Raw genomic sequence first — 42,778 nt, 5'->3', positions numbered from 1 at the left:
CGATGTGGCGGCGGCCGTGGAAGCGGGCGCCGAGGGGGTGGGGCTGTTCCGTACCGAGTTCCTGTTCCTCGACGACAGCACGCGGGCGCCGTCGGAGGACAGGCAGGTCGAGGTCTACCGTCAGGTGCTGGAGGCGTTCCCCGAAGGCCGGGTGGTCGTGCGGGTGTTGGACGCGGGCGCCGACAAGCCACTGGACTTCCTGACCCCGGGCGACGAGCCGAACCCGGCGCTGGGGGTGCGCGGGCTGCGGATCCTGCTTGACCATCCGGAGGTGCTGCGGACCCAGCTCAGGGCGCTGGCCAGGGCCGCCGCGGGACTGCCGGTGCGGCTGGAGGTCATGGCGCCGATGGTCGCCGACCGCACCGACGCCAGGGCGTTCGCGGACGCGTGCCGGGAGGCGGGGCTCGACGCGGAGGTCGGGGCGATGGTGGAGATTCCGTCGGCCGCTCTGCGGGCGCGCCCGATTCTTCAGGAGGTCGCGTTCCTCTCGCTGGGGACGAACGATCTCGCGCAGTACACGTTCGCCGCCGACCGGCAGGTGGGCGCGGTGTCCCGGTTGCAGGACCCGTGGCAGCCGGCGCTGCTCGATCTGGTGGCCATGGCGGCCGACGCGGCCCGTGCCGAGGGCAAGAGCTGCGGTGTCTGTGGTGAGGCGGCCTCCGATCCGCTGCTGGCGTGTGTGCTCACCGGGCTCGGTGTGACGTCGCTGTCGATGGGCGCCGCGTCGATCCCCTATGTGCGGGCGGAGCTGGCCACGTACACGCTCGCCCAGTGCGAGCGCGCGGCGTCCGCCGCGCGGGCGGTGGACACCGCCGAGGAGGCGAGGTCGGCCGCACGCGCGGTGCTGTCGGGCGGGTGACCGGTCGGGCGGGCCCGCCCGACCGGTGACACCGCTCGGCCCGTGACCACCACCGGGGCTTCCCGCCGCGACGCGGCGGGAAGCCCTTCCCTGTCAGTGGTGGATGTCCGTGTCCTCGACGCCGAGGTCGAATCCCGCCCGGTACTCCACCCCCGGCTCCGGGGAGAGCGGCTCTCCGGTGTCGGCGTCCGTGCAGTAGGCGCTGAAGACCTGGGCCTCGTTGAGCGGTACGAGGGCGCTGCCCCGGAGCTTCCAGCCGTGGAGCCGGTCGGGGGTGCCGGGTCCGGTCGTGCGGAGGACGACTCCGGCGGGGCTGTCGAGCGCGATGCCCGCCGCGAGGACGGTGACGAACTCCGCGCTCCCGGTGGGGTCGAGCCGGGCGGACCCTGCGGCCGGGCGTTCCACCTGGAGGGCGGCGAGGAGCTGTTCGTCCGGTGTGGGGACGCTGCACACCAGGTGGTGGGTGCCCGGTCCGGCCCGCTCCACGAGACGGGTGAGCAGCCGGGAGGCGCGCTCGAACGAGGTGTGTCCGATGTCCACGCCGCAGTCGGCGCAGGCGCCGAGCTGGGCGAGGATCATCGTCGCGTACTCCCAGGTGGCCTTGCGGACGGCGGCGCCGACGAGTTCGGGGACGAGGTGTCCGACCGGCTGTCCGGTGTACGGCACGACCGCGCCGCCCGTGGCCCCGATGCGTGCGGTGAAGCGGCTGCGGCTGGCGGGGCTGTCCGGGTCGAGCCCGTTGTCCGCGCAGTAGTCGGCGAACTCCTCCGGGTCGAAGAGCGCGACGGCCGTGTGGGCTCCCTCGGTGGCGAGGGAACGCAGCAGGCCGTCGATCCGCCGGAGGTAGTCCGGGTGGTCCTGGAAGGTGAAGGTGCGGTACCGGCGCATGTCGGCGAAGTCCCGCTCGTCGGCGAGGAGTCCGACCGTGTGGGGCACTTCGCGGCGCAGCGCGCGCAGTTCGTCGCGTGCGCGCCGTGAGGTGGCGCCCTTCGGGCCGGTGCGTCCGGTCTTCCCGCGGTGTGCGCGGTCGGTGGTCCGGCGGTGTTTGCGGTTGGTTCCTGGCATGACGTCCCCCTGGGTCCTGAGTCGAGTTCTGAGCACTGTCGACGACTGCTCACTGAGAGTAGTCGGGGGGTCTGACAATGCCCTCCGGCCGGGACTCACGCGGGGGTCGGGCGGGGAGTCGGCCGGAGGGGTCAGGCGCGGCCCTCGCGGCGTTCGCGGGCCAGGGACTCGTAGAAGTGGAGGAGTTCGAGGTTGTCGACCGAGCCGGGGTTGACCGCCTTCGACAGTTCCGTGCCCTGGAGCAGGCGCTTGACGGGGACCTCGATCCGTTTGCCGGTGAGGGTGTGGGGGACGGCCGGGACCTCGATGACCGTGTCGGGGACGTGGCGCGGGGAGAGTTCCCGGCGGATGGTGCTCGTGATCCGGGCGCGCAGGGTGTCGTCGAGTACGGCGCCGTCGGCGAGGTGGACGAAGAGCGGCATCCAGTAGCCGCCGTCGGGTTCCTCCAGGCCGATGACGAGGGACTCGCGGATCTCGGGCAGGCGTTCCACGGCCTCGTAGATGTCGGCCGAACCCATGCGTACGCCCTGCCGGTTGAGGGTGGAGTCGGAGCGTCCGTGGATGACGACCGAGCCGCGGTCGGTGAGGGTGATCCAGTCTCCGTGGCGCCAGACGCCGGGGTACATGTCGAAGTAGCTGTCGTGGTAGCGGGCGCCGTCGGGGTCGTTCCAGAACGCGACGGGCATGGAGGGCATGGGGTTGGTGACGACGAGTTCGCCGACCTCGTCCACGACGGGTTCGCCGCGGGGGTCCCATGCCTGGAGGTCGGTGCCGAGGCAGGCGGCCTGGAGTTCCCCGATGTGGACGGGGAGGGTGGGGACGGCTCCGGCGAAGCAGGTGCAGACGTCGGTGCCGCCGCTGACGGAGGCGATCCACAGGTCGTCGGCGACCTCGTCGTGGAGCCAGCGGAATCCGTCGGGCGGCAGGGGCGAGCCGGTGGTGGCGACGCAGGCGAGCGCGGAGAGGTCGTGGTCGCGGGCGGGGTGCACGTCCGCCTTGCGGCAGGCCATGACGTACGCGGCGGAGGTGCCGAAGAAGGTGGCTCCGGTGCGTTCGGCGACGGCCCACTGGGCGCCCGTGTCGGGGTGGCCGGGGCTGCCGTCGTACAGCACGATCGTCGTTCCGGTGAGCAGGCCGGAGACGAGGAAGTTCCACATCATCCAGCCGGTGGACGTGTACCAGAAGAACCGGTCGCCGGGGCCGAGGTCGCAGTGGAGACCGATCTGCTTGAAGTGTTCGAGGAGGATGCCGCCCTGCGACTGGACGATCGCCTTGGGGAGGCCGGTGGTGCCGGAGGAGTACAGGACCCAGAGCGGGTGGGCGAAGGGGACCTGTTCGAAGACCGGTTCGGTGTGTGCCGAGGTGAGGGCGGACCAGTCGAGGGCGCCGTCGGGGGCCGGGGTGCCGAGCAGCGGGACGTGCACGACGGCCCGCAGGGTGGGCAGTTCGGCGCGGAGTTCGGCGACGGTCGCGGTGCGGTCGTGTTCCTTGCCGCCGTAGCGGTAGCCGTCGACGGCGAACAGGACGACGGGTTCGATCTGCTGGAAGCGGTCGAGGACGCTGCGGGCGCCGAAGTCCGGTGCGCAGGACGTCCAGACGGCTCCGACGGCGGCGCTGGCGAGGAAGGCGACGACGGCCTGCGGGATGTTGGGGAGGTAGCCGCTGACCCGGTCGCCGGGGCGTACGCCGAGGGCGCGCAGTTCGGCGGCGAGTGAGCCGACCTGGTGGCGCAGTTCGGCCCAGCTGACCGGGACGGGTTGCCGGCTCTCGTCCACGTGCAGGAGCGCGGGTTCGCCGGCCCGTGCCGGGTCCTCGGCGGTGCGCAGCGCGTGCTCGGCGTAGTTGAGGGTGGCGCCGGGGAACCATTCGGCGCCGGGCATGGCGCGTGAGCCGAGCACGCGCGCGTACGGGGTGGCGAAGCGTACGTCGAACCAGTCGGCGACGGCCGTCCAGAACGTCTCGGTCTCGGCGACCGACCAGCGGTGCAGCGCCGCGTAGCCGCCGTCGGCGGGGGCGCCGTACCGGTCGGCCGCCCACGCCTGGAACCGGGTCACGCGCGCGGCCGCGACGCGGTCGGCGTCCGGCTGCCACAGGGGCGCTGGGCTGGCTGCTGAGGTCATGCGGTCGCTCCCGGGGCTGGCTCGTCGACGCGTCGTGTGCGTGTGGGGGCGCGCCCGTGTGTGGAGGTGCGCCCGGCTTCCACGGACGATGCCATGTGATCGTCCTTCGCACCAGACGGGCCCCTTTCGGGGTGCCCGACCGGGGGGTGGACGACATGTGGCCGCACCGTGGGTGAACGGGAGTTGAACGCGGCCGGTTGGGTCCGTGCCTGATGGCAGGCTGATCAGCATGAACGGTCGTGAGCTGCTGCGCTCGATGAAGGATGCCGGTTCGGCACGGGGAATGCGGACGGTGCGCTCGGCGTGGCGCCGTCGGCGTACGGACGGTCGGGATCTGCCGGCGCGGGGTGCGGAGCGGGCCCGGGTGCCCGGTCCGGTGACGGGTGCGGAGCCGTTGGCGGGCGGCGGGATCGTCCGGTTCGCGCGGGCGGGGCTGCGGGTGTGGGTGGCGGTGGGTGGCGGGGTCTTCTGGGGCTGGGACGGCGCCGGGCCGTCGCCGTCGTACGCGCTGGCGGGCGAGCCGCCCGAGCCCGATCCGCGGGCCGTTCTGGAGCCGGACACGGACGGTGGCTGGCGGGTGGTGTCGGAGCGGGTGACGGTGCTGGTGTCGCGGTTCGGGGGTGTGGAGGTGTCGACGCCGGGGGGTGTCGTGCTGCGGCGTGAGCTGCCGCCGCGCTGGTGGGAGCCGGTGGACGGCGACGGGCCTGCGCGGTGGGCGCAGCGGAGCGAGGTGGCCGCCGACGCGCGGTTCTTCGGGCTCGGGGGGCGTGCGTCGGGGCCCCGGCTGCGGGACGGCGTGTACCGGCTGTGGAACACCGATCCGAAGGGTTCGTTCGGTCCCGGTGACGATCCGCTGTATCTGACGATGCCGGTGCAGCTGGTGGTGGCGGACGCGGGGACGCATCTGGCCTTCTACGACAACTCGTGGGACGGGCGGGTCACGCTCGGGGAGGGCGAGGAGGGGGCGGGTTCCGGTCATGACCGGCCGGGGACCTCGGAGGTGCGGATGGACGGGGGGCCGCTGCGCTGCTGGGTGCTGCTCGGGTCTCCCGCGCGGGTGCTGCGCGGGTGGGCGGCGCTGACGGGTGGGCCGGCGGTGCCGCCCGCGTGGGCGCTGGGTCCGCAGCACGCGCGGTGGGGTTTCGGTGACGCGGCGGAGGTGCGCCGGATCGTGGCGGGGTACCGGGAGCGGGGGTTGCCGCTGTCGGCGCTGCATCTGGACATCGACCACTACGACGGGCACCGGGTGTTCACCGTCGACCGGCGGCGCTTCCCCGATCTGCCCGCTCTCGCCGAGGAGTTGCGGAGCGAGGGGGTGCGGCTCGTGTCCGTCGTCGATCCGGCGGTGAAGGCGGAGCCGGGGAACGACACGTACGACAGCGGTGCGGCGGCGGGCGTGTTCGTCCGGGACGCGCACGGCGAGGACGTACGGGGTGAGGTCTGGCCCGGTGAGTGCGTCTATCCGGATTTCACCGATCCGGCGGTGCGGGTGTGGTGGGGCGGTCTGTACGAGGAGCGGCTGGCGCGGGGTTTCGCGGGGTTCTGGCACGACATGAACGAGCCGGTGTCGTTCGCGCCGTTCGGGGACATGACGCTGCCCCGGTCGGCCCGGCACGCGCTCGACGGGCGGGGCGGTGACCACCGGGAGGCCCACAACGTGTACGGGCTGACGATGGCGATGGCGGGGTACGAGGGGCTGCGGCGGCTGCGGCCCGAGGAGCGGCCCTTCCTCTTCTCGCGGTCGGGGTGGGCGGGGATGCAGCGGTACGGCGGCACGTGGTCGGGTGATGTGCGCACGGGCTGGCCGGGGCTGCGGGCGTCGCTGGCGCTGGTGCTGGGGCTGGGGCTGTGCGGGGTGCCGTACTCGGGGCCGGACGTGGGCGGTTTCACCGGGAGTCCGTCGCCGGAGCTGTTTCTGCGCTGGTTCCAACTGGGGGCGTATCTGCCGTTGTTCCGGACGCACGCGGCGATCGACGCGGGCCGCCGGGAGCCGTGGGAGTTCGGTGACGAGGTGCTGGGGCACGCGCGTGCGGCGCTGCTGGAGCGGGAGCGGCTGGGGCCGTACTTCATGACACTGGCCCAGTTGGCGCGGCTGACCGGTGCGCCGTACGTGCGTCCGGTGTGGTGGGGCTCGCCGGAGGACCGGGCGCTGCGGGACTGCGAGGACGCGTTCCTGCTCGGGGACGCGCTGCTGGTGGCGCCGGTGCTGGCGGCGGGGGTGGTGCGGCGGGAGGTGCGGCTGCCGCGCGGGCGCTGGTACGACACGGCGACCGGGGAGGCGTACGAGGGGCCGGGGCGGGTGCTGCTGGACGCGCCGCGGTCCCGGATTCCGGTGCTGGCGCGGGCGGGTGCGGTGGTCCCGGTGCGGGGCGAGGGGCCGGCGGGGATCGAGTTGGAGGTGTGGCCTCCGGCGCCGGGGCGGACGGGCGGCGGGGTGGTGGTGCGGGATCCCGGGGAGGGGTGGGCGCGGTCGGAGGTGGAGCGGTACACGTCGCGGTGGGAGGGCGGCGGGGTCGTGGTGGAGCGGGTGACGGAGGACGGGACGGCGCCGCCCGGACTGCCCGTGCGGGTACGGGGGTAGCTCCGCGCCCGCCGACGCCGGGGCGGCCGGCGCCCGCGGCGTGACCCGGGCGCCGGCCGAACGGGGGCGTGCCCGGGGAGGGTTACGGGGTGGTGCCGTACCGGCCGGCGAACCAGCCCCGTACCGCCTCGGTGTGCAGCGGGAACGCCAGCTCGGCGGGGGCGCGCAACAGCAGCCACCCTTCCGTCTCGTCGGTGGCCGCGGAGGCGGGCAGGTCGGCGACGGGGCGTGGTGGCAGCAGTCCGAAGATCAGCAGATGGCCGCCGGGGGCGCTCATCGCGTCGGCGAGCCGTACGTCGCGCGCGTCGGCCTCGATGCCGGTCTCCTCCCGCAACTCCCGTACGGTGGCGTGCCGCCAGTCCTCCGCGTGGTCGATGAAGCCGCCGGGGAGGGCGAGTTGGCCCCGCCGGGGTTCGATGGTACGGGTGATGACAACGAGTGAGGTGCCGTCGTCGTCGGTGACGGGGAGCAGGGTGACCGCGACCGGCAGCGGGTTGCGGTAGGCGGTGTCTCCGCACACGCCGCAGGTGCGGGGCCAGTCGGCGGCGGCCGGGTAGGGCGCGCCGCAGGTGGCGCAGTGGGAGTTCGTCACGAAGCCGTTCGTGGAATCGGGCACGCGCGGGACTGTAGCCGATCACGCTTTCGCGCGCGCCGGGGAACTGATAGACGGTGTGCCCATGACACGACTTGATGCGTTGCTCCGTACGCTGGCCGCCACGACGGCCGCCCTGATCGCCGTGACCGCCGGGGCCCCGGGGGCCGCCGGGGCGTCGGATGCTTCTGTCCCGGGGGCGGGGCAGGAGTCCCGGGCCTCCGCGTCCACCGCGCCCGAGGAGTTCGTGGCGCTGCGGAGCGTGGCGCCGACGATCATCCACGACATCCGTTATCCCAGCGCGCACAACTTCGTCGGTGAGCCGGTCGACGGCTACGTACAGCCGCTCTGTGTGCTCACCCGCCCGGCCGCGCGGGCGCTTCGGACGGCGCAGCGGGCGCTGCTGACGAAGGGCTACTCGCTGAAGGTGTACGACTGCTACCGGCCGCAGCGGGCGGTCGACCATTTCGTCCGCTGGGCCGAGGACCTGGACGACGAGAGGATGAAGGGGGAGTTCTATCCACAGGTCGACAAGTCGAGGCTTTTCACGGACGGTTATATCGCCGCGCGTTCCGGGCACAGCCGGGGCAGCACGGTGGATCTGACGATCGTACGGCTGCCGGCGGCGCCGACCCGGCCGTACGTGCCCGGCGAGAAGCTGGTGCCCTGTTACGCGCCGCAGAGTGAGCGTTTCCCCGACAACTCGGTCGACATGGGGACCGGTTACGACTGTTTCGACACGTTGTCGCACACCGACGATCCCCGGATTCAGGGCGCGCAGCGTGCGAACCGTCAGCTTCTGAAGAACACGCTGGCCGACGTCGGTTTCACCAACCTGCCCGAGGAATGGTGGCACTTCACGCACAAGCCGGAGCTCTACCCCGACACCTACTTCGACTTCCCCGTCTCCCGGCGGGCCCTCACGGGCCGCTGACCCGGGCGGCGGGAGCGCGGGCCGTCGTCGGATGAACGGCCGGTCGGGACCACCCCCGTGGGCTCCGGCCGACCGCTCACCTGTCTCTGACGCAGGGCGCCCGTTTCTGGTTCTCCTCCTGCCCGTTTCCCGTTCTCCGCAAAGCCGTTACGGTGCCCGTATGACGACGGATACAACGGACACGACGGAGCTGGCGACGACGGGCGGGACAGCGGAGACGTACGCGTCGTACGACGAGTTCTGGCCGTACTACGTGGCGATGCACTCCCGCGCGGCGACCCGCTGGGTCCATCTGACGGGGACGCTCACCGGTCTCGCCGTCAGCGTCTACGGGCTGGCGCGCGGCCGGAAGCGGTACGTGGCGGCGCTCCCGCTGATCGGGTACGGGACGGCCTGGCCCGCGCACTTCCTCATCGAGAAGAACAACCCGGCGTCGTTCGGGCATCCGGTGTGGTCGCTCCGGGGGGACGCGCGGATGATCCGGATGATGCTGGCGGGACGCGACGCGGAGCTCGGCGAGATCGCCGCGAAGTGGCTCGCCGAGCACCGCTGACCCGGCGGTTCACGCGCTCGGTCCGCGCCGCTCGCCGGCCCGGTGCCGGCCCGGCCCGGCCCGTACCCCTGTCGTCGGGGGTCCGGGCCGTACCGCGCCGTCCGGGGTCAGGTGGTGGTGACGGCGGCGGGCTCGCGCTCCCGCCGCGCGCGGATCATCGCGTGCTCGACCACCGCGACCAGGACGTCCTTGACGGACTCACGGCTGCGCGCGTCGCACATCATCAGCGGCACCCCGGGGTCGAGGTCCAGCGCGGTGCGGACGGTCTCGGTGGGGAACCGGGCCGAGTCCTCGAAGCAGTTGACGGCGACGGCGAAGGGGATCTCCCGCCGCTCGAAGTAGTCGATCGCCGCGAAGGAGTCGTCCAGCCGCCGGGTGTCGGCGAGGACGACCGCGCCGAGCGCGCCCTGGGCCAGCTCGTCCCAGAGGAACCAGAAGCGGTCCTGGCCCGGCGTTCCGAAGAGATAGAGCACCAGGTCGTCGCGGAGGGTGATGCGTCCGAAGTCCATCGCGACCGTGGTGGTGGTCTTGGTCTCGATGCCCTCGACGTCGTCGACGGAGCGGCCCGCCTCCGTCAGCACCTCCTCCGTACGGAGGGGTTTGATCTCGCTGACCGCGCCGACGAGGGTCGTCTTGCCGACCCCGAAGCCGCCCGCGACGAGGATCTTCAGAGTCACCGGCCCGATCGGCCGCTGATCACGGCTAGAGCGCCCGAAGACCATTGATCACCTCGCGGAGAATGTTCACGTCCGGCAGTTCGGCCGGCGGAACGGGACGGGTTACGTGCACCAGCTCGTTCTCGACCAGGTCCCCGACGAAGACCCGGACGACCCCGACGGGGAGGTCGAGGCCCGCGGCGAGTTCCGCGATCGACTGGGGGCTGGCTCTGCAGAGCTCCACTATCTCCACGTGCTCGGGGGACAGTGTCCGGTCGCCGGCGGGGTCGTCGGCGGCGGGAGCCGGGATGACGATGGCGATCAGGTCGAGCCGGTGCCGGGTCGCGCTGCTGGTCCGGCCGCGTGTCATGGCGTACGGGCGCACCACCGGACCCGCGTCGCCGTCGATCCAGTGCTTCGGATCCTCGCCTGATTGGCTCATGACATTCAACTCACCCGGTGGCGGGCTGTCCGGCGCGGGGGGCGGCACCGAGGTGGACGCCGACGCGCTTGACCATGAGTGTCATCTCGTAGGCGACCTGGCCGACGTCGGAGTCGGAGTCGGCGAGCACGGCCAGACAGCTGCCGTCGCCCGCCGCCGTCACGAAGAGGAAGGCGCCGTCGAGTTCGACGACGGTCTGGCGGACCTTGCCCGCGTCGAAGTGCCTGCCGACACCCTTGGCGAGGCTGTGGAAGCCGGAGGCGACCGCGGCGAGGTGTTCGCCGTCCTCGCGGGTCAGTTCCTTGGACGTGCCCGTGGCCAGACCGTCTCCGGAGAGGACGATCGCCTTGCGGATACTGCCGACCCGTTCCACCAGCTCGTCCAGGAGCCAGTTGAGGTCGCCCGGAACGGATCCGCGGCGTGTGGAATCGGATGCTGCGGCGTGCGGTGCGGTCATCGACCGTCCCCCTCCGGTGTCGTTCCTGATATGTCGCCGGGGCCGTCGGAGCTCTCGGTCTCCTCGGCGTCGTTCTGCTGACGGCCACGCTGCCAGCCCCGCTGAAGGGAAGCCATACGCGCGCGTACGGCGTCCGCGTCCCGCTCGTGGTCCCACTCCGAAGCGTCGGTGGGCGGCGTTTCGGTCTCCTCCCGTACGGCGTCCTTGAGCTGGGGCGCCAGGCTGGCCTGCCGGACACGTCGGGGAAGGCCGCCGAGCGGGGCGGGAGTCCCGGTCTCGTCGGGCGTCACGGCGGCTCCGTCGGTCGGTGCGGACGCGTGCGGCGGGGCGGCGGACACGGGCGGCGAGGACAGCCTCGCCGGGGACGCGTCGGGCCCGGCCGGGGTGGGATCGGTGGGAGCGGGCCCGGTCTCCGGGTGGGCGCCGCCGCGCTCGTCCAGACGCCGGCCGTTGTCGGCGACCAGGGTGGGGGTCTTGCGGCTGCGCCGGGGGAGCTGCGCGGGGAAACCCAGCGGGTCGTCCCCATCCGCGTCCAGGTCCAAGTCGCTGTCGACGGCTTGACGGTGCTGCTCCCGCGTGTCCCCGGCGCCGCGCGCGGCGCGCGGCCGGCCCGTCTCGCGGTCACGGGAGTCGCGCAGGTGCTCCCGGGCGCGGAAGAGTCCGCCGCGCTCGCTGTCGGTGTCCTCCAGGTCGCCGTTGCCGAGGTCGGTGACGGCGTCGGCGGTCAGCGGGGGTTCGAGTTCGACGGGGCCGTCGAACACGGACCGGCCGCCGCCGATGCCGGTGGGGACCTGCGACAGCGAGGCGAGTCTGCCGTCGGACCGGCCCCGGCCGCTGTCGGACGGGAGGTTCTGCCGGTCCAGCCGGAATCCGGTGCCCTGGGTCTCGGGTGCCTCGGTCAGCAGGGCGGACGGCAGGAACACGACCGCGGTGGTGCCTCCGTACGGAGACGGCTGGAGCGAGACCCGTACGTTCTGCCGCTGGGCGAGCCGGCTGACGACGAAGAGGCCGAGGCGGTCGGTGTCGGAGAGTTCGAACTCGGGTGTCTCCGCCAGCCGCAGGTTCGCGTCCAGGAGCGTGTCGGAGTTCATGCCGAGGCCCCGGTCGTGGATCTCCAGGGTGAAGCCGTTGGCGACGCGCTCGCCGTGGACCTGGACCGCCGTGTGCGGCGGCGAGAACACCGTGGCGTTCTCCAGGAGTTCGGCCAGGAGATGGGTGAGGTCGGCGACGGCGGGGCCGCCGACACCGATCCTCGGCAGCCTGCGGACCTCGACGCGCTCGTAGTCCTCGACCTCGGCGACCGCGGCCCGTACGACGTCCATCAGCTGGACGGGCTTGCGCCACTGGCGGGACGGCGCGGCTCCGGAGAGGATCACCAGGCCCTCGGCGTGGCGCCGCATGCGGGTGGTCAGATGGTCGAGGCGGAAGAGGTCGGCGAGTTCGTCGGTGTCCTCGGTGCGGCGCTCCATGGTGTCCAGGAGCGTGAGCTGGCGGTGGAGCAGCACCTGGTTGCGGCGGGCGAGGTTGACGAACACCTCGGAGACTCCCTGGCGCAGCTCGGCCTGTTTCACGGCGGCCTCGACGGCGGCGCGCTGGAGGGTGTTGAGGGCCTGGCCGACCTGGCCCAGTTCGTCGCGCTCGTAGTCGAGCCGGGGTGCCTCGGTCTCGACGTCGACCTGTTCGCCGGCCGCGAGGCGCCGCATGACGCTGGGGAGACGGACACCGGACACCTCGTGTGCCTCCTTACGGAGGCTGGAGAGGTCACGGACGAGCCCGCGGCCGACCCGTACCGAGACGATCACGGAGACGAGCAGGGCGAGGAAGCCGAGGACACCGGCGATTCCGGCGAGGACGAAGACGTTGACGCCGACCGGGGCGACGCGGTCCTGGTAGCGCACGCCCGCCGCCCGGCCCTCGCTCTCCAGGCTTTCGAAGACCGGTGTGGCCGTCTCCTGCCAGCGGGCGGCGTCCACCGACGCCGGGTTGCGGCCGGCGCCCGCGCTGATGAGCTGTTCCTCGGCCTCGCGCAGCGGCTGGGTGGCGGGGCCGCCCCAGTACTGCTCGAATATCTCGCGCTCGGCACCGGGCAGGACGTCGAGGTTGGTCTCGTAGAGCAGGGAGCGGTTGGCGACGAGGTCGGACACCTGCCGTATCTCGTCCGACGTGAGGCGGCGGGTGATGAGTGCGGAGACGACGAGCGCGTCCTCGCGGGAGAGCATCTCCTGGGCGCGTTCGACGCCGACCAGGGCGCGGGCCTGCTTGTCCAGCTCCACGTCCTCCAGGACGTGCAGTGTCGACAGGAAGCTGTGGCAGGGGTCGACCAGCCGGTTGTAGAAGTCGAGCGCCTGGCCCCGGGTGACGGTGGACTTCTCGACGGAGCGGCGCAGCGCGCCGAGGCCGTCGAGGGCGTCGGTGAGGGAGGTCAGCCGTTCGGAGGTGGTGCCGCTCATCTGGTCGCGCACCGACGGGTTCTCGGCGTTGGCCTTGAGCCGGGTGACGGCCCGGTCGGTGGCGGCGCGCTGCCGGCGCAGTTCGGCGAGGGACTCCGAGTTGCGGGGGTCGGCCAGATAGATGAGGGTCTGGCGGCGTTCCCGCTGGACCACGCGGACGGTGTCCTCGACGGGGTCGCCGACCTTGTCGATGATGTAGGCGACGTCGAGGAGTTGGTTGGCCTCGCGACCGGTGAGGGTGGTGGCGAACGCCCAGAGCGCCGTCAGGGAGACGAGCGGCACCAGGAGCAACGCCACGATCTTCCGGCGGATGGACTTCCCGCGAAAGTGCATGGCTTCCCCCAGCTCGACACTCCACCCGATGTGGAGGGCGTTCTCGTCTGAATCGACAACCTCGTCACGAAACGGCGTGAGCCTACTACTGCCGCACCGGCAACTCGAAGACATGTCCGGACGATTTTAGGCCGTAACCAGGCGAGTTGTTCATGAGTTGTCCTGGTTTTCACGGAGATGACTTTCGTTGCTGTGGCGCACAGTACCTGGCGTCACGTCACTTTTCGCAATCGATCGGGTGGCCTGAACTGTATGTGGGCGGGAATTTTCCCGATCTGTCGCTCGTCTCTGTGTACGGGTACTGACGTACGGAAGTTTCGGTTCGGGGCGGGGAGTTCGGGGCGAGGAGCGGGCGGTCGCACGGTGCGGAAGAACCGTCGGACGGAGTTTCGGTGCCGTGGTTCGCGTGAAGCGGCCGGAGCCGGGCAGTCACCCTGAAGTCGGACAGTGGTGGGGAGTTACGGTCCATGGATACGAAGTCGGACGCGCAGAGAGCGGCGGGGACGGGCGGGTCGGCGCGTCGGGGGACGCGCGCGGCGGGCCACGAGCGAGGTGGTACGGCTCTGGAGAGGGAACCCGCGGCGGTCGGGGTCGAACTGCCCGCGCCGCGCGGCACGGGCCTCTCCCGGCGGTTCTGGGTGGAGGAGCCGGCGATACGGCGCCGGATGCCGGATCCGGTGCGGACGGCCGCGGTGCGGGCGGTGATCATAGCGTCGGTGACGCTGATTCAGGCCATGGTCGCGTTCTTCAGCACGCTCGCCGGGTCGTGGCTGGCCTTCCCCATGGTGCTGAGCAGTGTGGCCAGCACGGTGGTGGCCACGTGGGGTGTGCTGGACGTGTGGGTGACGCGCCAGGTGTGGAACCAGCGCCATGGCGTGGTGTCCGTACCGAGCAGTACGGCACGGCGGCTGCGCCGGGAGCGGCGCAGGGCCAGGCGGGCCGCTCGGGCGGCGGAGCGTGACGGCGCCCGGATACGACGCCGGGGTGCGGGCAGGCTCTCCGAAGCCTGAACACCCGTGTCCCGGCGGCTGCCGAGGATCGGGTCCGGGGGCGGGGGCGTGTGTCCGGCGCCCCCGGACCGGGCACTCATCGGTCCGCGACCAGGTCCTGACCGGGGGGCGGGGTCGGGGTCGGGACCGAGGTGGCGGCGGGGGTCGCAGCGGCGTCGGCGGCCGAAGTGGTGCCGGGGGCCGAAGTGGCGTCCGAGCGTTTGAACATGCGGGTGGCCGTGATCTCGCCGTGCACCGGCTCGCCGTCCGGGTCCGGCTGGGGAAGGCCGGGACGCAGGTGTTCCTCGACGCTGATGTATTTCAGGCCCGCGCGCAGGTCCGCGTCGTTGCGCAGCCGGATCACCAGCGGGAACTCGGCCAGCGCCGTCGTGTCGAAGAGACCCGTCGTGTAGAGGAGCTGGACGCCGAGCGCGTCGGAGACGGCCCGCTGGAGCTCAAGCAGATAGGTGGCGTTGGCGCGGCCGATGGGGTTGTCGAGGAAGAGCGTGCCCGCGTGCCGGTGCTTGTCCCGGCCCCGGTCGTTGCTGCGCAGCGCGGCCATCGTGCAGTAGAGGGCGATCGCGGCGGTGAGCAGCTGGCCACCCGAGAAGACGTCTCCCATCTGGCCGACGGGGACCCGTTCGGCCCGCAGCACGGCGTCCGGCTTGAGGATCTCGACGGCGATGCCCTTGGGCCTCAGGGCCGCCTCGACTCCGTGCAGGAGCAGTGACATGCCGTCCCTGCGGAGGTCGGAGTTCTTCTTGAGGGCGGCGCGGGTCGCTTCGTCGACGACCTCGCCGAGGCGTTCGCCGAGGGTGGCCTGGTCGGGTTCCTCGAAGCGGATCCGGAGGAACTCCTGGCCGGACCACTCCCCCAGTCCCTCGGGCAGCCGGGAGAGCCGCTGGGCCGAGCGGAGGGTCGTGAGCGCGGACTCCACCAGTCCGCGCAGCCGGTCGACGATGGAGTCACGGTTGCGTTCGAGCTGTTCCAGTTCGTCGGTCAGGACGCGCAGCCGGGGGGCGAAGGCGTGGGCCCACTTCGCGGCGTGGTCGGGCAGCGCGGCGGCGGGCAGTTCGCGGATCTGCTGGCGGGCCGGGGTGCGTACCTGCTCGTAGCGGGTGGAGTTGGCGTGCCGTACGAGGGTGTCACCGGCCTCCCGGACGGAGGCCTCGGCCGCGGAGAGGTCGGTGGCGCAGCCGCGCAGCGAACGGCGGGTGTCGGCGGCGGCGGCGCGGGCCTCCTCGATGGCGCCGGGGTAGGGCTCGGGTGTGCCGGGTGTGCCGTCGCTCTCGTCGTCGGCCGATCCGCGCAGCAGGTCGCCGAGGAGGGCCGCGGTGTCCTCGAAACCTCCGGTGGCGTCCTCCGCGGTGCGGTGGGCGTGCAGGAGTTCGCCGTGTGCCGAGCGGGCGGTGTCCAGCGCGTCGGTGCGGGCGGCGAGTTCGCCGGTGGCGGTACGCAGCAGGGTCTGGGCCTGTTCCACGTCCGTGGGGACCTGGTCGTCGGGCAGCTCGGTGTGCGCCTCGCCCTCGGCGGGGGCGAGCCGTTCGGCGTCGCCCCGGAGGCGGCCGAGGTGCTCGCTGGCGGTGGAGGCGCGGGTCTCCAGCATCTGTACGAGGCGTTCGGCGCGGGCGGCGGCGGCCTGCCGGGACGGTCCGTCGGCGCCGTCGGGGCTCTCCAGGAGGTGGGCGGCGCGGGTACGGACCTTGTTGCTGAGCCGGTCGAGTTCGGCGAGGGCCGCCCCCTCGTCGCTCTCCGCGTGGGCCTGTTCGGCGCGGAGGTCGGCACCGACGCCGACCTTCTCGTACAGCTGGGAGGCGGCCCGGTACGCCTCGCGCAGCGCGGGCAGGGCGGTGCGCGGCGCGTCCGCTTCGGGCTCGGGCAGATTCTCCGGGGCGCCCGCGATCTCGGCGCGCTCGGCCCGCAGGGCGCGGGCCGTACGGCGGGCGTCGTCGGCGGCGCGCTGGGCGGCGCGGCGGTCCTCGTCGGCGGCGCGGGCCCGTTCCAAACAGGTCCCGGCGCGGGCGTCGGACTCGGCGGCGTCGTCGGCCAGGGCGCGGAGCTTGACCTGCCAGCCGGCGCGTTCGCGCAGCCGGAAGGCGAGGCCCGCGAGGGCGTCGGCGGCCCGGCGGGCGCGCTGGGCGGTGTCCTGTCGGTCGTCCCGGACACGGGCGGTGTCGGCGGCGGCCTCGTCCGCGTCCGTCCGGAGCGTGCGGGCCTCGGCGAGTTCGGCCCCGGCGGTGCGGGCGAGTTCCTCGGCCGCGTGCGCGGTCGCGGCGAGTTCGGTGAGCCGGCCGGGCGGGCAGTCGGCCCGCCAGGAGCCGAGGCGGGCGGCGATCGCCCGGTCGGCGGCGAGCCGGGCCGACAGCGTGCGGATCTCCTCGTCGCGGGCGGTCGCCTTGGCCCGCAGCGACCGGCGTTCGGCGTCGGCGGCGTGCTCGTCGTGCATGGCCGGGTTGGGCGGGACGAGGAAGACCCCGCCGTCGCCGGAGGCCGGGTCGCCGTAAGACCCGGGGCCGGGTACGGGGGCGAGCAGGGCCGCCGCCGTACCGACGGCGACGGCGGAGCGCGGCAGGAGGGCGGCGCCGGAGAGGACGTCGCGTGCCCTGGCGTGCGAGGACGGTTCGGTGATGACGACGCCGTCGACCAGTTCGGGCCGGGCTGCGAGGACGGCCGCGTGGTCGGCGGGGTCGACGGCCTGGGCGAGGTAGCGCCAGCCGGGGAGGGCGGGGATGCCGTGCTCGCCGAGGTATTCGACGGTGGCCAGGACGTCGGGTCCGGGCGGCAGCAGTCCGCCGTCGCCGAGCGCGCCGAGGATACGGGCGTCGTCGGCGGCGGCCGTACGGAGGTCGAAGAGCTGGCGTTCGGCGGAGGTGACACCCTGGTCGAGGAGTTCGCGCAGGTCTTCGGCGTACCGGTCCAGCTCCTCCGGGGTGAGGGAACCCTGGGCGGCGGCGGCCGTGGCGGGGACGCCGGGGGTGGCGCCGCGCGGGTGGGGGACGCCCGCGCGGGGCGGGGCACCGGGCAGGCCGAGCAGTTCGGTGAGGCGCTCCTCGCGGGCGATCGACTCGGCGGTACGGCGCTCCGCGTCGTACTCGTGGACGGCGGCGCGCGCGGCGTCCACGGCGCGGGCCTCGGACAGTTCGGCGCGGGACTCCGCCGCGGCGGCCTCCCTGGCCCGCTCCGCCGCCGCCCGCGCGGCGTCCCTGGCCGTGTCCCAGGCGGCGACGGCGGACTTCTCCGCGTCGCTGGCGGCGAGCGCGGCGCGCGCGGGGTCGGCGTCCGGCGCCGTGTCGTCGAGCCACCCGGCCCGTACCGCCTCGGCGGTCTCCTGCTCGACCTCGGCGAGGCGCTGGCGCAGATGGCCGGTCTCGCTGCGGGCGCGCTGCGCCTCGGTGGCCGCCGCCGTGGCGTCGCGGTGCGCGGCCTCGCCGGTCTCCTGGAGGGCGGCGGAGCGCTCCTCCTCCTCGTTGGCGAGGTGCTCGCCCTCGGCCGCCGCCGCGTGCAGCGCGCGGACGAGGTCGGCCGCCGCCGTGGCGCGGGCGGCGAGGGCGGGGGCGGCGTCACGCTCGGCCTCCCGGATCGCGGCGGCGACGCGCGCGGAGCGGTCGGCGGCGGCGCGGTGCCGCAGCACGTTCTCGGCGGCCTGCCAGGCGGCGTGCAGCGTACGGGCGTCGCCCAGCTCGCGCCGCTGCGCCGCGGCGGCCTTCTCGGCGACGGTGAGGGCCAGGGAGGCGTGGCGGTAGGCCAGTTCGGCGGCGACGAGGGCGCTGCGGCCACGGGCGCGGTCGGCCTCGGTGACGGTGTGGGCGGCGGCGGTGACCTGTTGGGCGAGGTCGCCGACCCGGTCCCGCTCGACGGCGGCGCGGGCGCTGAGCCGCCGTGCCAGGGTGCGGGTGCGGCGTTCGGCGGCGGTGTGGACGTCACGGGCCCGGGAGCGGGCCTCGGAGGCGTCGACGATCCGGCCGAGCAGGTCGACGGAGCCTGCGGTGAAGTCGCGCTCGGCGGTCAGCTCGGCGCGCCGGCCCAGTTTGTTGCCGAAGCCGCCGACGAGGTCGGCGAGTCCGTCCGTGTCGCGGGTGTCGGTGACGGCGCGCAGCAGCAGGTCGGTGAAGTCGGAGTCCTTCTTGACCGCGAAGAGTCCGGCGGCCTCGCCCTCGTCGGCGTTCATCTCCCGCTGGTAGCGGAAGAGTTCGGGGTCGAGGCCGAGTTCGCCGAGGTGCTCGATCCAGCGGTCGTGGATCTCCTCCCAGTGGATGTCGAGGTGCGGGTAGATCTTGCCGGCCTCGGTGAGGGAGTCGCGGAAGCCCTTCATGGTGCGGCGTCGGCCGCGCGCGCCGGAGACGCCTTCCCGGGGCCGCGCCACGGCGGTCGACTCGGCGACCGGCAGGGAGTCGAGGCTCAGTCCCGGGCCGGGGCGGAAGGAGTACCAGGCTTCGGCGAACTTGCGCGGGTCGCTGGAGACCTGACGGCCGCGCCACTCGCTGGCCTTGCCGACCACGACGAGTTCACCGGTGAGGGTGTGCTGCCATTCGAGGGCGACATGGCCGCAGTCGTCGGCGAGCAGGAATTTGCGGAGGACGCCGGAGCTGGCGCCGCCGAGGGTGTTGCGGTGGCCGGGGAGCATGACCGAGAAGATCAGCTTGAGGAGGACGGACTTGCCGCCGCCGTTCTCCAGGAAGAGCACTCCGGCCGGGGCCGGGCGGCGCGGCGGGCCGGCCGGCTCCTCCTCGAAGAACTCCGCCTGGGCGGGCGCGGGGTGGGGCACCGGCTCGCCGACTCCGCGCAGGTCGAGCACGGTGTCGGCGTAGCGCGCACCGGCAGGCCCGATGGAGTAGAGGCGGACCCGGGACAGCTCGTACATGGCGGCGGACTTCCGTGGTGGTCGGGGCCGGGCGGGCCGGCGGGGTGGGGGGCTGCTGTTGCGGGGACGGAGCGGGATCAGGCGGGGCGGCGTGGGGCCGTCGGGTCGTCAGGTCGTCGGGTGAGCGGGTCAGGAGTGGAACGGCAGTCCGGCGTCGGCGACCAGATCGAGGTCGTCGGGGTCCGGTGGGGGCAGCAGGGTGGCCGAGCCGTCGGTGACCGGGACGACCCCGAGTGCGAGGAGTTCGGCCATGGCGGCGGCGCCCGCCATGTCGCGGACCTGAAGCTGGTAGCGGGCCGTGGTGCGGTAGGCGCCTCCGGCGTCGTCCCCGGTGCGGTGCAGAAAACCGGAGTCGGTGAGGAAGGCCATGGCCTTGCCGATGATGCCGGTGGTGGAGCCCGCGAGCCGGCGCGCGTCCTTGGTGGCACCGGTCGCGCTGCGGCGCGCGTACACCCGCCAGGCGGATTCGAGACCGGGGGTGTCGGTCGCCGGGTCGGTGTTCTCGCCCTGTTCCTCGGCGCGTTCCTCCAGTCGGCGGCACGCCTGCCGTACGAAGGCGTCGACACCGTTGACGGTGATCCGGCCGATGTACCCGTCGTCGGCGAGGTCCTCGGGCCGGGGGAAGGCCATGGCGGCGACCGCGAGATGGGCCAGGCCGTGCAGGAAGCGGTCCGCGGCGTCGGTCGACGCGCGGCGCGCGTAGTCGCCCATGCGGACGGCGAAGACGGAGTCCTCGCCCGCCGCCACGGCCATGCCGGCGCGGGCGGACACTTCGAGGACGACGAGGCCGAGGCCGGCCGCCACCGCGTCGGCGAGCCGGGCGAAGGCGGTCTCCTCCCGGTAGCGGCGCAGCAGGTCGGCGTACTCGGCGTCGCGCGCGGGCAGCAGTCTGGGCTGGAGTCCGAAGGAGACGAGACGGGCGGCGTCGGCCGCGTCGGCGGGGGTGACGCCACCGGGCGGCGCGGGGGCGGGTGCGCGGGCGGTCTCGGTGCCGCCCGGCTCGCCCCACGCGGCGGTGTGCTCTGCCTGGTGGTCGCTCACGGGCGCTGCTCCTTGCCGGGGTGTTCCTGTCGGGGGTGGTGCGGAGGGTGCGGGTGGTGCTGGTCGTACGGGTGCCGCGCAGGGCCCGGCGTCGTCACGGCCCCGGCCCGGCCGTCCGCCGATGACCGGCGCCCGTGGTGGGTGGCACGGAACGGCGGACGACCCGCGTGCCGGAGGGCCCGGCGGTACGCGGACAGCCCGGTCGGCGCGGCGGGCCGCCGGGCCGGACGCGGTTCCTGGGATCGGCCGAGTAGGGCGCGGCGGCTGCGGCAGGGCCCGTCGTACGGCGATGGGCCGGCCCCGCACCGGACGTACCCGCACCGCGACGACAACGCGGCGGGCCGCCTCACCCGGCGCCGTCCCCCGCGTCGGCCCCGTCCGGCACGGCACATACGGCCGGTTCCCTCGTACGGCGCCGGCCCGGCCCCGTACAGGACACACCCACGCCGGAACGACCGCCCGGGGCCCCGCCGGACCGGGCGGTCCGGTTCCTCGCGGAGACGGCGGGACGGGACGGGGTACACCCGGCCGGGCGGGACAGCCCGGCCCTGGGTCGACGGAACGGCTCGGCCCCGGGCCGGGTGGGCCGTTCGGGCAGGTCGGACCGCCGGGCCGGTGGGTGTCACGCCACCTCCTTACGGTCGGCGGCCATGCCCGCCGCGTCCAGGAGAGCCATGCCCACTATGAGGTCCGCCCCGCCGAACTCCGGGTCGTCGAGGGGCGTGCCGTCGTCCACCGCGAACAACAGCCGTTCCTCGCCCTGCCGGTAGGCCGTGCCGACGGGCGGACTCGCCGCGTGGACGGCCAGCAGCGCCACGAGATACGGCAGATCCGAATCGCCGCCCCGGCGGGCCTCGGCCAGCAGCCCGGAGAGCCTGCGGGGCGCCTCGGGCTCCAGGTCGAGCAGGTCACGCGCGGTCGCCAACTGCGCCTCGCTGAAACGGCTGTCGTCGGGGGTCGCGATCAGATCGGGCTCGGGCATCTCGGCACCCAGGTGCTCCCGCTCCACGGGCGGGGTGAGCAGCAGGTCGACCAGATCGCCGATCCGTACGGACCCCGGCGTGCGCAGGCCGGTGCCCCGGGCGAAGAAGGCGTCGGTGACCAGACCCGCCCGGTCGACCGGCAACGGCAGGAGGGGGGCGACGAGTTGCCCGTACAGGTCGAGTCCGGTGCGGGTGGTGGGCTCCGCGAACGCCTGGCGGTCCTGCTCGGCGCGGAACAGTGGTCCGGCTTCCAGCAGCCGCGACTGGAGCTGGGTGTGCCGGCGGATGCAGTCCTTGACGATGTCGACCAGTTCGGCGGCGCGGCGTTTGTGCTCGGCGGTCTTGGGATCGGCGCCGGTCTCGGCCTCGTCGCGTGCCTTGCGGATGTTGTTCAGGATGGCGTTCTCGTGGCGGTAGCGGTCGGCGACATGGTCGAGGGCCTCGGCGATCATGTCCGGGACGGCGTTGAGCCAGTCGACCGCGCGGACGTTGCGCCGGGTCGCCTCCAGGGTCCTGCGCAGCGTCTCCGCGTACTGCACGGTGCGGTACCGGGCCTGTTCGGCGGCGAGTTGGGCGTCGGCGAGCCGCCCCCTGCTGATGAGGACCTCCAGCTTGACCTCGGCGGCGATCTGCGCGCTGGTGACGTCCGTGTCCAGCGCGCCCACGAGGACGTTGACCGCCTCGTCGGTGGTACGCAGATAGACGCTGCCGCCGTGGCCGGGGACCTCCTCGACCAGCTTGAAGTCGTAGTCCCGGCGGGTGTAGACGCCGTCGGCGCCGAACGTGCCGTACACGGCGCGGAATCCGCGGTCGACGCTGCCGACGTTGATCAGATTCTCCAGCACCCAGCGGGCCACCCGTTCGTGCTCGTGGGCCGGGCGGTGCGGGGCCTGCGCCGCGACCCGCGGCAGGAGTCTGGCCACTATCTGCTCGTGGTCCGCGCCGGTGTCGAAGTCCATGTTGAGCGTGACGAGGTCGATCGCCGCGAGCGCGACCTCCGCCATCGCGTACCCGGAGTACTCCCCCGCGAGATTGGCCTTGCGGGTGTCCAGGTCGTGCAGGGGCGCGGTGCAGGCGAGCGCGCGCAGCCGCCGCGCCAGCCCCTCGTCGGCGGCCGGGCCCTGGGCGGGCCTCGGCCCCGCGCTGAGCTGGGGCGGAACGGAATCCGTCGAGCCAGGCGAAGTCACGTGAACAGATTAGGTCCTCGGACCGACAACGGCCGAAACGACGCAGAAGCCCCAGGGGTTGCGGCGCGCCGGAAGGCGGATGTCACGCGGACGTTGCCGGAAGACGGGAGTGCGGGCGCGGGCGGAGCGGGGGTGGACGGGCGGGCGCGGCCGGAACCGGGGTACGGCAGGCCGGGGTACGGCGGCCGGGGCCGGAGCGCGGCGGCAGAAAGGGCTGCGGCGGCGGACCCGCCAGCGGACCGCCGCCACCCAGCCGTCGCCACCCGCCCGCCGCACCCGGCGCGTTCACTCCGGTGCGCCGTATCCCCCGCCGCCCGGCGTGCGCAGCACCAGGACGTCGCCGACGCCCACCTCCACCGAGTCGACGCCCTTCAGCGGCGTACGGGTCCCGTCGCCGTGCTCCACCTCGTTGCTTCCGAGTTCGCCGGTCCCGCCGCCCGCCATGCCGTACGGGGGCACCGCCCGATGGCCGGTCAGCAGGGTCACCGTCATGGGTTCCAGGAAGCGGATGCGCCGTACGACTCCGTCGCCGCCGGTCCAGCGGCCCCGGCCGCCGCTGCCCGCCCGGACGGCGAATCCGTCGACCCGTACCGGGTAGCGCCATTCGAGGACTTCGGGGTCGGTGAGACGGGAGTTGGTCATGTGGGTCTGGACGGCGTCGGCGCCGTCGAAGCCGTCCCCCGCGCCGGATCCGCTCGCCACCGTCTCGTAGTACTGGACGCGTTCGTTGCCGAAGGTGAGGTTGTTCATCGTGCCCGAGCCCTCGGCCTGGACGCCGAGTGCCGCGTACAGCGCGCCGGTGACGGCCTGCGAGGTCTCCACGTTGCCCGCCACCGTCGCCGCCGGGAAGACCGGCGACAGCATCGAGCCCTCGGGCACCCGCACGTCCAGCGGTGCCAGACAGCCGCTGTTGAGCGGGATGTCGTCGGCGACCAGTGTCCGGAAGACGTACAGGACGGCGGCCATCACCACGGAACGGGGCGCGTTGAAGTTGCCCTCCTGTTGAGGTGAGGTGCCGGTGAAGTCCACGACGGCGCTGCGGGCCTCCCGGTCCACGCGTACGGCGACCTCGATGACCGCGCCGTTGTCGGTCTCGTAGCGGTAGGAGCCGTCGCCCAGCCCGGCGACGATGCGGCGGACGGACTCCTCCGCGTTGCGCCGTACGTGGCCCATGTAGGCGGCCACCACGTCGTGCCCGAACTGCTCGGTCATCCGGCGCAGTTCGGCGATGCCCTTCTCGTTGGCGGCGATCTGGGCGCGCAGGTCGGCGAGGTTGGTGTCGGGGTCGCGGGAGGGGTACGGGGCGTCGGCGAGGAGCGCGCGGGTCTCGGCCTCACGGAGTCTGCCGTCGCGGACGAGGAGCCAGTTGTCGAAGAGGACGCCCTCCTCGTGGATGGTGCGGCTGAAGGCGGGCATCGAGCCGGGGGTGATGCCGCCGATCTCGGCGTGGTGGCCGCGCGAGGCGACCAGGAAGAGGAGCTGTTCGCCCCGGCCGTCGAAGACGGGCGTCACCACCGTGACGTCCGGCAGATGGGTGCCTCCGTGGTAGGGGTCGTTGACCGCGTACACATCACCGGGGCGCAGCGAGTCCTGGTCGCGCTTGAGCACTTCCTTGATGGACTCGCCCATGGAGCCGAGGTGCACGGGGATGTGGGGCGCGTTGGCGATGAGGTTGCCGTCGGCGTCGAAGAGGGCGCAGGAGAAGTCGAGCCGTTCCTTGATGTTGACGGAGTGGGCGGTGTTCTCCAGGCGGACTCCCATCTGCTCGGCGATGGCCATGAAGAGGTTGTTGAAGACTTCGAGCAGCACGGGGTCGACGTCCGTGCCCGCGGCGACACGGGTGGGGCGGGGGCGTACGCGGGTGAGGAGCAGATGACCGAGGTCGCCGACCGCCGCCTGCCAGCCCGCGTCCACCACGGTCGTCGCGTCGGCCTCGGCGATCATCGCGGGGCCTTCGACGGTGTCGGCGGCTCGCAGGTCGGCGCGCCGGTGGAGCGGGCAGTCGCGCTCCGTGCCGTCGACGAACATCCGTACGCGCGCGGGCGGTACGGGGCCGCCGTCGCCTTCCACGGAGGTCGTGTCCGCCACATACGTGCCGTGCTGGTCGGCCTTGCCGACGGCTTCGACGGACACGGCCTCGACCACCAGGGGCTTGTCCATGGTGAAGGCGTAACGCGCGCGGTGCTCGCTCTCGAAGGCGGCCTTCATGTCGGCGACGTCGCCGAGGGGGACGGCGAGGCTCGCGTCCGTACCGGCGTAACGGAGCAGTACGCGCGCGTGGGTGGTGATCGCGTCGTCGGGGACGGAGTCGGCGCGCAGGTCGGCGCGGGTGTGCTCGGCGAGTTCGGCGCAGAGGTCGCGCACCCGGTCGGTGGCGCCGTGCTCCGTTCCGCCCGCCCCGTCGCCGAGTTCGGCCTCGACCGACCGCTCCCGCATGGCGGTGGCGTCGGCGAGTCCGATGCCGTACGCGGAGAGCACCCCGGCGAGCGGCGGCACGATCACGGTGTCGACGCCGAGGGCGTCCGCGACGGCGCACGCGTGCTGGCCGCCCGCGCCGCCGAAGCTGGTGAGGGCGTAGCGGGTGATGTCGTGGCCGCGCTGCACGGAGATCTTCTTGACGGCGTTCGCCATGTTCAGCACGGCGATCTCCAGGAAACCGGCGGCGACCTCGGCCGGTTCGCGGTGTACGCCGGTGGCTGCCTCGACCTCGTCGGCGAGCGCGGCGAAACGCTCGCGTACCACGTCGGCGTCGAGCGGCTGGTCGCCGTCCGGTCCGAACACCGGGGGGAAGTGGTCCGGTTGCACCCGGCCGAGCATCACGTTGGCGTCGGTGACGGTGAGGGGGCCGCCCCGGCGGTAGCAGGCGGGGCCGGGGACGGCGCCGGCCGAGTCGGGGCCGACGCGGTAGCGCTGGCCGTCGAAGTGCAGGACGGAGCCGCCGCCCGCCGCGACGGTGTGGATGTTCATCATGGGCGCGCGCATCCGCACCCCGGCGACCTGGGTGCCCAGCTCTCGCTCGAACTCCCCGGCGTAGTGGGAGACGTCGGTGGACGTGCCGCCCATGTCGAAGCCGACGACACGGTCGTGGCCCGTCTGCGCGGAGGTACGGGCCATGCCGACGACACCGCCCGCCGGGCCGGACAGCACGGCGTCCTTCCCACGGAAGTGGGCGGCTTCCCGCAGTCCTCCGTTGGACTGCATGAACATCAGGCGGATGCCCCGGAGTTCGGTGGCGATCTCGTCCACGTAGCGCCGCAGGATCGGGGAGAGGTAGGCGTCCACGACGGTCGTGTCGCCGCGCGGGACGAGTTTGATGAGGGGGCTGACCTCGTGGGAGCAGCTCACCTGGGTGAATCCGGCCGCGCGTGCGGCCTCGGCGACGGCGGTCTCGTGGTCGGGATGGCGGTAGCCGTGCACGAGGACGACGGCGGCGCTGCGGAAGCCGTCGTCGTACGCCTCGCGCACCCGCGCGGCGACGGCCTCCGTGTCCAGCGGGCGCACGATGGTCCCGTGGGCGTCGACCCGTTCGGGGATCTCGATGACGCGCGCGTAGACGGCCTCGGGGAGCACGATGTGGCGGTCGAAGAGCCGGGGCCGGTTCTGGTAGGCGATCCGCAGGGCGTCGCCGAAGCCCTCGGTGACGAGCAGGACGGTCGGCTCGCCGCGGCGCTCCAGCAGTGCGTTGGTGGCGACGGTGGTGCCCATCTTGACGACGTCGATCCGGTCGGCGGGTACCGGGTCGTCCGGGGCCAGGCCGAGCATCAGCCGGATTCCGGCGACGGCCGCGTCGGCGTACTGCTCCGGGTTGTGCGACAGCAGCTTCTTTGTGAGGAGGCGTCCGTCGGGCCGGCGCCCGACCACGTCGGTGAAGGTGCCGCCACGGTCGATCCAGAATTCCCAGCGCCCAGTCATTCCCCCATTCTCGCAAGGGGAGCGGCGGGTGGCAGTGCCGACAGGGCGCGGGCGAGGGCGTGTTCGGCGCGCTGGTCGAGCCGGGCGGCGGTCCCGCGCGCCAGATGGCGCAGTTCGCCGCCGGCCAGCCAGAGCAACTGGGGCAGCAGGTCGGTGCTGCGGCGCACCAGCCAGCCGGTCCCGGCGGTCGCCAGCCAGAGCAGGGCCTCCGCGCGGGAGGGCGGCGGCTGCTGCGGCTCCCGGGGCGGTGGCGGGCCCAGGGGCAGGCCGCGCGCGGTGAGCATCTCGTGGAACCGCGCGGCGATCAGCCGGTGGCCGCGCTCGCCGGGGTGCAGCCGGTCGGCGCTCCACAGGGAGCGGTCGGCGACCCACACGGGGTCGGCGGCGTGCAGATGGACGGCGCCGTACCGCGCGGAGAGCGCGTGGACGAGGGTGTTGACCGCGCGCTGCCGTCGCGCGAGCGGCCGGGCGAGGATCGCGGGCAGCCCGAGCATGACGCCGGGGTCGGGCAGGCAGGCGGTGAGCAGGACGGTGCCGCGTGCGGTGAGGGCGGCGCAGACCTCGTCCAGGGCGCGGGTGATGGCCTCGATGTCGAAGGAGCGGCGGAGGGTGTCGTTGACTCCGACGAGGACGGAGGCGATGTCGGGCGCGAAGGCGAGGGCGGCGGGGGTCTGCTCGGCACGCACGTCACGGGTGAGGGCGCCGCTGGTCGCGAAGTTACGGAAGGTGGGGGCGGGTTCGGCGGGGCTGTCATGACCGGGCCCGGGGGCGGCGGCACCGGCGACGGCGCGGGGTCCGCTGCCGGGGACGGTGGGCGGGCCGGGCGGCGAGGACTCGCCGCGCCCCGAGCCGGCCGCCGCGCCGTTGGTGACCCACCCACAGGTATCCGCTGCCGACCCGGCCCGACCAACACCCTCCGGCCGGAACGGCTGCGCCACCGGGACCGGCTCGGCGCCAAGCCGCACGACCGGATCCGGGCTTTCCGGCTCTCCCCCACTGCCCGTGCCGACCACCGACCCGTCGGCGCCCCACCCGCCGGAACCCACCACCCACCCCGCCCGACCAACACCCTCCGGCCGGAACGGCTGCGCCACCGGGACCGGCTCGGCACCAGGCCGCACGACCGGATCCGGGCTTTCCGGCCCGCCCCCACTGCCTGCGCCGACCACCGACCGGTCCCCGACCCACCCCGCCCGACCAACACCCTCCAGGCGGGACGACCGCGTTGCCGGGACCGGCTCGGCACCAGGCCGCACGAGCGCCCCGGCGGTCGGGGCCAGCGTCTCGGCGAGCAGCGCCGCCCAGCCGCGCCAGCCGCCGTCCACCCGGTCCCCCACGCCCGCCGTGAGCGAGTCCCCCAGCGCGGCGAACCGCAGCGGCCTCTGTACGGAGGGCGACGCGGACGCGGCCGTCTCCGGAGGCGCCCCGGGGTTCGCGTACACGGTCATCTCGCGCCTCCGTCAGGAGGCCGTACTGGCGCCGTCCCGAGGGGCGGCAGGGTCGGTGAACCCGGCAGGGGCCGTCCCGCCGGCGTGACCACGGACGACAAGGACTGCGCCACAAACGCCGCGCCGGGCACGAGCGGCGTCACGGGCGGTGGGCCGGGCACGGTCACCGCCTCGTCCGACTTCAGGGACGAGGTGATCCCCCGCGCGAACGCCGACGTCACCGGCGTCGCTGACTCGTACGAGGACTCCACGGCGGGCGTCGCGGACGCCCTGAGCGCCGAAGGTGCCACGCCCACCACGGGGCGCTCCGACGCCGCGACCGGCGACGAAGGCTCCGCCGGGCATGCCAACGCCGGCGACCCGGACACCGGGCCCGCAGTGGACGCCGCCCCGTCCGAGCCCACAACCGTCGGAACCGCCTCCCCGGGCGCCCCGGGCGACGGGCCCGCCACCGGAGTATCCACGTCCGGATCCGCGACGACGGGCGACGAGGGCCCCGCCGAAGCTGAGGAAGGCACCGGAGCCGACGCGGCAGGCGGCGGTCCTGCCGAGAACACGGTCTCAGGCACCCCAAGCGGCCCCGGCGTCGCAGGCATCCCGGACGCCCCGGACGTCCCAGACACCAGCGGCACCACCGGCACCACCGGCACCACCGGAACCACCGGAACCACCGGAACCACCGGAACCACCGGAACCAGCGTCAGCACCGAAGCGGCCCCCGTGGGCTCCGCAGCCGCGCGCGACCGGGGCCCCTGTTCCGCCCCTCCCCCGTCCGACGAACCGACAACGGCCCCGACGCCCGCCAAGGCGTCCTGCCCCGCCCGGACCGGCGCCTCGTGCGCCGCCAGGAAGGCGGCCACCGCGCGGTCCCAGCCGAAGAGTTCGGCCCGTGCCCGCGCCGCCGTGCGGCGGGCGGCCTCGGGCCGGGCGAGCAGTTCACGTACGGCGTCGGCGAACGCCGCCGGGGTGTCCGCCGCCGTGGCACCCGCCTCGCCCAGGACCTCCGGGAGCGCCGACGACGCGCTCGCGACGACCGGGGTGCCGCAGGCGAGCGCCTCAAGTGCGGAGAGACCGAACGTCTCGGCCGGTCCCGGCGCCAGGCAGATGTCCGCGGCGGCCTGGAGGTCCGCGAGTTCCTCCCGGTCGGCCACATGACCGAGGAAGACCACGGGCAGCCGCCGCTCGCGCGCCCGGCGGGCCAGCGCGCCCGCCAGCGGACCGTCCCCGGCGACCACCAGCGTGGCCCGCACCCCCTGACCGAGCAGCACGGCCAGGGCGTCGAGAGCGGCGCCCGGACGCTTCTCCACGGAGAGCCGCGAGCACATCAGCAGCAGGACCTCGCCCTCGCGCGCGTACCGGCCACGCAACTCCGCGCGGCGCCGGTCCGGTCGGCAGCGCACCAGGTCGACGCCGAGGGGGGCGCGCACCACGTTCCGCGCGCCGATCCGGACGAACTCGCGCTCGGCCCACTCGGTGGTGCAGACGATCCGCGAGTAGGACCAGGCACTGCGCCGGTTCAGCCGGTCGGCGGCCCGCCCTGCGGCGGCTGCCGGTACGCCCCAGGTGCGCAGCACCCCGTCGGCGGTCTCGTGGGACACCATCACGGACGGGATCCGGTGGCGGCGTGCCCACTCGCCCGTCCAGCGCAGGGTGGTGCGGTCGGAGACCTCCAGGCGGTCGGGGGCGAGGGCTTCGAGGAGCGCGCGCAGGCGCCGGCGGTCGGTGAGCACCCGGTAGCCGCCGGTGCCGGGCAGCACCGCTCCCGGCAGGGTGATCACCCGGCCCTGCGGCGTACGCCGGTCGCCCGGTTCCTCGCCGGGCACGACGAGAACCGGTTCGTGCCCGGCGGCGAGGTAGCCCGTGCCGAGCTCCTGGAGGGCGGTACGCAGGCCGCCCGAGGCGGGGGTGACGAAGTTGGCCAGCCGTACGATCCGCAGACCGCCGGAGGGCCCACCGGGCGTGGTGCCCGGGGCGCTCACGCGACCACCGCCGTGCGTTCGCCGAGGACCTCGGCGTAGTGGTCGAGCAGTTGGTCGCCCACGGCGGCCCAGGTGCGGCCCTCGACGGTGGCGCGGGCCGTGCGTCCGTAGGAGGCGCGCATGTCCGGGTCGGCCTGGAGGCGGCGTACGGCCTCGGTGACCGCGCGCGCGTCGTGCGGCGGCACCAGCAGTCCGGTGCGGCCGTGGTCGACGAGGTCGAGCGGTCCGCCCGCCGCCGGGGCGACGACGGGTGTGCCGCTGGCCATGGCCTCCTGAACGGTCTGGCAGAACGTCTCGTACGGCCCGGTGTGGGCGAAGACGTCGAACGAGGCGAAGAGGCGCGCCAGTTCGTCCCCGGTACGGCGGCCGAGGAAGACGGCGCCGGGGAGCGCGGTGCGCAGAGACGGTTCGCTGGGCCCGTCGCCGACGATCACGACCCGGACGCCGGGCATGTCGCAGACACCGGACAGGAGTTCGACGTGCTTCTCGGGGGCGAGCCTGCCGACGTAGCCGACGATCAATTCGCCGCCGGGTGCCAGCCGTCGGCGCAGCTCGTGGTCGCGCAACTGGGGCCCGAACCGGACGGTGTCCACGCCGCGCGGCCAGAGCCGCACGCGCGGGACGCGGTGGTCCGTGAGGTCCTTGACGGCCGCGCTGGAGGGGGCCAGCGTGCGGTCCGCCGCGCTGTGCACGGCGCGCAGCCGCCGCCAGGCCGCCGCCTCGCCCGCGCCCACGTAGGTGCGGGCGTAACCGGCGAGGTCGGTCTGGTAGACGGCGACGGCGGGTATGCCGAGTTTCGCGGCGGCGGCCATGCCGCGTACGCCGAGGACGAACGGCCCGGCCAGGTGGACGAGGTCGGCCCGGTGCGCCGCGAGGGTCGCGGCGACCCGGCGGCTGGGCAGGGCGACGCGTACCTGGGGGTAACCGGGCAGCGGCAGGGAGGGGACGCGCACCACGGGGCACGGTGCGTCGAGGTCCGCCGTGCGGGGAGCGGCGGCGCGCGGGGAGGGGACGGACGGGGACGGGGATGAGGCGGAGAAGGACGGGGCGGTGCCCTCGGCCGCCGCGGAGGCGGCGGACGACGAGGCGGGGGCGATGACGAGCGGGTCATGGCCGCGTGCGACGAGGTGTCGGGCGGTCTGGAGGGCGCAGTGCGCCACGCCGTTCACATCGGGCGGGAAGGATTCGGTGACGATGACGACACGCATAACCGTGTTGTCGCCGTATCGGGGGTGGTCCCGCCAACGTGGATCTTTCTTCGCGGAAAACGTCCCATGAGCATTGGCCGCCGGGGGTCCGGAGCACGCTTTCGAGCGGTCCTCGGGGGCCGTGCGCCCCTGCTCGTCGGCGGCGCGCGCGGTGCGGTTCACCTGGTGGAACCCGTACGGCCATGCCCGCCGGGTAGCGGCCCCGCGAGGGGCTCCCGGGGCGGGCGCGCGCCGGAGGCGGCCCGGCCGCGAGGGGCTCGGACGGCGAGTGGGGCGGACGCCTCCGCCGCCCCTCCCGCGGACCCGGGGACGCCGTCAGGAGGCGGGCAGGTCGGGCCCGATCCGGCTCCGTACGGCGGTCTGCACCTCGGCCTCCTCGGCCGGGTCGGCGGCGAGCCGCCGCAGCCGGTCGGCCACCCGCACGTCACCGGTCTCGGCGTGCCGCGCGGCGATCTCCCGGGTGGTCTCCTCGCAGTCCCAGAGGCATTCGACGGCGAACCCCGTGGGGTACGAGGGGTCGGTGGCCGCCAGTGCCCTGGCCGCCCGGCCCCGCAGGTGCGAGGACGCGGTCTCCCGGTACACGTGCCGCAGCACGGGTGCGGCGCAGCAGATGCCGAGCCGTCCGGTGCCGTCGACCAGCGTCCACAGGCGCGGCGTGTCGGGTCCTTCGGACCGTACGGCCTCCCGGAGTGCCCCGAGTACCAGCGGCGTGTCCTGTGTGCCCCCCCGCGAGGCCAGGACACCCGCGGCGGAGGCACCGAGGGCGTCGGGCCGGTGGACCCAGCCGCGCGCCCGGTCGACCGCGGCTTCGCCGCACATCCGCTCGAAGGCGGCGACGGCGGCCTCGGCGAGGCTTCGTGACGGGTCGGTCGCCGCGGTCTCGATGAGGTCGAGCACGGCGGGGTCGCGGGCCTCGGCGAGATAGTGCAGCGCCGCCGCGCGCGCCCCGTCGGGGCCGCTGCGGCCGGTCTCCACGATCGCGGCGCGGTCGTCCGGTCCGGCGACCGCGGTCAGACACCGGGCGGCGGGGACGTGCAGGGTGGTGCCGCGTTCGAGGCCGTCCTGGGCCCAGGCGAAGACGGCCTGGACGCTCCAGCCGGGGCGTGGTCCGGCAGGCCGCATCTGCCGCTGCCACCGGTCGAAGGAGCCCTGTTCGCGCGCGGCCCGGACGCGGGCGGCGACCGCCTCGCGCGGGTCGTCGGCCCAGAGCCGCCAGGGCCGGGGTTCGAAGGCGCCCTTGAGGGCGCCGGCGAGTTCGGCGTCGCCCTCGGCGGTCGTGGGGAACCGGGCGAGGACGGACGGGGCGAGGGACCGCAGGCCCGGGTCGTCGTCGCGCAGCGCCAGTTCGTCCAGCGCCCAGGTCCAGTTGGCGCCCGTGGCGGCGTAGCGGCGCAGGAGGGTCAGGGCGTCGTCGCGTCCGTAGGAGGCGAGGTGGCCCAGGACGGCGAGGGCGAGCCCGGTGCGTGACTCGTCGGTGTCGAAGTGGTCCTCGGCACGGAAGAGATGGTGTTCGAGCGGTTCGAGGTCGCCGTGGAGGTCCAGGTAGAGACGGGCGTAGTAGAGGGAGCGGTTCTCGACCTGCCAGTCGTGGCGCGGGTCGTTCGTCACGCAGTGGTTGAGGGCGTGGAGCGCCTCGGCGCGGGGTGCGGCCAGCGCGTGCAGGGTGCCGTCGCCGCGCCCCCTCTGCAACAGGCCGAGGAGCGTGCCGCTCGGCGCTATGACCGGATCGAACATGGGGAGAGCCTCACATCAAGCTGTCGACGCAACCGGAAGGTCTGGGTGCCTAGGCTGCCTAGGCAGCGCGACAACATCGCTCGACCGTCGTCCATCGCTTGGTGTAGACCATCTTCCTCTGCCTCTCGTCGGTGGCCCTGTCCGGGCCCGACGTCATGATGACCCACCCATTTCGCCACCGCGACCACATTTACGACGCCTCCCTTTCACCGTGCTCCGAACAGCATCAGCAGGTCCGCCTTCCCGAACATCCGCGCCGTATCCACCGCGGAGGGTGTTCCGGCGGCCGGGTCGGCCCCGCCGGCGAGCAGCGCGCGGATGACGGCGTCCTCGCCCTTGAAGACCGCTCCGGCGAGGGGGGTCTGGCCGCGGTCGTTGGCCCGGTCGGCGTCGGCGCCCCGGTCGAGGAGAGCCGTCACGGCGGGCGCGTGCCCGTGGTAGGCGGCGAGCATGACGAGGGAGTCGCCCCGGTCGTTGGTGAGGTTCGCGGGGACCCCGGCGTCGACGTAGGCGGCGAGCGTCCCGGCGTCGCCGCGACGGGCGAGGTCGAAAACCTTCGTGGCGAGCTCGACGACGTCGCCGTCCGGGACGGGGTCACCGTCGGGGGCCGGCGGCGCCGGGCTGTGGTCCGGGGCCTCGCTCATCGGTGAACCGCCTCTCCTGCCGCTGACCTGGGGCGTACGGCGGCGGAGCCGTACGGGTGAATCGACAGATTACTGCCCCGTACAGCGCTCGGGGGCGGGAGAGGCCGTAGCAAGCGGCGCGCGGGGTTCCGTTGTCCGCCGGTCAAGTGAGGTTTCAGGGATTTCACCCACTTGCACCTTTTATCACATAGATACTTACTGTGAGCATGGAAGAACTCATGGTGACCGTCCCCCTCAACCAGGAGAACCCCTCATGATCCTGTCCATCTCAGGCGTCGTGCTGCTCGGAATCATCGTCTTCCTCTTCTTCAGGAAGGACGGACTCAAGGCGTCCCACGCGCTCGTCTGCGCGCTCTTCGGCTTCTACCTCGCGGGCACGGCCATCGCCCCGAGCATCACGGCCGGGGGCGCGAGCCTCGCCGGCCTTCTGGGCGGGATCAAGTTCTGACCGCCTTCCGTCCCGTCAGCACCCTCAGCAGGCTCCGCACCTTCCGCACCTTCAGGAGACAGACGTGGCCCGGCGACCACTCCCCCGCATTCCGAGCAGCGGCAGCGCTCACATCACTCGCAGCCGAGAGATGGCCCGCTCGGCCGCCGACAGCGCCACCGACGTCCTCCACCCGCTGATCACGATCGCCCGTGGTCTGCGTCTGCTGGCCGGCACGGCCCGCCGCAGGTGGACCGCCACGCCCGGGGAACGGCGTGGTCCCGCGCTGTTGCTGGTCGCGGCGGTCTGCGCGGCGGTCGCGCTCGTCCCGTACGGACCGCTGCTCACCCTCATCTCGGTGATGGCGGTGGCCGGCTGGCAGGGGCGCGACCGAACGCCGGCGCGGACCGGGCCCGACGACGCGGAGCTGGCGCGCCTGCGCTCTCTTTACGAGGCGCTGGTGCCGCACTTCTCCGTGCCGGAGGACCCGAGTCCGCTCTTCTCCCACGGAGGCGAGTGGGAGAAGGCGTTCGACGACTACGAGTTCGACGCCGACGGGCGTCTCACCCGGCTGCGGGTGTCGTATCCGCCGTACTTCACCGACGGGGAGTACACCGCCCGGGTCCGGATCGAGCAGTTGATGCACGCGAAGTCCGGGCGCGGGCGGGAGTATCTGTTCACCTGGGACGAGGAGGGCAACGAGCTCGTCATGAGCGTGCTGTCGCCGCTTCCCACCGGTATCGCCGCCCAGCGCTTCGTCACCACTCCCGGCGAGATCGTGCTGGGCTTCACCGACGCGGGGGCGGTCCGGCGTACGGTGCCGGTCCGGGAGGGCGACAAGACCCGTGACGTCCCTCCGGTGCTCTGGCGTACGGGCGCGCGTTCGACCGAGCCGCATCTGCTCGCCGTGGGGCGCCCCGGAAGCGGCACCACCAGCCTGCTCCGCTCGATCGCCCTCCAGGCGCTCCCGCACGGCGACGTGGTGATCGTGGAGGGCGGCGGCACGAGCGAGTACGCCGGCCTCAGCGGGCGTACGGGTGTCCTCGCCGTGGAGCGCGGGCTCTCCGGGGCGCTGGCCGGGCTCGAATGGGCGGCCAACGAGACGGAACGGCGGCTGATCGCCGCCAATCGTGCCCGGCAGTCCGGTCACGACGTCCCCGAGGACACCAAGCGCCCGCTCTGGCTGCTGCTCGACCGCCCGAGCGCCTTCGCGCATCTGGCGGCGGCCGACGGCCGGCCCGATCCGCAGGAACTACTCGACGTCCCGCTGCGCCACGGCAGGGCCGCCCATGTGACGGTGGTCGTCGCGGAACAGTTCGACACCCTGGACGCGCTCGGCGGGACCGTACGGGCGCACACGCGCGCGCGTGTCGTGCTGGGCGCCGCCACCCGCGACGAACTTGCGGCGGTTCTCGGCGCACCGCCCCACACCATCCCCGCGCCGGACGTCCCGGTCGGCCGGGGGTACGCGCGCCTGGGCACCGGACCGGTGCTCAGGCTCCAGGTCCCGGCGACGCCCGATCCGTACGACGAGGACACGAGCGACGCGCACCGGCAGGCGGTCCTGGAGCTGCTGCCCGACCGGCACCCGCCGCTGGACGACTCACCGGCCGCCGCCGAGCAGGACCCCACACCGGCGCACGCCCCGGAGCCCTCGCCCCCGGCCCAGGCCCGGCCCCGGGAGGCCCGGCAGCAAGCGGCCCCGGTGACCGGCGCCGTACCCGCCGAGGGCTGACCTCCCCGGTACGACGTCGGCCCCGGGCAGGAGCGCCGTCCGGGCCCACTCCCGCGGGTCCTCAGGCGACGAACGTGCGCGGTGCGTCGGTGCCGCCGCGCGCGCCGCTCTGTACGAGGCGGGCCGCCGCCGCAAGCCGGACCGCCGCCTCGTCGGCGACGGGCCCGGCGACCGTGAACGGCAGCCGCACGTACCCCTCGAACGCCCCGTCCACCCCGAAGCGCGGACCGCCCGGCACCCGTACACCGACCCGCTCGCCCACCTCGGCGATCCGTGAGCCCGACACACCGCCCGTGCGCACCCACAGCGTCAGTCCGCCGCGCGGCACGTCGAACTCCCAGCCCGGCAGCTCCCTGCGCACGGCGGACACCAGCGCGTCGCGGTTCTCGCGGGCCTGGGCGCGCCGCACCTCCACGGCCCGCTCCCAGCCGCCGGTCCCCATCAGCCAGTTGATCGCGAGCTGTTCCAGCACCGGAGTGCCGAGATCGGCGTAGGCGCGGGCGGCGACCAGGGAGCGGATGACCTCGGGCGCGGCCCGCACCCAGCCGATCCGCATGCCCGCCCAGAACGCCTTGCTGGCGGACCCGACCGTGAGGACCGTGCTGCCCGCCGGGTCGAACGCGCAGACCGGCGGCGGCAGTTCGGCTCCCGGGCCACCTTCACCGACCGGGCCGCCCTCACCGAGCGGGCCGCCCTCACCGAGCGGGCCGCCCTCACCGAGCGGGCCGCCTTCACCGACCGGGCCCTCGTTGCCGTGTGGTCCCTCCTCGTCGAGGCAGAGCTCGGACATCGTCTCGTCGACGACGAGCACCGTCCCCGCCGAGCGCGCCGCCTCGACCAGCTGCCGCCGCTGGTCCTCCGCGGCCAGCGCGCCGGTCGGGTTGTGGAAGTCGGCGACGACGTACGCGAGCCGGGGGGCCGCGTCCCGCAGTACCTGGCGCCAGCGCGGCAGGTCCCAGCCGCCCAGTCCCTCGGCCATGGCGACGGGTACGAGGCGGGCGCCCGCCTCGCGCATCAGCTGGAGGATGTTCGCGTAGCTGGGCGACTCGACGGCGACGCGCTCGCCGCGCCCGGCGAAGAGATGGCAGATCGCGTCGATCGCGCCCATCGCGCCGGTGGTGACCATGATCTGCTCGGGCATGGTCGGCACTCCGCGCGCGGTGTACCGGTCAGCGAGGGTCTGGCGCAGGGCGGGCAGCCCCGCCGGGTAGTCGCCGTGGGTGTGCGCGTACGGCGGCAGCTCCTCCAGCGCGCCCTGGACGGCGCGGGTGAGCCAGGGTTCGGGCGCCGGGAGCGCGGCGCAGCCGAGGTCGATCATCGAGCCGAGGGAGTCCGGCGGCAGCGGTTCGAGGCCGCGGGCGGGCAGCGGGTTCCCGGCGGGGACGGCGGTCCAGCTGCCGGCGCCCCTGCGGGACTCCAGGAATCCCTCGGCGCGCAGCGCCTCGTAGGCGGCGGCGACCGTGGTCCGGCTGACGGAGAGCGCGAGGGCCAGTTCGCGCTCGGCGGGGAGGCGGGCGGCGACGGGCACACGGCCTTCGAGGACGAGCAGCCGGACACCGTCGGCGAGGGCCCGGTAGGCGGGCGGTTTACGGGTGCCGGGCCCGGCGGGCCGGGACTGCTGGGCGTTGAGCTGGCGCGCGAGCTGGGCCGCTCCGACCGCCGAGGTCCACTGCGTCATAGAAATCAGTCCACCTTCACCGAATTGGCCATGGTCGGCCGTTGTCGCCCCGCCACAGAGTGACACGCATCAGTCCACTCGTTCCACTCCGGAGGACCGTCCCTTGTCCCTCGCACCCGTCCTCCGTGGGAGGCGGCTCCCCCGCCGCCTCGTCCAGCTCTACGCGGGTCTGACCCTGTACGGCGTGAGCGCGGCCCTGCTGGTGCGGGGCGGGCTCGGGCTGGAGCCCTGGGGCGTGCTGCACCAGGGTCTGTCCGAGCTGACCGGGCTGACCATGGGCGTCGTCTCGATCATCGTCGGCGCGGTGGTGCTGCTGCTGTGGATACCGATCCGGCAGCGGCCCGGGGTCGGCACGGTCTCCAACGTCTTCGTGGTGGGGGTCGCGATGGACGCCGCCCTGGCCCTCGTCCCGGACGGCCGCCATCTCGCCGTACGGATCGCCCTGCTGGTGGCCGGCATCGTGCTCAACGGCGTGGCCACCGGCCTCTACATCGCGGCCCGTTTCGGGCCCGGTCCCCGCGACGGGCTGATGACCGGGCTGCACCGGCTCACCGGCCGCTCCGTGCGGCTGGTCCGTACCGGGATCGAGGTGGCCGTCGTCGCCACCGGATTCGCGCTCGGCGGCTCCGTCGGCATCGGCACGGTCGCCTACGCGCTGGCCATCGGGCCCCTCGCGCAGCTGTTCCTGCGGGTCTTCGACGTCCCGCCGACGCCGGACGGCGACACGGTCGTCGCCGGGGGTTCCCCGGAGCAGGCCATACTTCGGCCGTGACTCCCGTACGCCATCCCTATCTGGACCATCCGTCGCCCATCCCGTTCGCCCACCGGGGCGGCGCGGCCGACGGGATCGAGAACACGGCGGCGGCCTTCCGGCGCGCCGCCGCGCTCGGTTACCGCTACTTCGAGACCGACGTGCACACCACGGCCGACGGCCGGCTCGTCGCGTTCCACGACGCGACGCTCGACCGGGTCACCGACCTGCGCGGCCGGATCGCGGAGCTGCCGTGGAGCGAGGTGGGCCGGGCCCGGGTCGGCGGGACCGAGCCGCTCCCGCTCTTCGAGGATCTTCTGGAGGAGTTCCCGGACGCCCGCTGGAACGTCGACATGAAGGCGGAGCCGGCCCTGGACCCGCTGATCGAACTGATCCGGCGGACGGACAGCTGGGACCGGGTGTGTGTGGGCTCGTTCTCGGAGGCGCGCGTCGCCCGCGCGCACCGGCGGGCGGGTCCCCGGCTGGCCACCTCCTACGGAGTGCGCGGTGTTCTCGGCCTGCGGCTGCGCTCGTACGGGGTGCCCGCGCCGGTGCGTGAGGGCGCCGTCTGTGCGCAGGTGCCGCGGGAGCAGAGCGGGGTGCGGGTGGTCGACCGGCGCTTCGTACGGACGGCGCACGCGCGCGGTCTCCAGGTGCATGTCTGGACCGTCAACGGGGCGGACCGGATGCGCGCGCTCCTGGACCTCGGTGTGGATGGCATCATGACCGATCAACTGGAGACGCTGCGCGCGGTGTTCACCGAACGCGGGCTCTGGCGATGACAGTTGCGGACACCCCCTCGGGGGACGACGGAGGGGGGCGCGGGGTGACCGCCGACACCGCGGGCCTGACCGGCGACGAGACCGGCCGAATACGTGAACAACGCGGCTGGTACTTCTACGACTTCGCCGTCTCCGTCTACTCGACCAGCGTCGTCACGGTCTTCCTCGGGCCGTATCTGACCTCGGTGGCGAAGGCCGCTGCGGACGCCGACGGTTTCGTCCATCCGCTGGGCGTCCCGGTGCGGGCCGGTTCGGTCTTCGCGTACGCCGTGTCCGCGTCGATCGTTCTCGCGGTGCTCCTGATGCCGCTGGCCGGGGCGGTGGCCGACCGTACGGGGCGCAAGAAGCCGCTGCTGGCGGTCGCCGCGTACACGGGGGCGGGCGCGACGGCGGGCATGTTCTTCCTGGACGGCGACCGCTACGCGCTGGGCGTGGTCCTGCTGATCGTGGCGAACGCGTCGCTGTCGGTGTCCATGGCCCTCTACAACGCGTATCTGCCGCAGATCGCCACGCCCGAGGAGCGCGACGCGGTCTCCTCACGGGGCTGGGCCTTCGGCTACACCTCGGGCGCCTTCGTCCTCGTACTGAACCTGATCCTCTACACCGGTCACGAGTCGTTCGGTGTCTCGGAGTCGACGGCCGTACGGATCTGTCTGGCCTCGGCGGGCATCTGGTGGGGCGCCTTCACCCTGATACCGCTGCGCCGGCTGCGCGACCGGCAGGTGGAGCGGGACGCCGGACACCCAACGGAAGCCGGACACCAGGCGGGAGGAGCGGTGGGCACCGGCTGGCGCCAGCTGATCGCCACCCTGCGCGACATGCGCCGCCATCCCCTCACGCTCTCCTTCCTGCTCGCCTATCTGATCTACAACGACGGCGTGCAGACGGTGATCTCCCAGGCGTCCGTCTACGGCTCCGAGGAGCTGGGCCTGGACCAGACGACGCTGATCTCGGCGGTGCTGCTGGTACAGATCCTGGCGGTGGTGGGCGCCCTCGGCATGGGCAGGCTGGCGCGGACCCACGGAGCCAAACGGACGATCCTCGCGTCGCTCGTCGTCTGGACGGTCATCCTGATCGCCGGGTACTTCCTGCCCGCCGGGGCCCCGGTCTGGTTCTTCGGTCTGGCCGCCGCGATCGGCATGGTGCTGGGCGGGAGCCAGGCGCTGTCGCGCTCGCTGTTCTCGCATCTGATCCCGCGCGGCAAGGAGGCCGAGTACTTCGCCGCGTACGAGATGAGCGACCGCGGCCTGAGCTGGCTGGGGCCGCTGGTGTTCGGCCTCGCCTACCAGCTCACCGGCAGCTACCGGGACGCGATCGTCTCGCTGGTGGTCTTCTTCCTGATCGGCTTCGTCCTGCTCGCGCGGGTGCCGGTCCGCCGGGCCGTGGCCGAGGCGGGCAACCCCGTGCCGGAGCGGATTTAGACGTCCAGGTCAAAGCGCGGTAGTGTACGCCGTTGGCCTGCCAGCCGGACCGTCACCGCGTGTCACGGAAGCGAAAACGTGAGCTGACATCCAGCGCCAGATGTGACAAACCGGGCACTGGTGGGTAGAACCAAGGGGCGGTACGACGGCGACGTGTGACCCGGAACGGGAATCTTTACCGCCGACCGGACGTTGACCGGAAGACGACGACAGCGACACCTGTCCTGTGGGCGACAAGCCCGGGAGGCACGATTCATGAGTGAGCGAGCTCTCCGCGGCACGCGACTTGTGGTTACCAGCTACGAGACGGACCGCGGTATCGATCTGGCCCCGCGCCAGGCGGTGGAGTACGCATGCCAGAACGGCCATCGATTTGAGATGCCGTTCTCGGTAGAGGCGGAAATTCCGCCGGAGTGGGAGTGCAAGGCGTGTGGCGCCCAGGCACTCCTGGTTGACGGGGATGGTCCCGAGGAGAAGAAGGGCAAGCCTGCGCGTACGCACTGGGACATGCTCATGGAGCGGCGCACACGCGAGGAGCTGGAGGAGGTGCTGGCCGAGAGGCTGGCCGTCCTGCGCTCCGGCGCCATGAACATCGCGGTGCATCCGCGGGACAGCCGCAAGTCGGCCTGACCCCTCGGGCCCCGGCCCGGCGGGAATCGCCACGACAGCACATGCGAGAAGCCGTGGGCCGCGACACACAATGTGTCGCGGCCCACGGCTTTCGGCTGTCTCAGGAGCGCTGTCTCAGGAGCGCGGGGCGGAACAAGAGCCCACGGCGGAACGAGCTGTCAGGGCGTCAGGGGCGGCCGGGGGCCGTCCTCGCCGGAATCGCGCGGCGGGGCGGGCTCGTCGTGCCGGATGACCTCACCCTGTACGACCTTGCCGTCCGGGCGGCCCATCCGAGCCTGCTGGGCCTGCTGGAAGGCGTCGCCGAGACCCCCGGGGCCGGCGGCGCGCATACGGCGCTCCAGCGACCGCTCCACCCGCCGGCTGAGCAGCGAACGCACCGGGGGGATCAGCAGCACCAGACCGAAGGCGTCGGAGATCAGTCCGGGCAGCATGATCAGCAGACCGCCCAGCATCAGGAACCCGTTGCCGGAACTCTTCGCGTTCTCGTCGGTGTCCGTGGGGGCGTCCGGGCTCTGCTGCTGCCGCTGCGCCTGCTGAAGGGTCTCGGTGAGATTCCGGAAGGCCCGCCGCCCGGCCCGCTTGACGACCACGGAGCCGAGCACGCCCGCGCCGATCAGCAGCGCGAGCACGGTCAGCGCGTTCGTGGCGTCGGCCACGACGGTCAGCAGCCAGATTTCGAGCACCAGCCAGAGGGCGATGCCCAGAGGAACAAATGTGCGTGCGCGTGAGCGCCGCGGAGCCGCGGGAGGCGGTGCGCCGGTCGTCATGATTCCAGTGTGCCTGGCCGCGCCGCGCGTTGTCGTTCGGGGCGGGCCGAAATCCGGGCGTCGGAGGTTCGGGGAGAGTTCCGGTGGTCGCAGGACCGGGGGTCAGAGGGGCTTGCGGCCGAGCATCCGGTTGGCACGCGTACCGACGCCCCAGGCGGTGACCCGCCAGAGCGCCTCCACGAGGATGTCGCGGCTCATCTTGGAGTCGCCCAGTTCGCGGTCGACGAAGGTGATCGGCACCTCCACGACATGGCAGCCGGCCTCGACGGCCCGGCGCGCGAGGTCGACCTGGAAGCAGTAGCCCTGCGAGGCGACCTCGTCCAGACCGAGCCGGTTCAGCGTCTCCGTACGGAAGGCGCGGAAGCCGCCGGTGATGTCGCGCAGCGGCAGTCCGAGCAGTGCCCGTGAGTACGTGCTGCCGCCCCGGGAGATCATCTCGCGGGTCCTCGGCCAGTTGACCACCCGGCCGCCGGGCACCCAGCGCGAACCGAGCACGAGGTCGGCGCCCTTGAGCGCGGTCAGCAGGCGGGGCAGTTCCTCGGGCTGGTGGGAGCCGTCGGCGTCCATCTCGACCAGGACACCGTAGTCGTGCTCCATGCCCCAGCGGAAGCCCGCCAGATACGCGGCGCCCAGTCCTTCCTTGCCCTTGCGGTGCAGGACGTGGACCCGGTCGTCGGCGGCGGCGAGTTCGTCGGCGATCTTCCCGGTGCCGTCGGGGCTGTTGTCGTCGGTGACCAGGATGTCGGCCTCCGGGACCGCCGCGCGCACGCGCCTGACGGTCCGTTCGATGTTCTCCGCCTCGTTGAAGGTCGGGATGATCACCAACGCTGCGCCGAGCGGGCCGAACCGCCTCTGACCACCGTCGTTCACAACTGCCCCTTAATCGCCGTACGCAGAAGTACCACCTTAGCGAGCGGGCGAGGGGTCCCCGTCCACACGGTGGCGGGGTGTCGTACCGAATGGGGAAGGGGCGGCCGGAATACGGCGGCGCGGAGCCTCCGGGCGGGAGGCCGGGGGCGTACGGGTCGGGTCCCGGCGTCCTTCGGGCCGACCTCGGACCCGCCGGCTGCGGGTCGACCGAGAGCCGTTGTCTACTGAACGCCGGGGCCCTACCCGGGTCGCACCCGCCGACCGGCGGAGACCCTCCCTCGTCCCCGAGGCGCGGGCGCTGGACCTGGCTCCCAGTGGTGGCGCGCCGGTGCGGCGCGCCACCCCCTGACCCAGCGGCGTTCGACGACTGCGTGGGAGTTGCCGGTCGGACGTCTGTGGTGGACCCGGCCGAACCTACCGGCCGGTGAGTGCGTGCTGTCAATACATCCGTGACCTGCGCCGTCGACGTGTTTCAGCAGGTCGGCGACGGAGATCCGCTGGTCGCGACCGTGGCTGGGAAGCATCGGTCGGCGGTACGGAAACGCGGGTACATCACTCGTTCGGTCGCACGAACACCGTTCGCCCGCCCACGACGGTCCGCAGGCAGACGGGCAGGGGGGTGCCGGGGGTCAGATCGGGCAGGCCGGGCGTGCCCGAACGCGGGTCGGTGGACCAGCGGGCGACCCGGT

Annotated in this window: 30 protein-coding genes and 2 pseudogenes (2 of these 32 running past the window's edge); 11 read left to right on the top strand and 21 right to left on the bottom strand. The window is 73.6% G+C overall.

Annotated features, from left to right (window positions below; all coding sequences use genetic code 11):
* Positions 1–859: the 3' portion of a phosphoenolpyruvate--protein phosphotransferase gene (gene ptsP, locus OG875_RS27190; RefSeq protein WP_330176859.1), read on the top strand. Its footprint begins 812 nt before the window's first position; only the last 859 of its 1,671 coding nucleotides appear in the window; its start codon lies beyond the left edge, outside the window; it ends in the stop codon at positions 857–859.
* Positions 860–952: 93 nt separating this feature from the next.
* Here ptsP and OG875_RS27185 read toward each other — a convergent pair whose 3' ends face one another.
* Together OG875_RS27185 and OG875_RS27180 are read right to left on the bottom strand one after the other, a co-directional pair.
* Positions 953–1,924 (bottom strand): hypothetical protein, encoded by a 972-nt coding sequence (locus OG875_RS27185; RefSeq protein ID WP_330176858.1) that lies wholly within the window; start codon positions 1,922–1,924, stop codon positions 953–955.
* Positions 1,925–2,055: 131 nt separating this feature from the next.
* A complete protein-coding gene (locus OG875_RS27180; protein WP_330176857.1) occupies positions 2,056–4,044 on the bottom strand; it encodes an acetoacetate--CoA ligase in 1,989 nt (662 codons plus the stop codon).
* Between the two features lie 229 nt (positions 4,045–4,273).
* Here OG875_RS27180 and OG875_RS27175 point away from each other — a divergent pair, with 229 nt between their 5' ends.
* Positions 4,274–6,625, top strand: coding sequence for a glycoside hydrolase family 31 protein (locus OG875_RS27175; protein ID WP_330176856.1), 2,352 nt, complete (start codon positions 4,274–4,276; stop codon positions 6,623–6,625).
* 82 nt (positions 6,626–6,707) lie between these two features.
* Here the strand turns inward: OG875_RS27175 and OG875_RS27170 are convergent, their stop codons facing one another.
* On the bottom strand, positions 6,708–7,241 hold the full coding sequence (locus OG875_RS27170; protein ID WP_330176855.1) for an NUDIX domain-containing protein: 534 nt from the start codon (positions 7,239–7,241) through the stop codon (positions 6,708–6,710).
* Positions 7,242–7,302: 61 nt separating this feature from the next.
* On the opposite strand from OG875_RS27170, the gene OG875_RS27165 reads away from it, so the two are divergent.
* The gene (locus OG875_RS27165; protein WP_330176854.1) at positions 7,303–8,151 is read left to right on the top strand and encodes a M15 family metallopeptidase; all 849 of its coding nucleotides are present in this window, start codon (positions 7,303–7,305) and stop codon (positions 8,149–8,151) included.
* Positions 8,152–8,311: 160 nt separating this feature from the next.
* Positions 8,312–8,704: a DUF962 domain-containing protein gene (locus OG875_RS27160; protein WP_330176853.1), complete on the top strand. Its 393-nt coding sequence runs from the start codon at positions 8,312–8,314 to the stop codon at positions 8,702–8,704.
* Positions 8,705–8,811: 107 nt separating this feature from the next.
* Here OG875_RS27160 and OG875_RS27155 read toward each other — a convergent pair whose 3' ends face one another.
* From OG875_RS27155 to OG875_RS27140, 4 genes are read right to left on the bottom strand one after another with little or no spacing between them, the layout of a single operon-like run.
* Positions 8,812–9,426, bottom strand: a complete 615-nt coding sequence (locus tag OG875_RS27155) for a GTP-binding protein (protein WP_330176852.1) — start codon at positions 9,424–9,426, stop codon at positions 8,812–8,814.
* Positions 9,407–9,802 (bottom strand): DUF742 domain-containing protein, encoded by a 396-nt coding sequence (locus tag OG875_RS27150; protein ID WP_330176851.1) that lies wholly within the window; start codon positions 9,800–9,802, stop codon positions 9,407–9,409. The genes OG875_RS27155 and OG875_RS27150 overlap by 20 nt, the downstream gene beginning before the upstream one ends.
* A 10-nt stretch (positions 9,803–9,812) precedes the next feature.
* Positions 9,813–10,259, bottom strand: a complete 447-nt coding sequence (locus OG875_RS27145; protein WP_330176850.1) for a roadblock/LC7 domain-containing protein — start codon at positions 10,257–10,259, stop codon at positions 9,813–9,815.
* Entirely contained in the window at positions 10,256–13,042 is a 2,787-nt protein-coding gene (locus tag OG875_RS27140) for a sensor histidine kinase (RefSeq protein WP_330176849.1), read from the bottom strand. Before OG875_RS27140 ends, OG875_RS27145 begins: the two co-directional genes overlap by 4 nt.
* Before the next feature lie 467 nt (positions 13,043–13,509).
* Here OG875_RS27140 and OG875_RS27135 point away from each other — a divergent pair, with 467 nt between their 5' ends.
* Positions 13,510–14,052, top strand: a complete 543-nt coding sequence (locus tag OG875_RS27135) for a hypothetical protein (protein WP_330176848.1) — start codon at positions 13,510–13,512, stop codon at positions 14,050–14,052.
* A gap of 76 nt (positions 14,053–14,128) precedes the next feature.
* On the opposite strand, the gene OG875_RS27130 is transcribed toward OG875_RS27135, so the two are convergent.
* From OG875_RS27130 to OG875_RS27085, 10 genes and pseudogenes are all read right to left on the bottom strand, one after another.
* Positions 14,129–18,892 (bottom strand): hypothetical protein, encoded by a 4,764-nt coding sequence (locus tag OG875_RS27130; RefSeq protein ID WP_330176847.1) that lies wholly within the window; start codon positions 18,890–18,892, stop codon positions 14,129–14,131.
* Positions 18,893–19,021: 129 nt separating this feature from the next.
* Complete coding sequence (locus OG875_RS27125) at positions 19,022–19,933, bottom strand: hypothetical protein (protein ID WP_330176846.1); 912 nt, start codon at positions 19,931–19,933, stop codon at positions 19,022–19,024.
* 622 nt (positions 19,934–20,555) lie between these two features.
* Positions 20,556–22,103: a hypothetical protein gene (locus OG875_RS27120; protein ID WP_330176845.1), complete on the bottom strand. Its 1,548-nt coding sequence runs from the start codon at positions 22,101–22,103 to the stop codon at positions 20,556–20,558.
* Between the two features lie 285 nt (positions 22,104–22,388).
* On the bottom strand, positions 22,389–26,015 hold the full coding sequence (locus tag OG875_RS27115; protein WP_330176844.1) for a hydantoinase B/oxoprolinase family protein: 3,627 nt from the start codon (positions 26,013–26,015) through the stop codon (positions 22,389–22,391).
* On the bottom strand, positions 26,012–26,980 hold the full coding sequence (locus OG875_RS27110; protein ID WP_443079292.1) for an SGNH/GDSL hydrolase family protein: 969 nt from the start codon (positions 26,978–26,980) through the stop codon (positions 26,012–26,014). Before OG875_RS27110 ends, OG875_RS27115 begins: the two co-directional genes overlap by 4 nt.
* A gap of 309 nt (positions 26,981–27,289) precedes the next feature.
* Positions 27,290–27,391, bottom strand: a pseudogene (locus OG875_RS27105) (SGNH/GDSL hydrolase family protein); the annotation flags it as partial.
* 893 nt (positions 27,392–28,284) lie between these two features.
* Positions 28,285–29,442 (bottom strand): annotated as a pseudogene (locus OG875_RS27100) (glycosyltransferase); the annotation flags it as partial.
* Positions 29,439–30,650: a glycosyltransferase family 4 protein gene (locus OG875_RS27095; protein ID WP_330176843.1), complete on the bottom strand. Its 1,212-nt coding sequence runs from the start codon at positions 30,648–30,650 to the stop codon at positions 29,439–29,441. The pseudogene OG875_RS27100 and the gene OG875_RS27095, both read right to left, overlap by 4 nt.
* Before the next feature lie 315 nt (positions 30,651–30,965).
* Positions 30,966–32,384, bottom strand: coding sequence for a HEAT repeat domain-containing protein (locus OG875_RS27090; RefSeq protein ID WP_330176842.1), 1,419 nt, complete (start codon positions 32,382–32,384; stop codon positions 30,966–30,968).
* A 206-nt stretch (positions 32,385–32,590) separates the two neighbouring features.
* Positions 32,591–33,028, bottom strand: a complete 438-nt coding sequence (locus OG875_RS27085; RefSeq protein WP_330176841.1) for an ankyrin repeat domain-containing protein — start codon at positions 33,026–33,028, stop codon at positions 32,591–32,593.
* 253 nt (positions 33,029–33,281) lie between these two features.
* On the opposite strand from OG875_RS27085, the gene OG875_RS27080 reads away from it, so the two are divergent.
* Positions 33,282–33,476: a hypothetical protein gene (locus tag OG875_RS27080; protein ID WP_055611072.1), complete on the top strand. Its 195-nt coding sequence runs from the start codon at positions 33,282–33,284 to the stop codon at positions 33,474–33,476.
* A gap of 64 nt (positions 33,477–33,540) precedes the next feature.
* Positions 33,541–35,190: a hypothetical protein gene (locus OG875_RS27075; RefSeq protein ID WP_330176840.1), complete on the top strand. Its 1,650-nt coding sequence runs from the start codon at positions 33,541–33,543 to the stop codon at positions 35,188–35,190.
* Between the two features lie 61 nt (positions 35,191–35,251).
* Here the strand turns inward: OG875_RS27075 and OG875_RS27070 are convergent, their stop codons facing one another.
* On the bottom strand, positions 35,252–36,868 hold the full coding sequence (locus tag OG875_RS27070) for an SCO1417 family MocR-like transcription factor (protein WP_330176839.1): 1,617 nt from the start codon (positions 36,866–36,868) through the stop codon (positions 35,252–35,254).
* 103 nt (positions 36,869–36,971) lie between these two features.
* On the opposite strand from OG875_RS27070, the gene yczE reads away from it, so the two are divergent.
* The 4 genes from yczE (at position 36,972) to OG875_RS27050 (ending at position 40,452) form a co-directional block, all read left to right on the top strand.
* Positions 36,972–37,640: a membrane protein YczE gene (gene yczE, locus OG875_RS27065; protein ID WP_330176838.1), complete on the top strand. Its 669-nt coding sequence runs from the start codon at positions 36,972–36,974 to the stop codon at positions 37,638–37,640.
* Complete coding sequence (locus OG875_RS27060) at positions 37,637–38,401, top strand: glycerophosphodiester phosphodiesterase family protein (RefSeq protein ID WP_330176837.1); 765 nt, start codon at positions 37,637–37,639, stop codon at positions 38,399–38,401. The genes yczE and OG875_RS27060 overlap by 4 nt, the downstream gene beginning before the upstream one ends.
* The gene (locus OG875_RS27055) at positions 38,398–39,822 is read left to right on the top strand and encodes an MFS transporter (RefSeq protein WP_443079206.1); all 1,425 of its coding nucleotides are present in this window, start codon (positions 38,398–38,400) and stop codon (positions 39,820–39,822) included. Before OG875_RS27060 ends, OG875_RS27055 begins: the two co-directional genes overlap by 4 nt.
* 255 nt (positions 39,823–40,077) lie before the next feature.
* Positions 40,078–40,452, top strand: a complete 375-nt coding sequence (locus tag OG875_RS27050) for an RNA polymerase-binding protein RbpA (protein ID WP_003959706.1) — start codon at positions 40,078–40,080, stop codon at positions 40,450–40,452.
* 158 nt (positions 40,453–40,610) lie between these two features.
* Here OG875_RS27050 and fxsA read toward each other — a convergent pair whose 3' ends face one another.
* The 3 genes from fxsA to OG875_RS27035 all read right to left on the bottom strand — a co-directional run.
* Positions 40,611–41,219 (bottom strand): FxsA family membrane protein, encoded by a 609-nt coding sequence (gene fxsA, locus OG875_RS27045; protein ID WP_330176835.1) that lies wholly within the window; start codon positions 41,217–41,219, stop codon positions 40,611–40,613.
* Between the two features lie 102 nt (positions 41,220–41,321).
* On the bottom strand, positions 41,322–42,089 hold the full coding sequence (locus OG875_RS27040; RefSeq protein WP_330176834.1) for a polyprenol monophosphomannose synthase: 768 nt from the start codon (positions 42,087–42,089) through the stop codon (positions 41,322–41,324).
* A gap of 552 nt (positions 42,090–42,641) precedes the next feature.
* Positions 42,642–42,778 carry the 3' end of an amidohydrolase gene (locus OG875_RS27035; RefSeq protein WP_330176833.1) on the bottom strand. The gene runs 1,504 nt beyond the window's last position, so the window shows 137 of its 1,641 coding nt (coding positions 1,505–1,641); its start codon lies off the right edge, out of view; the stop codon is at positions 42,642–42,644.

The sequence above is a fragment of the Streptomyces sp. NBC_01498 genome (assembly GCF_036327775.1).
GTDB lineage: Bacteria > Actinomycetota > Actinomycetes > Streptomycetales > Streptomycetaceae > Streptomyces.
This window is presented reverse-complemented; position numbering and strand designations above follow the sequence as displayed.

Excerpts from the sequence above, each read along its gene's own strand:
- OG875_RS27140 (WP_330176849.1), bottom strand. The coding sequence starts at position 13,042 with ATGCACTTTCGCGGGAAGTCCATCCGCCGGAAGATCGTGGCGTTGCTC.
- OG875_RS27095 (WP_330176843.1), bottom strand. The coding sequence starts at position 30,650 with ATGCGTGTCGTCATCGTCACCGAATCCTTCCCGCCCGATGTGAACGGC.
- OG875_RS27145 (WP_330176850.1), bottom strand. The coding sequence starts at position 10,259 with ATGACCGCACCGCACGCCGCAGCATCCGATTCCACACGCCGCGGATCC.
- OG875_RS27085 (WP_330176841.1), bottom strand. The coding sequence starts at position 33,028 with ATGAGCGAGGCCCCGGACCACAGCCCGGCGCCGCCGGCCCCCGACGGT.
- OG875_RS27155 (WP_330176852.1), bottom strand. The coding sequence starts at position 9,426 with ATGGTCTTCGGGCGCTCTAGCCGTGATCAGCGGCCGATCGGGCCGGTG.
- OG875_RS27185 (WP_330176858.1), bottom strand. The coding sequence starts at position 1,924 with ATGCCAGGAACCAACCGCAAACACCGCCGGACCACCGACCGCGCACAC.
- fxsA (WP_330176835.1), bottom strand. The coding sequence starts at position 41,219 with ATGACGACCGGCGCACCGCCTCCCGCGGCTCCGCGGCGCTCACGCGCA.
- OG875_RS27165 (WP_330176854.1), top strand. The coding sequence starts at position 7,303 with ATGACACGACTTGATGCGTTGCTCCGTACGCTGGCCGCCACGACGGCC.
- OG875_RS27175 (WP_330176856.1), top strand. The coding sequence starts at position 4,274 with ATGAACGGTCGTGAGCTGCTGCGCTCGATGAAGGATGCCGGTTCGGCA.
- OG875_RS27090 (WP_330176842.1), bottom strand. The coding sequence starts at position 32,384 with ATGTTCGATCCGGTCATAGCGCCGAGCGGCACGCTCCTCGGCCTGTTG.
- OG875_RS27180 (WP_330176857.1), bottom strand. The coding sequence starts at position 4,044 with ATGACCTCAGCAGCCAGCCCAGCGCCCCTGTGGCAGCCGGACGCCGAC.
- OG875_RS27135 (WP_330176848.1), top strand. The coding sequence starts at position 13,510 with ATGGATACGAAGTCGGACGCGCAGAGAGCGGCGGGGACGGGCGGGTCG.
- OG875_RS27160 (WP_330176853.1), top strand. The coding sequence starts at position 8,312 with ATGACGACGGATACAACGGACACGACGGAGCTGGCGACGACGGGCGGG.
- OG875_RS27050 (WP_003959706.1), top strand. The coding sequence starts at position 40,078 with ATGAGTGAGCGAGCTCTCCGCGGCACGCGACTTGTGGTTACCAGCTAC.
- OG875_RS27055 (WP_443079206.1), top strand. The coding sequence starts at position 38,398 with ATGACAGTTGCGGACACCCCCTCGGGGGACGACGGAGGGGGGCGCGGG.
- OG875_RS27070 (WP_330176839.1), bottom strand. The coding sequence starts at position 36,868 with ATGACGCAGTGGACCTCGGCGGTCGGAGCGGCCCAGCTCGCGCGCCAG.
- OG875_RS27080 (WP_055611072.1), top strand. The coding sequence starts at position 33,282 with ATGATCCTGTCCATCTCAGGCGTCGTGCTGCTCGGAATCATCGTCTTC.
- OG875_RS27115 (WP_330176844.1), bottom strand. The coding sequence starts at position 26,015 with ATGACTGGGCGCTGGGAATTCTGGATCGACCGTGGCGGCACCTTCACC.
- OG875_RS27130 (WP_330176847.1), bottom strand. The coding sequence starts at position 18,892 with ATGTACGAGCTGTCCCGGGTCCGCCTCTACTCCATCGGGCCTGCCGGT.
- OG875_RS27150 (WP_330176851.1), bottom strand. The coding sequence starts at position 9,802 with ATGAGCCAATCAGGCGAGGATCCGAAGCACTGGATCGACGGCGACGCG.